The following is a 56,959-nucleotide window of genomic DNA, read 5'->3' as shown; positions in this document are numbered from 1 at the left end:
ACGTGCATCTGGGAGATGCCCAGTTCCTCGCCGATCTCCGACTGGGTCATGCCCGCGACGAAGCGGAGGGAGAGGATCTTCCGGTCGCGCGGCGGCAGTTCGGCGATCATGGGCTTCAACGACTCGACGTACTCGATGCCTTCGAGCCCGTGGTCCTCGTAACCGATCCGGTCCGCGAGCGCGCCCTCGGCGTCGTCCTCCTCCGGCTGGGCGTCCAGCGAGGCGGCGGTGTACGCGTTCGACGCGGCCATGCCCTCGACGACCTCGTCGTTGGTTATGCCGAGGCGCTCGGCCAGCTCGGCCACCGTCGGCGCGCGGTCGAGCTGCTGGGCCAGTTCGTCACCGGCCTTGGCCAGGTCCAGGCGCAGTTCCTGGAGGCGGCGCGGGACGCGCACGGACCAGGAGGTGTCGCGGAAGAACCGCTTGATCTCGCCGATGATGGTCGGCATGGCGAACGTGGGGAACTCCACGCCCCGCGACAGTTCGAAGCGGTCGATCGCCTTGATCAGGCCGATCGTGCCGACCTGGATGATGTCCTCCATCGGCTCGCTGCGCGAGCGGAAGCGGGAGGCGGCGAACTTGACCAGCGCGAGGTTGAGCTCGACGAGCGTGTTGCGTACGTACGCGTACTCGTGCGTGCCTTCCTCCAGCGACTCCAGGCGCTCGAAAAGGGTCTTGGACAGGGCCCGGGCGTCCGCCGGGGCGACCTCGTCGTACGCGGGGATGTCCGGAAGCCCGGCGAGGGCGCCGTCGTGCTCGACGGCTCGCTCGAAGTGGTCGATGGGATCCAGATGTTCCGGAGGGGGTGTCGACGTCGCTGACTGGGTACGCGATCCGTCGAGCCGGGGTGACATGATGTCCTCCATCGTTCTCGGCATGCGGCTGCCGAAGCCAAATACGTGCACTGCGGTGTGCGGCGCCTCCAAAGCCGGCCGTGTCGGTTGCGTGTTCTTACTAGCCCTACCGGCTTCACCGAGCCCACCGCAAGTGCTTTTTGTTCGTGTATGTCCGTTTCTGTGCGGATGTTCGGGTGTTGAACGACGTACAGAAGGCGTAGTGTTCGAGGGCGTCAGTAAGCAGCCTCGACGTCGGGAGAGAGAGACGGCATGGACCGCGGGACGGTCGGCAGCGCACAGTCTGGCCGGCTTCTGGTGGAGGTGCGGCAGGAAGGCCTCAGTGCCGTCGTGACCCCGGCGGGTGAGTTGGATCACCACACCGCCGATCTGTTGCGCGAGCCTCTGGACGACTGCCTGGACAAGGGTTTCAGTCGGCTTGTCGTCGACTGCTCGCGTCTGGAGTTCTGCGACTCCACGGGGCTCAACGTCCTGCTCGGCGCGCGACTGAAGGCGGAGGCCGCGGGGGGTGGTGTCCATCTGGCCGGCATGCGGCCCGTGGTGGCGAGGGTCTTCGAGATCACTGGTGCGGACGCCGTCTTCACCGTTCATGACACCCTTGGGGCGGCCCTGGCGGACGAGAGCGGCTGAGCCGCCCCACGGGCCGGCGGGACGTCTCGCGCGTCCCCTGTGACCGGTGGTTCCGGCCCGCCCTGTGTTTCCTGCCCAATACAGGGGTGTTCCGTCGGTCCGGTCGGGCAGGAGACAACCTGAACAGGTCGGCCGGCCTACCGGCTGTGTACGACGTTGAATCATGAATTGGTGAATCGGTGAGGTGAAGCGCTGATGAGCACCACCCGGCCCTACTCGCCGGGCGACCGCGGTCCGGAGCCCAGCGGCGCTTCCGGCGCCTCCGGGGCGCCCGAGGGGGGTATGCCCGTGACCGGGGCGTCCGAAGGGCACGTGGGCGCGCAGACGGCTGCCGCCACCGGTGGCCAGTCCCGCAGGCTGAGCTTCGACGGCGCGAGCGGTGTCGTACCGCTCGCCCGTGACTTCACCCGCCAGGCGCTGTACGCGTGGGGCTGGCTGCCGGCCGACTCGGCCGACCAGCGGGCCGCCGCCGAGGACGTCCTGCTGGTCGTCTCCGAACTGGTCACCAACGCCTGCCTGCACGCCGAGGGCCCGGACGAGCTGTCGATCAGCCGCGACCGCAAGGTGATCCGGCTGGAGGTCTCCGACCGGGGCACGGGCCAGCCGGCCCCCCGCACACCGCACCGCGCCGGACGCCCCGGCGGCCACGGCATGTTCATCGTGCAGCGGCTCTGCCTCGACTGGGGGGTCGTGCGGTCCCCGGGCGTCGCGGGCAAGACCGTGTGGGCGGAGCTGGCCGCGCCGGCGTAGGCGAGACCCCGCGGGCGAAAGGCCCTGCGGTTGGAGACCTCCACGAGGACCTCCACGAGGACCTCCACGGGGCCCTCCACGGGGCCCGGTGGCTTTCCGCGCGGGCCCGGCACCCCGCCCCCGGCACCCCGACAACACCCGGCGCTCCCACGGCTCCGGCACCCCGACAGCACCCGGCGCTCCCACGGCTGGGGCGCCCCGACAGCACCCGGCGCTCCCACGGCTCCGGCACCCCGACAGCACCCGGGCCCCGAAGGCTCCGCCAGCCCCACGAAACCCCGAAGGGCCACCGCGCCCCAAGGACACGGTGACCCTCCGTCGGAAAGCCGGACGAAGCCGGACCGGCAGGTCTCAGTGGACGTCGCCCATCAGCGTCCTGACGCGCTTGCGGTACATCCACACCGCCACACCGGCGACCACGGCGAGGGTGGCCTCCGCGGCGACGATGCCGGTCTTGTTCAGGTCGACGCCGGCGATGGAGAGCAGGCCCGTGGTCGCGTCACCGGCGGTGACCGCCAGGAACCAGACGCCCATCATCTGCGAGGCGTACTTCACCGGCGCCATCTTCGTCGTCACCGACAGGCCGACCGGGGAGAGCAGCAGCTCACCGCAGGTCTGGACGAAGTAGATCGCCACCAGCCACAGCGCCGCGGCCTTGTGGCCGCCGCCCGCGATCGCCAGCGGGGCGAGGAAGAGGAAGAAGGACGCGCCGATCAGCACCAGGCCGAACGAGAACTTCACGACCGTGCTCGGCTCCTTGCCGCGCCGGGCCAGCGCCAGCCACAGCGTCGCGAAGACCGGGGCCAGCGCCATGATGATGACCGGGTTGACCGACTGGTACCAGGAGACCGGGAACGACCAGCCCAGGACGCTGTTCTCGGCGGAGGACTCGGCGAAGATCGACAGGGTCGAGCCGCCCTGGTCGTAGATCATCCAGAAGACGGCTGCGGCGACGAAGAACCAGATGTACGCGGACATCTTCGACTGCTCGGCACGGTCCAGGGACTTGTCGCGCTTGATGCGGGTCAGCACCAGGATCGGGATGATCACGCCGAGCAGGGTCAGCGGGACCAGGATCCAGTTCAGCGTGTAGTGGCCGGAGAAGCCGACGACCGCGTAGAAGACGACCGCGACGGCGGCCCAGAACGCGGCCTTGCGCAGCGTCGAGGTCTTCTCGGCGGACGACAGCGGCTTGGGGACGACGCTGGAGTGCGGGTCGAGGTGGCGGCTGCCCATCAGGAACTGGGCGACACCGATCGCCATGCCCACCGCGGCCAGCGCGAAGCCCAGGTGCCAGTTGACGCTCTCGCCGATGGTGCCGATGACCAGCGGCGCGACGAAGGCGCCGAGGTTGATGCCCATGTAGAAGACGGTGAAGCCACCGTCCCGGCGCGGGTCGTCGGGGCCCTGGTAGAGGTGGCCGACCATCGTGGAGATGTTGGCCTTCAGCAGGCCCGAGCCGATGGCGACCAGGCCGAGGCCGGCGAAGAACGTGCCGGAGGAGGGCAGGGCCAGGGTGAGGTGGCCGAGCATGATGACGCCGCCGGCGATGGCGACGGTCTTGCGCGGACCCCACACGCGGTCGCCGAACCATCCGCCCGGCATCGTGAGCAGGTACACCAGCGAGAGGTACACCGAGTAGATCGCGGTGGCGGTGCCGGCGTTCATGCCCAGGCCGCCCGGGGCCACGAGGTACAGCGGGAGCAGAGCCCTCATGCCGTAGTAGGAGAAACGCTCCCACATCTCGGTCATGAAGAGGGTGGCCAGACCCCGGGGGTGGCCGAAGAAGGACTTCTCGGAGCCGGGGGTGCCCGGGGTGACCGAGTCCTTCGTCAGGCTGGACGCCATGGTCGATCCTTGCTGGTCGGGACGCGCTCACGGAGGCGATGCGCGCCCGGTGGGGGGCAGGCCGGCACCGGCGGGTCGGGCCGTCCACCCCACGCCTACGGGGAGTCCGCCCCGGATCACGGGGCGGTGGACGGTGACCACCGGGATCCACGCCTCGGCGCGCGGCTCTGCGCTGCGAGGCCCGGCCACAGGTCATTCCTTTCAAGGCCGGCGGACGGCCGGCCCGCACACACGAGAAGGACCTTCGGCGTCAGCCTGTGAAAGCCGGAGCCGCCAAAGGTCCCTGTGGTGCTACAGGCGTTTGTCCACCATAAGGCAAGGTACTGCCCGGTATGGAAGGACTTGAGATACGTATCACAGGGAGTGATGGAACCGGAATACTACATTCCGATGTCTCCCGCAGGATCGGTCCCGCCGCGCGGAATCGGGAACGTGTCCGGCATGTCGGGAGGTAAGGGCGGCCCGCACCGATCTCACCTCGGACGTTGTTCCGGGCGGACTACCATCGGGTCATGACCCGTGTACTGCTCGCCGAGGACGACGCGTCCATCTCGGAGCCGCTGGCCCGCGCACTGCGCCGGGAAGGGTACGAGGTCGAGGTGCGTGAGGACGGACCCACGGCGCTCGACGCCGGGATGCAGGGCGGTGTGGACCTGGTCGTACTGGACCTGGGCCTGCCCGGCATGGACGGCCTGGAGGTCGCCCGCCGGCTGCGTTCCGAGGGCCACTCGGTGCCGATCCTCATCCTGACCGCGCGCGCCGACGAGGTGGACACCGTCGTCGGCCTGGACGCGGGCGCCGACGACTACGTCACCAAGCCCTTCCGCCTCGCCGAGCTGCTCGCCCGGGTCCGGGCCCTGCTGCGGCGCGGCGCCACCGAACCCCAGCAGCCGCCCGCCACGCACGGCGTGCGCATCGACGTCGAGTCGCACCGTGCCTGGATGGGCGACGAGGAGCTCCAGCTCACCGCCAAGGAGTTCGACCTGCTGCGGGTGCTGGTGCGCGACGCCGGCCGGGTCGTCACCCGCGACCAGCTGATGCGCGAGGTCTGGGACACCACCTGGTGGTCGTCGACCAAGACCCTCGACATGCACATCTCCTGGCTGCGCAAGAAGCTGGGCGACGACGCGGCCAACCCGCGCTACATCGCCACCGTGCGGGGCGTGGGCTTCCGCTTCGAGAAGAACTGAGATTCGTACACGGGTCATGGATAAGAGGACATGCGCCGTCGACTGATCCAGTCCACGCTCGCCGTGGTGCTCGTCGTGATCGCCGTCTTCGGCGTCTCCCTGGTCATCGTCGAGACGCAGACGATCAGCAGCACGGCCCAGGAACGGGTGGACCTGGAGGCGGCCCGGCTGGCCAGCATCGTGGACAGCCGGCTGCTGGGCACTGGCAACGTCGACGCCGAGGTCCTGCGCGGCCAGGTCGAGGGCAACCGGTACGCCGCGATCCGCATCCCCGGGAAGCCGCTCATCGAGATCGGCAGCGAGCCGACCGGCGAGGTCATCCGGGGCGAGGCCACCGGCGAGGAGGGCGAGACGGTCATCGTCCAGGAGCCGCGCTCCTCGGTGACCCGCGAGGTCGGCCGCACCCTGCTGATCATCGGGCTGGTGGCGCTGCTCGCGGTGATCGCCGCCGTCCTGCTCGCGGTCCGCCAGGCCAACCGCCTCGCCTCCCCGCTCACCGACCTCGCCGAGACCGCCGAACGCCTCGGCTCCGGCGACCCGCGCCCCCGTCACAAGCGGTACGGCGTCCCCGAGCTGGACCGGGTCGCCGACGTGCTGGACTCCTCCGCCGAGCGCATCGCCCGGATGCTCACCGCCGAGCGCCGCCTGGCCGCCGACGCCTCCCACCAGCTGCGTACGCCGCTGACCGCGCTGTCGATGCGCCTGGAGGAGATCACCCTCACCGACGAACCGGAGACGGTGAAGGAGGAGGCGACCATCGCGCTGGCCCAGGTGGAGCGGCTCACGGACGTCGTCGAGCGGCTGCTGACCAACTCCCGCGACCCGCGCAGCGGCTCCGCCGTCGTCTTCGAACTGGACGACGTCATCCAGCAGCAGATCGCCGAGTGGCGCCCCGCCTACCGCAGCGCGGGCCGGGCCATCGTCTCCTCCGGCAAGCGGCACCTGACGGCCGTGGGCACGCCGGGCGCGGTCGCCCAGGTGCTGGCGGCGCTGATCGAGAACTCGCTGATGCACGGCGGCGGCACGGTCGCGCTGCGCACCCGGGTCACCGGCAACCAGGCCGTGGTCGAGGTCACCGACGAGGGGCCGGGCGTCCCCGCCGACCTGGGCGCGCGGATCTTCGAGCGCACCATCAGCGGACGGAACTCCACGGGCATCGGGCTGGCCGTCGCCCGCGACCTCGCGGAGGCGGACGGCGGACGCCTGGAGCTGCTCCAGTCCAAGCCGCCCGTCTTCGGGCTGTTCCTGTCCCGCACCCAGCCGTCGGAGACCGAGGCGTCGGAGGCGGACCGGACGGTCAGGTGAGGAACGGGTCTCAGCGGGAGCGCCCCGGAGCGGGCACCGTGGTCGGGCTCTCGTGCTCCAGGAACGATTCCGCGCGGGCGACGGCGTCTCGGGCGGGCAGGGCGCGGAAGACCCAGGACCGGTAGGACCAGAAGCGGAACAGCGTCGCCACCCCGATGCCGACGAACTTGAAGATGTTGCTCTGCAGCGGGCTGTCCCAGCCGAAGCCGTACGTCGCCGTGTAGAGCACGCCGTTCTCGATCACCAGGCCGACCGCGCTGAACAGCAGGAAGAGGGACATCTCCTTGGTCCGGCCGCTCTTGTCCCGGTCCCGGTAGGTGAAGTAGCGGAAGCCCACGTAGTTGAAGACGATGGAGACGACCGTCGCCACGATGCTGGCCCGGACCACCTGGAGGTCGGTCGTGTGCCGCACCAGGTTGAAGACGAGCAGGTTGACCAGGACGCCCGCGCCGCCGACCGCGCCGAACTTCAGTACCTCCCGCAGGACGCCTTCGAGCCGCTGCCGCAGCGTGCCGCGTGCCTCCGGGGGCGCGGTGTGCGCCGAGGAACCATGTCCCATGGTCGTGCAGGCCCCCGCTCGGTCGGTTGGCGTCAACCCGGCCATGCTAACCACCCGACCGTGCTGATTTCCTGTGGACGACCGGGGAAGATCCCGGCAGGACGGTTCCGGCCCGGCGGAACGGCCGGGAAGCGTCCTCCCCCCGGGCTGCCGATACGCTAGGGGGGTGACGTTCCCGGTAGTCGGCATGGTCGGCGGGGGCCAGCTCGCGCGTATGACGCACGAAGCGGGCATCCCGTTGGGCATCAGGTTCAAGCTCCTCAGTGACACTCCCCAGGACTCAGCGGCCCAGGTGGTGAGCGATGTCGTCGTCGGCGACTACCGCGACCTGGACACGCTCCGTGAGTTCGCGCGCGGCTGTGACGTGATCACCTTCGATCACGAGCACGTGCCCACCGAGCACCTCCGGGCCCTGGAGGCGGACGGCATCCCCGTCCGCCCCGGCCCGGACGCGCTGGTGCACGCCCAGGACAAGGGCGTGATGCGGGCGAGGCTCACGGCGATCGGGGTGCCGTGCCCGCGGCACCGGATCGTGAGCGACCCGGCCGACGTGGCCGCGTTCGCCGCCGAGGGCGGGGGAGGATTTCCGGTCGTGCTGAAGACCGTGCGCGGCGGGTACGACGGCAAGGGCGTGTGGGTCGTGGACTCCGAGGCGGAGGCCGCCGAGCCGTTCCGCGCGGGTGTGCCGGTCCTCGCCGAGGAGAAGGTCGACTTCGTCCGGGAGCTGGCCGCCAACGTCGTACGGTCCCCGCACGGCCAGGCCGTCGCCTACCCGGTCGTCGAGTCCCGGCAGGTCGACGGTGTCTGCGACACCGTCATCGCCCCCGCGCCCGGCCTCGACGAGGACCTGGCGCTGCGGGCCGAGGAGATGGCGCTGTCCATCGCCAAGGAACTCGGCGTCGTCGGCCACCTCGCCGTCGAGCTGTTCCAGACCCGCGACGGCCGCATCCTCGTCAACGAACTCGCGATGCGCCCGCACAACTCCGGCCACTGGTCGATGGACGGCGCGATCACCTCGCAGTTCGCCAACCACGTCCGCGCCGTCCTCGACCTCCCCCTCGGCGACCCGCGCCCGCGCGCGCCCTGGACGGTCATGGTCAACGTCCTCGGCGGCGACTACCCGGACATGTACTCGGCGTACCTGCACTGCATGGCCCGCGACCCCCAGCTGAAGATCCACATGTACGGCAAGGACGTGAAGCCGGGCCGCAAGGTGGGGCACGTCAACACCTACGGCGACGACCTGGACGACGTCCTGGAGCGCGCCCGGCACGCTGCCGGATACCTGAGAGGGACGATCACCGAATGAGCCCGGTCAGCCCGGTTGTGGGCATCGTCATGGGGTCGGACTCCGACTGGCCCGTCATGGAGGCCGCCGCCAAGGCGCTCGACGAGTTCGAGATCGCCTACGAGGTCGACGTCGTCTCCGCGCACCGCATGCCCCGCGAGATGATCGCGTACGGCGAGGAGGCGGCCGGGCGCGGACTGAAGGCGATCATCGCCGGGGCCGGCGGCGCCGCCCACCTGCCCGGCATGCTGGCCTCGGTCACCCCGCTGCCGGTCATCGGCGTACCCGTCCCGCTGAAGTACCTCGACGGCATGGACTCGCTGCTGTCGATCGTGCAGATGCCCGCCGGGGTGCCCGTCGCCACGGTCTCCGTCGGCGGTGCCCGCAACGCCGGACTGCTGGCCGCCCGCATCCTCGCCGCGCACGACGAGGAGCTGCTGGGCCGGATGCGCGAGTTCCAGCAGGAGCTGAACGACCAGGCCACCGAGAAGGGCAAGCGGCTGCGCTCCAAGGCCGAGGGGTCGGCCTCCTTCGGTTTCGGGAAGTAACCACCCATGACCCCACTGCACGAGGCACGCGAACTGCTCCGCGAGTTCCCCGTCGTCGACGGCCACAACGACCTGCCCTGGGCGCTGCGCGAACAGGTCCGCTACGACCTCGGCGCCCGCGACATCGCCACCGACCAGTCCGCCCACCTGCACACCGACCTGGCCCGGCTGCGGGCCGGCGGCGTCGGCGCGCAGTACTGGTCGGTGTACGTCCGCTCCGACCTGCCCGGCGCGCTCACCGCGACGCTGGAGCAGATCGACTGCGTACGGCGGCTCGTCGACCGTCACCCCGGCGAGCTGCGGGCCGCGCTGACCGCCGCCGACATGGAGGCCGCGCGGGCCGAGGGCCGGATCGCGTCGCTGATGGGCGCGGAGGGCGGCCACTCGATCGACAACTCCCTCGCCGCGCTGCGCGGCCTGTACGCGCTCGGCGTGCGCTACATGACCCTCACCCACAACGACAACGTGGCGTGGGCGGACTCCGCGACCGACGAGCCCGGCGTCGGCGGGCTGTCGGCCTTCGGCCGCGAGGTCGTGCGCGAGATGAACCGCGAGGGCATGCTGGTCGACCTCTCGCACGTCGCCGCGACGACCATGCGGGACGCGCTGGACACCTCCACGGCGCCCGTCATCTTCTCCCACTCCTCCGCGCGGGCCGTCTGCGACCACCCCCGCAACGTCCCCGACGACGTGCTGGAACGCCTCCCCGCCAACGGCGGCGTGGCGATGGTGACGTTCGTGCCGAAGTTCGTGCTGCAGGCGGCCGTGGACTGGACGGCCGAGGCCGACGAGCACCTGCGCGCGCACGGCTTCCACCACCTGGACACCAGCCCGGACGCGATGAAGGTGCACCGCGCCTTCGAGGAGAGCCGGCCGCGTCCGGTCGCCACCGTCGCCACGGTCGCCGACCACCTCGACCACATGCGCGAGGTCGCCGGCGTCGACCACCTCGGCATCGGCGGCGACTACGACGGCACGCCGTTCACCCCGGCCGGCCTCGACGACGTCTCCGGCTACCCCAACCTGATCGCCGAGCTGCTCGACCGGGGCTGGTCCAAGGCCGACCTGGCCAAGCTGACCTGGAAGAACGCGGTACGGGTACTGGGTGACGCGGAGGACGTGGCCCGGTCCCTCAAGGCCACCCGGGGGCCGTCCAACGCCACGCTGGACGCGCTCGACGGCTGACCCCGGGCCGCGCGGGGGGTACGCCGGGCGGCGTACCCCCTGACGGCCCACCCACCAGGAAGCCCGTCACGCTCCGTGCGACGGTGTCGGTATCGCACGACGACCGTACGGAGCCCGCCATGGCAGACCTCCAGGACGACCTGCACCCGAGTACCGAGGCCGGCGAGCTGGACGACCTGCCCACGCCCTCCCCCGCCCGTGTCCCCGCACCGGAGCCCTGCCCACCCGCCCCGGACCCGGACGCCGTGCCGCTGGAACGGGCGCGCGCCGTACTCTCCGCACACCCCGTCGCCGACGGGTACAGCGGGCTGCCCTGGGCGCTCAGGCAGCTGCCCTGGTACGACCTGGAACTCGGCGAGACCGCCGTCGGCACCGACGTGCCCCGGCTGCGTGAGGGTCACGTCGGCGCGCTGTTCGCGTCCCTGCACCTGCCCGAGGCGCTCGCCGGCGACCGGGCCGTCGGCGCCACGCTGGAGCAGCTGGACCTGGTCAACACGGTCGTCCGGGACCACCCCGAGGGGCTGCGCCTGGCGTACGACGCGGGCGAGGCCATCGACGCCCGCAACTGCGGCCGGGTCGCCGTGCTGCCCGGCCCCGCCGGTGCCGCCGCCGTCGGCGACTCCCTCGGCATCCTGCGCTCGCTGCACCTGCTCGGCCTGCGCGTGCTCACGCTGACCGGGGTCACCTGGGCGGGCGAGGCCGGGCTGACCCGGTTCGGCGAGGAGGTCGTCCGCGAGATGAACCGGCTCGGGATGATCGTCGACCTCTCCGGGGCCTCCGCGCCGACGGTCCGCCGCACCTTCGCCGTCTCCAAGGCGCCCGCGCTGTGCACCCGCTCCGCCGCCCGCGCCCTGCGCCCGCACCCCGCCAACCTCCCCGACGACCTGCTGGCCGAGCTGGGCGCGGCCGGGGGCCTGTGCATGGTGCCGCTGACCGCCGAGCAGACCGGCCCGACCGTCCGCGACGTCGCCGACCACCTCGACCACGTCCGGGACGTCGCCGGCCCGCGGGGCGTCGGCCTGTCCGGTACGTACGACACCGGCACCGCCCATCCGCAGGAGCTGGGCGACCCCTCCTGCTACCCCCGGATCGTCGCCGAGCTGCTGCGGCGCGGCTGGGACGAGGCCGACGTGGCGCTGCTGACCTGGGGCAACGTCCAGCGGGTGCTGCGCGACGCGGCGTTCACCGCGCGGACCTTCCAGGTGCGGCGCCAGCCGTCCACGGCGACCATCACCGACCTGGACGGCTGACGGCGGCAGGCCGACGGCGGTGCCGGCCTACGGGTGCTCGATCCGGCACAGGCAGAAGGGGTGCCCCGCCGGGTCGGCGTACACCACGAAGTCCTTCTTCTCCCGGTCCTCCGCGTCGAGCACCCGGGCCCCCAGCGCCAGCACCTTCTCGTGCGCGGCGTCCATCTCCTCCCACGTCGACCCGCCGTCGAAGTCGAGGTGGAACTGCTGGGCGTTGCGGTCGGCGCGCGGCCACTCCGGCGGGGTCAGGGCCGGCGCCCGCTGGAAGGCGACGCGGGGGCCGCCGGGGACGGGGAGCACCACCCAGTCGGGGTCGTCCTCCTCGGGCGTGCCGCCCGCGATGTGCGCGTAGAAGCGGGCCAGCGCCCGCGGGTCGGGACAGTCGACGACGACGGAACGGAAACGTGCCACGGATGCCATGCGGGCAACCTCCCTGGTCAACGGTTCAATTGGTCAACTGGCGCAGAGGCAGAACGGGTGCCCGGCCGGGTCCGCGTAGACCCGGAAGCTGCGGGCGCGGTCCTCCGTGTCCAGCGGCTTCGCGCCCAGCGCCAGCACGGCCCGCTCGGCCGCGTCGAGGTCGGGCACGTCCAGGTCCAGGTGGAACTGCTGCGAGTGGCCGGGCGAGGGCCACTGCGGCGGTACGAACCCGGGGGCGGCCTGGAAGGCCAGTGCCTGCCCGCCCGGCAGCTTCAGGTCGACCCACTCGCCCTGGTCCTCGACGGTCCCGCCGAGCACCTCGGCGTAGAAACCGGCCAGGGCGTGGGGATCGGGACAGTCCAGGACGACGACGCCCAGTTCGGCGACAGCCATGACTTCCTCTTCGAAGTCCGGTCCGGTGGTTACCGGTAAAGGGAGAGTAGCCAGTAACGGTTACTTCATGCATCCCATTTGGCGGTAACGTCGCAGGCATGAGTGAGAGAGCGCCCGCGCCGGGGGGCCTCGCGCTGGTCGAGTCCCTGGTCAACACCCTGGACGTCGAGACGGGCGCCGACTCGCTCGGCACGCCCGGGGGCCGGGCGCGGTTCGGCCTCACGGAGGACGAGGTGCCGGCCGCCGTCGAACTGCGCGAGTCGCTGCGGGCCGTCCTGCTCGCCCACGCCGGCCATCCGCCGCACCGCACGGTGACGCCGCTGGGCGAGCTGCTGGCCCGGGGCCCCCTGCTGGTGACGGTCGACGACGCCGACGGCTCCGCCGCCCTCGCCCCGGCCCGGCCGAAGTCTCTGACCGCGCGGATCGCCGCCGCCGTCGCCGAGGCGCTGGTCGCAGGGACCTGGACGCGGCTGAAGGCGTGCGAGGCGGCCGACTGTCTCTGGGCGTACTACGACCGCAGCCCGGCCGGGCGCGGACGCTGGTGCTCGATGCGGGTGTGCGGGGCGCGCGCCAAGATGCGGAGGTACCGCGCGAAGGGCGCGTGAGCGCGGCGCCGAAGGGTGGTGCGAGGGGCGCGTGGGTCGCGACTGCCGCACGGCTGCCGCGCTAGCGCCTCACGACTCCCGCACGGCTGCCGGGCGGCTCCCGTACAACTGCCACACGGCTGCCGTACGACTGCCGGGCGGCTCCCGTACGACTGCCGCACGGCTGCCGTGCTAGCGCCTCACGACTCCCGCACGACCGCCGGGCGGCTGCCGTACGACTGCCGGGCGGCTGCCGTACGACTGCCGGGCGGCTGTCGTACGACTCCCGCGTCACTGCCAGTCGGCTGCCGCACGGCTGCCGAGCGGAGCGTCTACGCCGTCGGCCGGCCCATCGCCCGGTACGTCCACCCGGCCCGCCGCCACGCCTCCGGGTCCAGCGCGTTGCGCCCGTCCAGGATCACCCGGGCGCCCGCGACCTCGCCGAGCGCCTCCGCGTCCAGCTCGCGGAACTCCCGCCACTCCGTCAGGTGCAGCACGACGTCCGCGCCGCGCACCGCCTCCGTCGCCGACTCGGCGTACCCGAGGGTCGGGAACAGCCGCCGGGCGTTGGCCATGCCCTTGGGGTCGTACACCGTGACCTGGCCGCCCTGGAGGTGGATCTGCCCGGCGACGTTGAGCGCGGGGGAGTCCCGTACGTCGTCGGAGTCGGGCTTGAAGGTGGCGCCGAGGACCGCGACCCGCTTGCCGAGGAACGGGCCGCCGCCCAGCGCCTCCCGGGTCAGCTCTACCATCCGGCCGCGCTGGCGCATGTTGATGGAGTCGATCTCGCGCAGGAAGGTCAGCGCCTGGTCGGCACCCAGCTCACCGGCGCGGGCCATGAACGCCCGGATGTCCTTGGGCAGGCAGCCGCCGCCGAAGCCGATCCCGGCCCGCAGGAACTTCTTTCCGATCCGGTCGTCGTACCCGATCGCCTCGGCCAGCTTGGCGACGTCCCCGTCGGCGGCCTCGCACACCTCCGCCATCGCGTTGATGAAGGAGATCTTGGTGGCGAGGAAGGAGTTGGCGGAGGTCTTCACCAGCTCGGCGGTCGGGAAGTCGGTGACGACGAACGGCGACCCTTCACCGACCGGCGTCGCGTACACCTCCCGCAGCAGCTTCTCCGCCCGCTCGCTGCGCACGCCGACCACGATCCGGTCGGGGTGCAGGGTGTCCTGGACGGCGAAGCCCTCGCGCAGGAACTCCGGGTTCCAGGCCAGCTCGGCGTCGCCGCCCGCCGGGGCGTGCTCGACGAGGTAGGCGGCCAGCCGGTCGGCCGACCCGACCGGCACCGTCGACTTGCCGACCACCAGGGCGGAGCCGCGCAGGTGCGGGGCGAGCGAGGCCAGCGCCGACTCGACGTAGCTCATGTCGCAGGCGTACTCGCCGTGCTTCTGCGGGGTGTTCACGCACAGGAAGTGCACGTCGCCGAAGGCCGCGACCTCCTCGAAGTCGGTGGTGAAGCGCAGCCGCCCGCTGGAGCCCTCGATGCCGGCGACATGCTTGCGCAGCAGTTCCTCCAGGCCCGGCTCGTACATCGGGACCTCGCCGCGCCGCAGCATCTCGATCTTCTCCGGCACCACGTCCAGGCCGAGCACCTCGAAGCCCAGCTCCGCCATGGCCGCCGCGTGGGTCGCGCCGAGATAGCCGGTGCCGATCACGGTGATCTTGAGGGCCATGGGTGCTCCAGGGGTGTACGGCGGGCGTGCGGGAGCGAGCATAACCGGGGGAGTGACCCGCGCTCCGGACGGGCGGCCCGCGGCTGTCGTCAAGCTCACCTACCCACGGCCGCCGACGCGGTTCTAAAATCTGGGTTACTTAACGGTAGTTAGCGCCGTCATCACTTCGTCCTGGAGCGTGAGAGACCTTGGCCGGATCGGCTGACTTCGACCTGTACCGCCCGTCCGAGGAGCACGACATGCTCCGCGACGCCGTCCGCGCGCTGGCCGAGGCGAAGATCGCGCCGCACGCCGCCGCGGTGGACGAGGAGGCCCGTTTCCCGCGCGAGGCGCTGGCCGCCCTGACCGCGAACGACCTGCACGCGGTGCACGTCCCCGAGTCCTACGGCGGCGCGGGCGCCGACGCCCTCGCCACGGTGATCGTCATCGAGGAGGTGGCCCGTGTCTGCGCGAGCTCGTCCCTCATCCCGGCGGTGAACAAGCTCGGCTCCCTCCCGGTGATCCTCTCCGGCTCGGAGGAGCTGAAGAAGAAGTACCTGGCGCCGCTCGCCAAGGGCGACGCGATGTTCTCGTACTGCCTCTCCGAGCCGGACGCGGGCTCGGACGCGGCCGGCATGAAGACGAAGGCGGTGCGCGACGGGGACTTCTACGTGCTCAACGGCGTGAAGCGCTGGATCACCAACGCCGGCGAGTCCGAGTACTACACGGTGATGGCGGTCACCGACCCGGCCAAGCGCTCCAAGGGCATCTCCGCCTTCGTCGTGGAGAAGTCCGACGAGGGCGTCTCCTTCGGTGCCCCGGAGAAGAAGCTCGGCATCAAGGGCTCGCCCACCCGCGAGGTCTACCTCGACAACGTCCGCGTCCCCGCCGACCGCATGATCGGCGAGGAGGGCACCGGCTTCGCCACGGCGATGAAGACCCTGGACCACACCCGCATCACCATCGCCGCCCAGGCCCTCGGCATCGCCCAGGGCGCCCTGGACTACGCCAAGGGCTATGTGCGGGAGCGCAAGCAGTTCGGCAAGCCGATCGCCGACTTCCAGGGCGTCCAGTTCATGCTCGCCGACATGGCCATGAAGATCGAGGCCGCCCGCCAGCTCACGTACGCCGCGGCGGCCAAGTCGGAGCGCGTCGCCGCCGGAGGTGGAGAAGGGGACCTCACCTTCCAGGGCGCGGCGGCCAAGTGCTTCGCCTCGGACGTGGCGATGGAGGTCACCACGGACGCGGTGCAGTTGCTGGGCGGGTACGGCTACACCCGCGACTACCCGGTGGAGCGCATGATGCGCGACGCCAAGATCACGCAGATCTACGAGGGCACGAACCAGGTCCAGCGCATCGTGATGGCCCGGAACCTCCCGTAGGAACCTCCCGCAGCGAGCGTCTGGGGGCGGCCGGCGGCCGCGCGGCCCGTCAGCCGAAGGCCGCGGCCACGGACTCCCCGAGCTGGTCGAGGACGTCCCGGGAGAGCTGCACCGACCCGGTGAACGACAGGAACCCGTGGACGGCGCCCGGGACCGGGAGATGGCGGACCGCCACGCCCGCCTCCGCCAGGGCGCGGGCGTAGCGGTCGCCCTGGTCGCGCAGCGGGTCGAGTCCGGCGGTGACGACGACGGCGGGCGGGAGTCCGGTCAGGTCGTCCGCCCGCAGCGGTGAGACACGCGGGTCGGCGCCCTGGTCGGGGGTGCTGAGGTAGGCGCCCCAGAACCACTCCAGGTAGGAGCGGGAGAGGACCGGCCCGGCCATGTGCTCGTACATCGACGGGCTGTCGTCGAACCGGTCGACCGCCGGGTAGGCGAGCACCTGGAGCGCGATGCGCGGCCCGCCCCGGCGCCGGGCCTCCTGGGCGAGGACCGCGGCCAGGTTGCCGCCCGCGCTCTCGCCGAACACGGCGATCCGCCCGCCGTCGCCCCCGAACTCCGCGGCGTGGCCGGCGACCCAGGCCAGCGCGGCGTAGGCGTCCTCGACGGCGGCCGGGAAGCGGTGTTCGGGGGCCAGCCGGTAGTCGACGGAGACCACGACGGTGCCGGAGCGGGCGGCCATGATGCGGGCCATCTGGTCCTGGGTGTCGAGGTCGCCGAAGACCCAGCCGCCGCCGTGGAAGAAGACGGTCACGGGCAGCGGCCCGGACAGCGGCCCGGCGCCGGCGGGCCGGTAGACGCGTACGGGGATGTCCCGGCCCTCGGCGGGGACGGCGGTGTCCGTCACGTCCGCGACCGGCACGGGGTCGCCGGCCAGGGCGGCGAAGGCGGCCCCGGCGGCCCGGTTCCCCGCGACCGTCAGGGTCTCCGGGGCCGGTCCGGCGTGCTCGGCGGTCCGCTGGAGCAGGGCCTTGATCTGGGGGTCGAGCGACATCGGCGAGATAGGCGACATAGGTGGCATGGAGCACCTCACTGGAGCGCGGGAGAACCGCATGGGCTGGAATGACTTCTCCAACCTCTCGGCCGGGAGATTGGAATGTCAATTCCAACTTCGGTAGGGTGGGCCCATGAACACGCCAGTGCGGGCCGACCGCCCGGAACGGCCCCGGCTCACCGAGGCCGGCCGCAGGACCCGGGACCGCATCGTCGAGACGGCCGCGGAACTGATGCACCAGCGGGGTGTGGGCGGCACGAGCATCCCGGACATCCAGTCCGCCGCCGGGGTCAGCGCGTCGCAGATCTATCACTACTTCGGCGACAAGCAGGGCCTGGTCCTCGCCGTCATCGACCACCAGACCGACGCCAGGCTCGACCAGCAGCGCCCCCTGCTCGACCATCTGGACAGCGTCGAGGCGCTGCGGGAGTGGTGCGACCGGGCCGGGGACCGGCAGGACGCGGCCGGGTGCGAGGGCGGCTGCGAGATCGGCTCGCTCGCCGGTGAACTGGCCGACACCGATCCGGCGGCGCGCACCGGACTGGCCGCCGCCTTCGACCGGTGGGAGAGCCCCATCAGATCGGGGCTGGAGCGCATGAAGGCTCGGGGCGAACTGAACGAGCACGCGGACCCGGCGGTACTCGCCACGACCCTGCTGGCCGCCATCCAGGGCGGCATGCTGCTGTCCCAGATCCGCCGGTCGAGCACCGCCTACCGGCAGGCCGTGACGACGGTGATCGACCACATCGAGAACTACGTCGTCCGGTAGCCCTCCATACGCCGGACTAGTCCGCGAACCCCTCCGCCACCCTCCGCTCCCGCAGTTCCATGATCGCGCGGCGGCGGGCCAGGCGGTGGGTGCGGCGGATCTGGGCCTCCTGGTGGCGCCGCTTGTCGCGCTCGGTCTCCGGGATCACCGGCGGCACCGCGCGCGGCTTGCCGTCGGCGTCCACCGCGGCGAAGACGAGGTAGGCGGAGCCGACCTGGGTGGGCGGGGCGGACTCGTTCCAGCGCTCCGCCAGGACCCGCACCCCGACCTCCATCGAGGTCCGGCCGGTCCAGTTGACCTGGGCCTTCACATGGACGAGGTCGCCGACGCGGACCGGTTCGAGAAACGCCATTTCGTCCATGGAGGCGGTGACGGCGGGGCCGCCCGAGTGGCGCCCGGCGACGGCGCCCGCCGCGTCGTCCACCAGCTTCATGATCACGCCGCCGTGCACCGTGCCCAGCAGATTGGTGTCGTTGTGGGTCATGATGTGGCTCAGGGTGGTGCGGGAGGCCGAGGTCGGCTTGCCCGGGATCTCCGGCGTCGCCGGCCGCTCGGCCGAGGCCTGGGGTGCCTGGTCTGTCATGACCTCCACCCTAAGCCGAGCCGACACGGGTGTGATTTGTGTCAGCTTCGCAACAGCGCGGCCCTGATTTTCCGACGACCCTTGTATGGGGCACAGCAGGGACCTGCACACTGGTCCGCATGAGTGATTGGCCCGAGGGAAGGCCCGGCGACAACGGCGGCCGGTACGGACGCGGCAGCGCGAGCGCGCAGCCCGAGAGCGCCCGCGTGATGCGGCAGGTCCGGCGCGGCCAGTCGCCGCCCGGCCCGGGCCAGGCGGCACCGCCGTACGGCGGGGTGCCGCAGCAGCCGACGTACGTCGACGGCGGCGGCGGACCCGGCGGATACGACAGCGGATACAACACCGGCCAGGTCTACGGCACGCCCGGCGGCCACGGCCCGGCCGGTCCCGGCGGCCCGGGGCGCCCCGCGCCGGACTGGCGCCGCCGGATCAAGTGGACCGCGATCACCGTGGCGACCGTGCTGGTCGTCACCAGCGTCGGCACCTACTTCTGGGCCGACTCGAAACTCAACCGCGACGTCGACCTCTCGAAGGTCATCGACCGGCCCGACGCCGGTGAGGGCACCAACTACCTGATCGTCGGCTCCGACAGCCGCGAGGGCATGTCCGACGAGGAGAAGAAGGAACTGCACACCGGTTCCGCCGAGGGCAAGCGCACGGACTCGATGATGATCCTGCACACCGGCGACAACGGCTCCACGCTGGTGTCGCTGCCCCGTGACTCGGACGTCGAGATCCCCACCTTCAAGGGCTCCGAGTCGGGCAAGACCTACCAGGGCACCGGCCGGCACGTGAAGCTGAACGCCGCGTACGCCGAGGACGGCCCCGAGCTGCTCGTGCGCACCGTCGAGCACAACACCGGACTGCGCATCGACCACTACGTCGAGATCGGCTTCGGCGGCTTCGCCAACATCGTGGACGCCGTCGGCGGCGTCACCATCGACATCCCGCAGGACATCAAGGACACCAAGTCCGGCGCCGACCTCAAGAAGGGCGAGCAGACCCTGAACGGCGAGGAGGCCCTCGCCTTCGTCCGCACCCGGTACGCGCTGGCCGGCTCCGACCTGGACCGCACCAAGAACCAGCAGAAGTTCCTGTCGGCCCTGGCCAACCAGGTCGCCACCCCGTCCACCGTCCTGAACCCGTTCAAGCTGTACCCGACGATGGGCGCGGGCCTGGACTCCCTCGTCGTCGACAAGGACATGGGCCTGTTCGACCTGGCGGGCATGTTCTGGGCGATGAAGGGCGTCAGCGGCGGCGACGGCACCTCCATGAACATGCCGATCGCGGGGAACGCCTCGAACGGCAACCTCCAGTGGGACACCGCGAAGGTCAAGACGCTGGTCGACGAGTTGAAGAACGACGAGAAGGTCACCGTCTCCGCCGACTGAGACCGGCCGGCACCGGCCGGGTGCTCCCGGCCGGCCGCTCGCCTCAGCGCTCGCCGCACCCCACCTCGTCGCCCCGGACCACCGTCCCCGTGCCCGTTTCTGTCCCCGTGCCCTGCGCCGGCTCCGCCAGCCGTACCTCGCGGACCTTCTCGAAGTCGGCGCCCGCGATCACCCTCAGCGTGGCGCCCTGGCCCTCGACCGGCCGCAGCTCGGCTCCGGGCAGGGCCGCGGCCAGCGACTTGGCCGAGTTGTCCCAGCGCGGGTCGTAGGCGACGACCGTGCGCTTCACGGTGGGCTCCGGCGCGTTCACCGGGGCGCCGGTGGTGCGGAAACCGGCCTTCGCCAGCGCCTGGTCGACGCGCTTGCCGAGCCCGGCCGTACGGGTGCCGTTGGCGACCTGCACACTGATCCGCCCGGGGTCTACCGGGACCCGGGGCACCGCGGAGCGGGGCGCGGGCTCCGGCTGTGGCGCGGCCAGCGGACGGTCCTCGCGCAGCGCCGCGAACAGCCGGCCGGCCGCGGCGTCGTCCCACTTCACCGTCGAGCCGACGCCCTTCACGGCGTACTCGGTCCGCGCGACGGGGACGGTCGTGAACTCGGACGAGGATGGCGAGAAGTTCCGCATCGCGCGCCCCAGGGCCAGCAGCTCGTCGGCGCCGAAGCCCTTGTCGGCGCGGACCGAGCCCAGCACCGCCCGGGTCACGTCCCGGAACTTCACCGGGTTCAGCAGGATGCCGGAGGAGGTCGCCCGGTCGATGGTGGCCGCCATGAAGCGCTGCTGGCGCCGCATCCGGCTCAGATCGGAGGCCCCGTCCAGGTGGCGGGAGCGGACGTACTGGAGGGCCTGTCCGCCCTTCAGGGTGTGCGTGCCGGCCGGCAGGTCCAGGCCGGTGTGGCTGTCCTTCAGCGGCCGCGCGGTGCAGATCCGTACGCCGCCGAGCACGTCGACCGTCTTCATGAAGCTGGTGAAGTCGACCTCCAGATAGTGGTCGATCTTCACCCGGGTCATCGACTCCACCGTGCGCACGGTCAGCTGCGGGCCGCCCTCGGCGTACGCCGCGTTCAGCTTGAGCGGGTGCCCCTGGTGCCGCTCGCCGGTGGTGCGGTCGGTGTGCGGCGGGGTCCGGGCGTAGGAGTCGCGCGGCAGGCTGACCACGCTCGCCCGCCTCCGGTCCGCCGAGAGGTGCACGATCATGATCGTGTCGGTGCAGTGGCAGGGCTCACCGCCCAGCCGGAAGCGGCGCCGCTCCTCGTCGGAGACGCGGTCCCGGCCGTCGGTGCCGACCAGCAGGACGTTCATGCCGTGGCCGGCCCGCGGGCGGTTCTTCATGTCCTTGAAGGCGTCCACCCGGTCGATGTCGGAGTCCAGCCCGGTCAGCACCGCGTGCCCGATGCCGGCCGAGGCGAGCACCACCACCGACAGCGCGGTCGACATCCGTACGGCCCAGCGCGGCTTCCGGCGCCGTACGGGCGCGCGGCGGCCGGTGCGCGCCCCCGGCCGCTCGGGGGGCGCGGCCCGGACCCGGGGGGCGGGGGAGCGGGGCGACGTGGACAAGGGGACACCTCCGCGAGGACAGTCCCTGGTGTGCCGGGACGGTGTGCCGGACGTGGGATCTTGAGCACCGTAGGCCCATACGATCTGCGGACCGGGGCACCGGACCCCACGGCGCGCACCCGTGTCCCCCGTTCGCGGTAACGTGAGCCCCGATGAACGCCAAGTCCGACGTGCGGCTCCCCGCCGTTTCCGTGATCATGCCCGTCCTCAACGAGGAACGTCATCTGCGCGGTGCCGTCCAGGCCATCCTCGCCCAGGAGTACTCCGGCGAGATGGAGGTCGTGATCGCCGTCGGTCCGTCCGCGGACCGCACGGAGGAGATCGCCGCCGAACTCGTCCGCGAGGACCCCCGCGTCCACGTGGTCCCGAACCCGACCGGCCGTACGCCCGCCGCGCTGAACGCCGCGATCAAGGCGTCCCGGCACCCGGTCGTGGTCCGCGTCGACGGCCACGGCATGCTGTCGCCGGGCTACATCGCCACGGCCGTACGGCTCCTGGAGGAGACCGGCGCGCAGAACGTCGGCGGCATCATGCACGCCGAGGGCGAGAACGACTGGGAGCACGCCGTCGCCGCCGCCATGACCTCGAAGATCGGCGTCGGCAACGCGGCCTTCCACACCGGCGGCGAGGCCGCCCCGGCCGAGACCGTCTACCTCGGCGTCTTCCGCCGCGAGGCGCTGGAGCGGCAGGGCGGCTACAACGAGGAGTTCATCCGTGCCCAGGACTGGGAGCTGAACTTCCGCATCCGCGAGGCCGGCGGCCTGATCTGGTTCTCGCCCGAGCTGAAGGTCTCCTACCGGCCCCGGCCGAGCGTGAAGGCCCTGGCCAAGCAGTACAAGGACTACGGCCGCTGGCGGCACGTCGTCGCCCGCTACCACTCCGGCTCCATCAACCTGCGCTACCTCGCCCCGCCGACCGCCGTGTGCGCGATAGCCGCCGGGATCGTGGTGGGCGCCGCGCTCACGCCGTGGGGCTTCGTCGTCCCCGGCGGTTACCTGGCGGCGATCGTCGCCGGGTCGCTGCCCGCCGGCAAGGGGCTGCCGCTCAAGGCCCGGCTGCAGATCCCGGTGGCGCTGGCGACCATGCACATGTCCTGGGGCTGGGGCTTTCTGACCAGCCCGAAGTCGCTGGCCCGCAAGGTGATCGCCTCGCGGCGGGCGGCGGTGCTGCCGGACGCCGACGCGGACACCGCCGGCGCCCACTGAGGTCAGGACCAGGTGAACGCCGGGTTCACGTGCATGCACGCCGACTCGTCGGCGCCGTTGAGCGCCTCGGCCGACTTCGGCGTGGTGTTGTCCTCCTTCGGCGCCTCGTAGTCCCCGTCGTCCAGCCAGTCGGCGCCGACGACGAGGGTCACGCCGGTGACGGAGGTCGACTTCCTCACCGCACTCGACGGGATGCCCAGCGACTCGGCGACCCGCAGGGCGTCGCCCTTCAGGTCGGCGCTCGGGTACCGGACGACCGTGGTCTCCTCGCCGGTGTACGCGCCCTGGTCCGCGACCGCCTTGCCGAAGCCGTCCGCCACCAGCGAGTCGGCCACCGCGCTCGCCCGCCCGCCGACCGCGCCCCGGGTCTCGGTGGCGGTGCCGTTGCGCACCTGCACGGCGATCTCGCCGTCGGCGGCGGCCGGATCGTCCGGTGTCCCGGACGCCGCCGCCTCCGCCGCCTCCGCCGCCTCCGCCGCTTCCTCCGCCTTGCCCTTCACGTCCTTGCCGTCCAGCGCGATGTCCTCCCGCACCAGCCGGAAGAGCTGCTCGGCGTCCTCGGTGGGCTCGACGCGTGAGCCCACGTAGCGGTTGGGCATCGTCGTCATGGTGATCCGCTTCGGCTCGACCTTGCGCAGCTCGTTGCTGAGGTCGTAGAGCTTCTTGACGGTGTCCAGGCCCGAGTCGACGGTGAGCGCCCCGGTGGCCTCCTCGGCCAGCCGGCGCAGCTTGTTGGGGCTGCTCAGGGTGGCGTTCGCCCGCAGCTCGCGCACCATCGAGTTCATGTACATGTGCTGCGCCTTGGCGCGGGCCAGGTCGCTGCCGTCCTCGAAGCCGTACCGGGTGCGCAGCCACTGCAGGGCCTGCTCGCCCTTGATGGAGTGGGTGCCCTTCGCCAGCTTCAGACCGGAGCCGTGGCCCTCGCTGTCCCGGGAGTGGATGTTGGCGTCCACGCACACCGGGACGCCGCCGATGGCGTCCGCCATCGACACCACGCCGGCGAAGTCGACCATGACGAAGTGGTCGATGTGGATGCCGGTCAGCTCCTGCCAGGTGGCGACCGTGCAGCCGGGGCCGCCGTGGCCGAGGCTCTGGTTGGTCATCGTCCGGCCGTCGCTCGCCGGGTAGACGGTGCCGTCGTCGGGGTCGGTGCACTTGGGGATCCGCACCAGGGTGTCGCGGGGCATGCTGACCACCGACATGTTGGTGCGGTCGGCGGAGAGGTGCACCAGCATCTGGACGTCCGCGAGCGGCGCCGAGCCGAACGTCTCCTTGGCGCCGCCGAGTTTCTGGTTCTCCTCGGTGTCGCGCGCGTCGGAGCCGATGACCAGGATGTTCAGCGGGGTCTGCCCGGCCGCGTTCGGCGTCGGCTCGGCGACCTTGCTGTCGCCGAGGTTCAGCTCGTCCTTCTTGATGTTGCCGTTGAGGTGGCGGTAGTAGAGGTAGCCGGCGCCGGCCGTCCCGCATATCACCACGGCGAGGGTGACGGCGGCCCAGCGGAGCGCGCGCCCGCGGCGCCGGCGGCGCGGGCGGGGCCCGCTGTCCTCCCCGTCGCCGGTGTCACCGGGGGCGCCGGTGACGGGTGCCCTGTTGTCCGTCTTCACTGCGTGTCCCTCCCCGCCCACGGGCGGCGGCATCGCGCCGCCGCCTGAGCCGCCCCGGTCGCGTTCAGCTGGCGCACGTCGCCTGGTCGGCCGTGGTTTTGTTCTTCACCTGCGTCGAAGCGGACGAGGCGTTGAGCTTCACGCCGGCGCCCTTGAAGTCCTTGCCCAGGGTCAATGTCATCGTCGGCAGGCCCTGGGCGTTGGTGACGGACTCGCCGGGCTTCATGGCGGAGCCGGACAGGCCGAGCAGGTCGGCGAGGCGGCGGGCCTGGTCGGCCTGGTCGGGGGCGTACTCCAGCTGGGTCCTGCCGAGGTCCTTCTCCGCGTTGCCGCCGTTCTCGGACCTGGTGACGCCCGCCGTGCCCTGGAGCCAGTTGAGTTCGTACTGGGCGCTGCCGCTCGGGGCGCCGCCGTTGAGGACGCGGACGCGGACCTCGGAGGCGTCCGCCTTGGTGCCCTTGAGGCGGGCGGCGACGGCGGCCTTCTCCTTCTTCTCCCGCTGCTTGACCTCGGTGAGGGAGACGTCGTTCTTGATCAGGTCGAAGAGCTGAGGGGCGTCCTCGTTCAGCACGACCGTGACCGGGACGGCCTCCGCCGGGTTGTCCTTGACCGGCACCGTCGTGAACGAGATGTTCTTCGTCGGTACCTTCTTCAGCTCCAGGGCGACGTCCTTGAGCGTGCCGACATCGCCGATGGCACTGTCGACGGTGAGCGCCTTGGTCGCGGCCTCGGCCAGCTTCAGCAGCTTCGTGGGGCTGGTGAGGGTGTCGCCGGAGGACATCTTCCGCATCAGCGAGCCGAGGAACTGCTGCTGTACTCCGATCCGGTCCAGGTCGCCCCGGTTGCCGAAGGCGTGCCGGGTGCGGACGAAGGCGAGGGCCTGCTCGCCCTCCACCCTGGACTTGCCGGCCTTCAGCTTGAGCTTGGACTCCTTGTCGTCGACGGCGTGGCTCACGCACACCTCCACGCCGTCGACCGCGGTGGTCAGCGTCTTGACCGCGTTGAAGTCGGCCATCATGAAGTGGTCGGGCTTGATGCCGGTCACCGCCTCGACGGTCCGCATCGTGCAGCCCGGGTCGCGGCCGTCCTGCCCCAGGCTGTTGTTGAAGCGCTGACTGGTGGTGCCGGGGACGACCTTCTCGGTGCCGTCCTCCTGCTCGGTCGGGCAGTCCGGGATGTCGACGATCAGGTCCCGGGGGATGCTCATCGCGGTCGCGTTGGAGCGGTCCTTGGCGACGTGCAGCAGGATGTTGGTGTCGGCGTGCCCGACGCTGCCGGCGTCGCCGTAGCCCTCGTTGCCCGCGCCGGTGCGTTTGTCGGTGCCGATGATGAGGATGTTGAACGCCTCGTTCTTGCGGAAGCTGCTCGCGCCCGCGTCACCGACGTCCGTCGTGGAGACGTTGCCCTCCAGGTGCCGGAGGTAGAAGTAGCCGCCGGTGCCGGCCGCGAGGATCACGAAGGCCATCGTTCCGCCGGTCCACAGCAGGACCTTGCCGGCCTTGCCCTTCTTCTTCTCCGGACGGCGTCCGCGCCGGCCGGGCGGCGTCTCCTCGGGGCCCGCGGGGCGTCTTCGCTGGGGCGGGACGTCACGGCCGGGGCCGGGAGTGGTCCGGGGGCCGGGCACACCGGCGGGCGGCCCGGCGGGAGAGCCCGGGGGCGAGGTGGTGCGGGGGCTTTGCTGTTGCCTGGGCCAGGGCGGCTTCGGCTGCTGCGGTGCCGACTGCGGCAGTCGCAGTTCGTATTCGCCGGTCTGCGGGTTGAGTACCCACTGGTCTGCGGGGTCCACGTCGTCCGCCCGCCCACGGCCTTGCGCGTCCACGGTTGTCCGAATCCTCCGTCGGGAGCCACGCGACACCTTGCCCGGAAGGTGCGCGGTCACAATCAGCAAGTGCGCGACGCCGGGCGGGCCTCACGGCAGTGGGCACGGTGAGCGCTGTGAACGCTCACGTTGTCCGCCTGGTCCAGCGTCGAACGACTACGGGTGTCTCTCGGCATGCAGGTGGTTCAGGGACACCCTCCCCGCGGGTGCGCACCGCTCAGTGACATCCCAGTCTCCGCCCTTGTGACGTGTCCACCATGAGGTGGACGAACGGCGGCCCCGATGGGTTGTACGCCGGAGCCGCCCTGTCAGACGTGAGACGTGGCCGCGGGGTTCACTCGGCGCACTTCACCTCGTCGGCTGTGGACTTGTCGACGTCCACCGACGTGTTCGACGAGGCGTTGAGCTTGACCCCGGCGCCCTTGAAGTCCTTGCCGAGGGTCAGGGTCATGGTGGGCAGGCCCTGGGCGTTGGTGACGGACTCGCCGGGCTTCATGGCGGAGCCGGACAGGCCGAGCAGGTCGGCGAGGCGGCGGGCCTGGTCGGCCTGGTCGGGGGCGTACTCCAGCTGGGTCTTGCCGAGCTCCTTCTCCGCGTTGCCGCCGTTCTCGGACTTGCTGACGCCGGCCTCGGTCTGCAGCCAGGTCAGCTCCTCCTGGGCGCTGCCGCTCGGGGCGCCGCCGTTGAGGACGCGGACGCGGACCTCGGAGGCGTCCGCCTTGGTGCCCTTGAGACGGGCGGCGACGGCGGCCTTCTCCTTCTTCTTCTGCTGCTTGACCTCGGTGAACGAGACGTCGTTCTGGATCATGCTGAAGACGTCGGGGGCCGTCGACTCGTTCAGGACGACCGTCGTCTTGACCGTCTCCTCCGGGTTGTCGATGACCGGCACCGTGGTGAACGTCAGGTTCTTGACGTTGAGCTTGCCCAGCTCCAGACCGAGGTCCTTCAGCTTGCTGATGCTGTCGAGCTGGGAGTCGACGGTGAGCGCCTCGGTGCCCGCCTCGGCGAGCTTCAGCATCTTCGAGGGGCTGGTGAGGGTGTCGTTGGACTTCAGCTTGCGCATCAGCGCGCTGAGGAACTGCTGCTGGAGCCCGATCCGGCTCAGGTCGCCGCCGAAGCCGACCGAGTGCCGGGTGCGGACGAAGGCGAGGGCCTGCTCGCCCTCGATGGTGTGCGTGCCCGCCGACAGCTTCAGGTGCGAGTCCGGGTCGTCGATGTCCTTGGCCAGGCACACCTCGACCCCGCCGACCGCCGTGGTCAGCGTCTTGACCGCGTTGAAGTCGGCGACCATGAAGTTGTCGGGCTGGACCCCGGTCAGCTCGGTCACCGTGCGCACGGTGCAGCTGGGCGTACGGCCGTCCTGGCCCAGGCTGGTGTTGAAGCGGACACCGGTGGTGCCGGGGATCACCTTCGTCGTGCCGTCCTCCTGCTCGGTCGGGCAGTCGGGGACGTCGACGATCAGGTCGCGGGGGATGCTCAGCGCGGTGGCGTTGGAGCGGTCCTTGGAGACGTGCAGCAGGATCGTGGTGTCGGCGTGGCCGACGCTGCCGGCGTCGCCGTAGCTCTCGTTGCCCGCGCCGGTGCGCTTGTCGGTGCCGATCAGCAGGATGTTGATCGCCTTGTCCTTCTGGAACCCGCCGGTGCTCGCGCCGTCGTCGGAGACGGCCGTGATGTTGCCGTTGAGGTGCTCCAGATAGAAGTACCCGGCCGAGGCGGTGCCGAGGATCAGGAAGGCCATCGTGCCGCCGGTCCACAGCAGGACCTTGCGGCCCTTGGACTTCTTCTTCTCCGGGCGCCGGCCGCGCCGGCCGGGCGGCGGCTCCTCGGGGGCGCCGCGCCGCCGCCGCTGGGGCGGCACGTCCCGGGGCGGGGCCGGCGCGGCCCGGTTTCCGCGCGGGGCGGCCGCGGTGCCGGTCCCGTCCGCGTCCGCACCGGTGCCGTCAGCGGCGGTCCTTTGCCGGGCGGATCTGCGGGGGCCCGGTACCGACGGCTGCGGTGCGGAAGGGCTCAGTCGCAGTTCGTATTCGCCAGTGCGCGGGTTGAGTACCCACTGGTCTGCGGGGTCGATGTCGTCCGCCCGCCCACGGCCTTGCGAGTCCACGGTTGTCCGAATCCTCCGTCGGGGCCACGTGGCGCCTTTCCCCTCCAAGGCGCTCGGGTCTCTCGGTCGTTCAGGGCCCGACCGAGAACGAACTCGCGGTAGGGCACACCGGATCGCTCACACTAACCGCCCCGTTCGGGGTACGGCGACGCTGGTGACGTATTCCACGACGCTTACAACCGGCAATCCACACATTCTCGCGAACTGGCGTCCGATGTTGTGTGTTTCCTTGGAGTCCGCTTTACCCGCACGGGTCCTCGGCGGCCGTGTTCCCGGAGAATGTCGGGACGGGCGAAACGCCGGCCGCGGGCTCGGCGGGCCGCTTTTTCGCTGACATTCCGTCGCCGCGCTCGTACGTGGCGTGTTCGCCGGAGTCCGTGCCGCCGGGACCGCCGGGTCCGCCGGGGGCGTGCCGGGCGCCCGGGCGGGGCTCGGCGGCCCGGGCGACCGTGACCGGCTCGTCCGTGCGCAGCCGGGTGAAGAGTTCCCGGGCCGCGGGCTCGACGAGCTGGTCGCGATTGGGGTTCCGGGGCCATGACTTCCGTGGCACGGTCAGGAAATGCACCCGTTCCGTGGGGATGTCGCGCAGTCCCCGTGCGAGTGCGTACAGATCGCGCAGACTCGCCAGGCCGGGGTCGGTCGTCAGCGCGGACGTGGCCGCGTTCAGCAGGGGATACAGCTTCACCGGATTCAGCAGGACCCGATTGCTCTGCACCTTGTTGACCAGCGCCCCGAGAAACCGCTGCTGCCGTTCCATCCGCTCCGTGTCGCTGCCGTCGCCGAGCGACTTGCGGGCGCGGACGTAACCGAGCGCCTGCTCCCCGCTCAGGGTCACCCGGCCCGCGGGCAGCCGCAGCCTGGCCGCCTTGTCGGTGACCGGCTCGTGCAGGCACATCTCGACGCCGTCGACCGCGTCGACCATCTTCTTGAAACCGTGGAAGTCGACGACCACGTGGTGGTCGATCCGAATGCGCGTCAGTTTCTCCACCGTCCGGATCGAGCAGGCCGAACCGCCCACCTCGAAGGCGTAGTTGAACTGCGCGAGGGCCGGTGCCGACCGGGAGCCGTCCGGGCGGCGGCAGCCCGGCACGTCCACCATCAGGTCGCGGGGCAGGGAGACGGCGGTGGCACTGCGCCGGTCCGCCGACAGGTGCAGCAGCATCGCGGTGTCCGACCGCTCGGTGCCCGGGTCGCGCCCGTAGCGGGAGTTGTCCTCGCCCGACCGCGAGTCCGAGCCGAGCAGCAGGATGTTCCGCGCGCCGCGCACCAGCGAGGCGGGGCGTTCCTTCTCGTACCGGGCCAGTTCGGCGGCGGCGGCCTCGTCGGGCGTGATGTTGCCGTCCAGCTCGGTGTAGACCGTCCAGCCGACGCCCGCGGCGCCGGTCAGGGCGGCGGCCGTGCCGAGCGCCGACCACCGCAGCCACCGGCGCCTGCGGCGGCGCCGGAGCCCGCTCCCGGTCGCGGACGCCCCCGCTCCCGGCCCGGGGGCGCTCGCGCCGCCCCCGGGGCCCCCTGCGGTGCCGGTCACCTCTGGCCACCCCTCCTGCCGTACGAGCGTCTACGGGCCTGCTGCTCCTACGACCATGGCCCGGATGCGGGGCGGGAGGGAGGTGGGGATGCGCCGAACGGGGGGGGGAGGGGGAGCGGGGGCTGAGCGAGGCAGGGGGCGGGGCCCGGTCGGCTCAGCGGGCCGTGGCCGTGACGCGCTCGGTCTCGATGCGCTGGTCCAGGGCGTCGGTGGCCAGCCGGTCCAGGTTGCGGCACAGCACCACGGAACCGCCCGTGGCGAGCGGCCCGTACAGCCCGGCGTTCAGCCCCTCCCAGGTGTCGTACGGCAGCCCGGACAGGATGCGCGCCCCCGGCCCCGTCAGCCCCAGTCCCGTCGCCTCCGCGCGGGCCCGCTCCACCACCTCGGCACCGCTGAACCCCCGCCCCGCCACGATCAGCGCGGGCTCCTCGGGGTCCACCGGCGCGTACGGCGCGAACCGGTCGCCCTGCCCCGGCACCTCCACCGCGTAGTCGGCGAAGCCCTCCGGCGGCTCGGGGAACCGTCCGCCCAGCGGCCGCAGGGCGAGCGCGATCCGCGGCCCCGAGCACGCGCGGGCCGCCGCCAGTGACTCGGCGTCAGGGCCGCTGACGACGACGTCCGCCGCGGCCGGGTCACCGGCCATGTCGGCGACCACGCCGACCGAGGCGCAGGCCAGCAGCCACACGGCCGTCTGCCAGTGCGCGGGCAGCAGCAGCGCGACCCGGTCGCCGGGCTCGGCCGACAGTTCGTCCTGGAGCAGGTTGGCGGTCTTGGCCACCCAATTGGCGAAGGTGGCGACGGACAGTTCGACACGTTCGCCCGTGGCGTCGTCGTAGAAGGTCACCAGGGGGCGTCCCGGGTCCGCGGCGAGCGCGGAACTCAGCAGGTCGGCAGGGGTGCGGTCGGTCGCGTTCACCCGCGCAAGCGTACGCGGGGACGGGGCGGGGGGACGTTTCGCGCGGCCACCGGTTCGGGCGAACCCGCCCTCGCGGCGGACAAGTTCCGAGAAGTTCCGAATGGACAGATTTATCCGACCATGTCCAGGATCAGGGGCATGCATGGATTCCTCGCTTCCTCGATCGGCGTCACCTGCGCGGCGGCCCTCGCCCTCCCGCTCACCCCGCCCGCCGCGGCGGGCACGCACGCCGCCCTCGCCTCCGCTCCCGCCTCCGCCTCGGCTGCCGCGCGGGCGGCGCGCGCCGAGGCGTCCGTGTCCGGCAGTACGCAGTCGCTGCCGCTGAGAGCCCTGGCCCAGGACCGGTCCGCCGACCCGTCCGGCCCCGCGGGCGCCGTCGAACAGGGCGTGCCGCGCCGCGACGCACGGCCCTTCTCGCTGGTCGGCGTCGTCTGGGACGACCCCGACCGCGAACTGCACGGCAGCGTCCGGGTCCGGGTCCGTGACGCCGCCACCGGCGCCTGGTCCGGCTGGCAGGACCTGGCCACCCACAACGCCGACCACGGCGCCGACCCGGGCACGCCGGAGCGCTCCTCGAGCCGGGTGCGGGGCGCCACCGCGCCGCTGTGGGTCGGGGCTTCGGACGGGGTGGAACTGCGGGTGCGGGCGGACGACGACTGGGAGTTCACGTTTCCGGAGGGCCTGCGCCTGGAACTCGTCGACCCCGGCGGAGAGGAGGAGGGCGGCACCTCCGAGGACAGCCCGCTCGCCGCCGACCAGGCCGCGGCCGCGAAGGCCAATCCCTATGTCGGCCCGCGCCCCGCGATCGTGACGCGGCGGGGGTGGGGCGCGGACGAGGGGCTGCGGGAGAAGGGGTTCAAGTACACGAAGAAGGTCAAGGCGGCCTTCGTGCACCATTCGGCCACCGGCAACAACTACACCTGCGCGCAAGCCCCTTCGGTCATCCGCAGTATCTACCGCTACCACGTCAAGAGCATGGGCTGGCGGGACATCGGCTACAACTTCCTCGTCGACAAGTGCGGGAAGATCTACGAGGGCCGGGCGGGCGGCGTGGCGAAGCCGGTCCTCGGCGCGCACACCCTCGGCTTCAACTCCGACAGCATGGGGATCGCCGTACTCGGCACGTACAGCACGAAGAAGCCCTCCGCGGCGGCGGTCCGGGGGGTGGCCCGCCTGAGCGCGTGGAAGCTCGGCCTGTACGGCATGAATCCCCGCGGCAAGACATACCTGAAGTCCGGTGGTGGCAATCTCTACCGAAAAGGCAAGAACGTACGACTCAGTGTGATCTCCGGTCACCGGGACGGCTTCAACACGAGCTGTCCGGGTGCGCAGCTGTACAAGAAACTCGGCACGGCCCGCTCGACCGCGGCCAAGTACCAGGGCCGTTGAGCGGCGGGGCAAGGACGGATCCACCGGTCTGCATACACTGGCCGGCCGGAAGACAGTTCGGCCGGTCCCGGCAGGAAGCAGAGACGACAGGTGACAGAAGCGATCCTCCTGGTCGGCGGCAAGGGCACACGGCTGCGCCCGCTCACGGTGCACACGCCGAAGCCGATGGTCAGGGCAGCGGGGGTGCCCTTCCTCACGCACCAGTTGGCGCGGGCGAAGGCGGCGGGGGTCGAGCACATCGTGCTCGCGACGAGTTATCTGGCGGAGGTGTTCGAGCCGTACTTCGGGGACGGCTCGTCACTCGGGCTGCACATCGAGTACGTGACGGAGAAGGAGCCGCTCGGCACGGGCGGGGCGATCCGCAACGTGGCCTCGCGGCTGCGGTCGGGGCCCGACGAGCCGGTACTGATCTTCAACGGCGACATCCTGACGGGGCTGGACATCAGGGCGCTGGTGGACACCCACGAGGCGACGGGCGCGGATGTGTCCCTGCATCTGACGAGGGTGACGGACCCTCGGGCGTACGGGCTGGTCCCGACGGACGGGGCGGGCCGCGTCCTGGCCTTCCTGGAGAAGCCGCAGACGCCGGAGGAGATCGTCACCGACCAGATCAACGCGGGGGCGTACGTCTTCCGCCGGTCGGTCATCGACACGATCCCGGCGGGGCGGCCGGTGTCGGTGGAGCGCGAGACGTTCCCGGAGCTGCTGGCGACGGGGGCGCATCTGCAGGGGATGGTCGACTCCACGTACTGGCTGGACCTCGGCACCCCGGCCGCGTTCGTACGGGGGTCCGCCGACCTGGTGCTGGGCCGGGCCCCGTCCCCGGCCGTGCCCGGCCGCTGCGGCGACCGGCTCGTCCTGCCGACGGCGAGGGTGGCGCCGGACGCCAAGCTGTCGGGCGGGACGGTGGTGGGCGAGGGGGCGTTCGTCGCGGAGGGGACGCGGATATTCGGCAGCACGATCCTGCCGGGCGCGGTGATCGAGCCGGGCGCGGTCGTCACGGACTCGCTGGTCGGCAACGGGGCGCGGGTCGGGAGACGGTCGGTGGTCACGGGGACGGTGATCGGGGACGGGGCGGTGATCGGCGCGGACAACGAGTTGAGGGAGGGCGTCCGGGTGTGGTGCGACGCGCGGATTCCGGCGGGGGCGGTGCGGTTCTCGTCCGATCAGTAGGGGGTGCCTGCGGGGGTTCGGTGGGGGTGCGCGTAGTGCCCAGGGTGCGTGGTCGGGGCCGGGGTGGGGGGTGTCCGTCCTCGGAACGGCGCGGAATCGGTCTTCTGCGGTGCTTACCCGGGTCGACGCGCCAACCGCTGCGGGCGGACACCCCCCCACCCCGTCCCCTTCCCGCCGTACGCGGGTGCGGGTACGGCCCCGCGCTATCGCGGGCGGCGCGGGCCGCGTAACCGCGGGCAGTCGTGCCGCCTGGGGCGGTGGGGGAGGGTGGGCGCGGCGGCACCCCGGCAGCGAGGGCCGCGCCACCCACCCCACGCCGACCACAACGCCGGGCACCCCACAAGCACCGTCGTTCACACGCCGTACGGCACTCGTCAGAACCCCGCATAACCCCGCGGAGCCATCCGCGGCCCCCGCCGCTCCGGCACCCTCCCGCTCAGCAGGATCAACCGCGCCGCCCGATGCCGCTGCCCGGCATACGGCTCCAGCAGCCGCAGCATCTCCTCGTCGTCCGCGTCCCGGTCCCCGGCGAGCGCGAACCCCACGATCCCCGGCAGATGCAGGTCCCCGACCGTCACCGCGTCCGGCGCCCCGTGACTGCGCTGCACCACCTCCGCCGAGGTCCACGGCCCCACCCCCGGCACGGCCTCCAGCCGTGCCCGCGCCGCCGCCGGCGTCATCCCGGCCGCCTCTTCCAGCCGCGCGGCGACCCGTACGGCCCGCAGGACGGTGGTCGCCCGCTTGTCGTCGACCCCGGCCCTGTGCCACTCCCAGGACGGGATCAGTGCCCAGGTCCGCGGCGCCGGCATCACGTACAGGCCGTCGGGCACCGGCCCCGGCGCCGGTTCACCGAACGCCCGTACCAGCAGCCGCCACGCCCGGTACGCCTCCACCGCCGTGACCTTCTGCTCCAGCACCGACGGGATCAGCGACTCCAGCACCAGCCCGGTCCGGCCCAGCCGCAGTCCGGGCCGCCGGTGCCGGGTCGCCGCCAGCAACCGGTGCCTCGGTACGAACGCGGACGGGTCGTCGTCGGCGCCCAGCAGCCCCGGCAGCCGCTCCAGCAGCCACTCCGCGCCCGGACCCCACGCCTCACCCCGTACCTCACCGCCCCGCGCGGCGACCCGCAGTGTCCCGGGCCCGGCCGGCGTCCTGCTGGCCCGCCACACCGACCCGTCCGGCGTCGCCCGGAAGGTGGGGTCCCCGGGGCCGCGCCGCAGCGGGCCGAGGACCAGGCCGGCGTCGAGCGGCCCGTCCGGCACCCAGACGCGGACCTTCCCCGGCGCCGGCGCCTGGCGCGGCACGCTCGCGCCGGGTACGGCGCCCTGCCCGCCGTACGACGACGTACGCGCGGGGCGGGGAGCGAAGCGTCCGGCCACGAATGATGTCCCTGGGGATGGGGTGAGAGTTCCCTACGAGGGTAGGCGCTCGCCGGCCGATCCGGTCAGCGCACCTCGATGAAGGCCCCGGGGTCGCGCTCCGGCCGCGGGCGTGGTTCCTCCGCCGGGTGGCCGACCGCGACGGCCCCCATCGGGTCCCAGCCGGCCGGCAGGTCCAGGACCTCCCGTACGACCTCGCGGCAGAACATCGTCGACGACACCCACGCGGAGCCGAGCCGTTCGCCGGCCAGCGCGACCAGCAGGTTCTGCACGCCCGCGCCGGCCGCGACCACGAACATCTCCCGCTCCGCGCCGTCCCGCCGCGCGTCCCCGTAGGTGTGCGAGCCGTCCATGACCAGGCAGGGGACGACGAGGTACGGCGCGTTCCGCAGGACGTCGCCGCGGCGGACCCGCTTGGCGATCGACTCCTCGCTCCTGCCGTCGCGGCGCAGGTCCGCGATCCAGGCGTCCCGCATCGCGTCCAGCAGCCGGGTGCGGGACTCCGGTGACTCCAGGAGGACGAACCGCCAGGGCGTGGTGTGGTGCGGGGCCGGTGCCGTGACCGCCGCGGCCACCGCGCGGCGGACCGCGCCGGGGTCGACGGGAGCGTCCGTGAACGCCCGTACGGTACGGCGCTGGGTGACCGCCTGCCGTACGGCTTCGGAGGTGCCCAGGTGGAACATGTCGTCGCGGGCGCCGCGGACCAGGGCGCGGGCGCCCTCGCCGTCGTCCTCGGTCAGGGTGTGCGGCAGGCCGCGGACCACCGCGACCGGCAGCCCGGTGACCTTGCCCTTGACCAGGTCGCCCGCGGCGGCCAGCTCGTCGGCGGTGGCGACGACGGTGGCGGCGAGGGGGTTGCCGTGGGTGTCCGTGCCGCCGCGCAGGTCGTCGAGGACGCGGACGCCGGCCGCGCCGATCGCCACGTCGGTGAGCCCGGAGCGCCAGGGGCGGCCGGAGGTGTCGGTGACGACGACGCCGACCGTCACACCGAGAAGGTCGCGCAGCCCGTCGCGGAGGGCGCGGGCGGAGGCGTCGGGGTCCTCGGGCAGGAGGAGGACGGTGCCGGCGGGGGTGTTCGAGGCGTCGACGCCCGCCGCGGCCATGACCAGGCCCTGGCGGTTCTCGACGATGCGCAGCGTGCCGCGCCGGGCGACCACCCGTACCGTCTCCGCGTCGATGGCCGCCTCCCGGTCGGCGGCCTTCAGCACGCGTCCCTCGGCCTTGGAGACGATCTTGGAGGTGACGAGGAGCACGTCCCCGTCGGCCAGCCCCGGCTCGGCGGCGGCGATCAGCTCGGCCAGGTCGTCGCCCCGCCGTACCTCCGGCAGTCCGGGCACCGCCCAGACCCGGTATCCGTTCCCCTCGCTCAAGCCGCCCGCACCTCCTCGGCCAGCTCCAGCGCCTCCCGCGCCATCCGCGCGGCGGCGTCGACGTCGGTCATCATCAGCGGGACGGCCTTGCAGAGAATGCCGGCGGCCTTCACGCGCGTGACCGAGTCCGCGTCGACGGTGTCGACCAGCCAGCCGTCGAGGAGCCCGGAGCCGTAGTGCTCGGCGACCGCGGCGGCGGTGGACTCGACGCCCACGGCGGCGAGGACCTTGTCGGCCATGCCGCGCACGGGCGCGTCCCCGACGATGGGAGACAGGCCGACCACCGGCACGCCCGCCTCGGCGATCGCCTCCCGGATGCCGGGCACGGCGAGGATCGTGCCGACGGAGACGACCGGGTTGGAGGGCGGGAAGAGGATGACGTCGGCGTCGGCGATCGCTTCGAGGACGCCGGGGGCCGGCTTGGACTGCTCGGCGCCGACCGGGACGACCGCCTCGGCGGGGACCGAGGCCCGCAGCCGTACCCAGTACTCCTGGAAGTGGATCGCCTTGCGCTCGCCGTCCAGTTCGACGGCGACGTGCGTCTCCACGCGGTCGTCGGTCATCGGGAGCAGGCGTACGCCGGGCTGCCAGCGGTCGCAGAGGGCCTCGGTCACCGCGCTGAGCGGGTAACCGGCGGAGATCATCTGGGTCCGCACGATGTGCGTGGCGAAGTCGCGGTCGCCCAGGCCGAACCACTCGGGGCCGACGCCGTAGGCCGCGAGTTCCTCCTTGAGGTGGAAGGTCTCGTCGGTCCGTCCCCAGCCCTGCTCCTCGTTGATGCCGCCGCCGAGCGTGTACATCACCGTGTCGAGGTCCGGGCAGACCTTCAGCCCGAAGAGGTGGATGTCGTCGCCGGTGTTGCCGATGACCGTGATCTCCGCGTCCGGCGCGGCCCGCTTCAGACCGCGCAGGAACCGGGCACCACCGATGCCGCCTGCCAGAACCACAATGCGCATGCGCCCAGTCTGGCAGGCGGGTACGACAACGCGTCAGGCAGTCGCCGGGGCGGGCGCGCAGCGCGCCGAGTGCGCCGCGTACACGGTCATGTCGGTCAGGCCCGGGTGGTAGACGTGCAGGCTGACCGCCGGCTCCAGGGTCTCGTTGACCACCTCGTGCACGTAGCCCGGTGCGAACACCCGCTGCGCGCCCGGCCGCAACGCGCGCGTGCCGCGCCGGCTGTGCTCGGTGAGCGTGCCGTCCAGGACGGTCAGCACCCCGGAGGACGGGCCGTGATCGTGCCGTCCGCTGCCCTGGCCGGGCACCCAGGACAGCAGCCACACCTCGTAGCCGGGGCCGGTGCGCAGCCGGTGGTACCAGCGGGAGAGGGCGTCGTAGCGGACGAGGTGCTCCCACTGGGCGCGGTCCGCGGCGACGGAGCGGGCCAGGCCGGCGAACTCGGCCACCGTGGACGGGTGTTCGCGCGGTGCTTGCAGCAGGTGCGGTACTTCGAGGATGTCGCCGGCGATCTGCAGGTCGCTGTCGCTGTTCATGGGTGGGTGGTTCCTCGGCGGAAGAGTGCGGGGAGGACGAGTGCGGTGAGGGCAAGGGCGCCCTGGTGGGGCGGGAGAACGCGAGGCGGGTCGAGTGGACCCGGAGGCGGCCGGAGCGGGCTTGGCTCAACAGCCGGAACAGCGACAGCTACAGCGAGCGCGGGCAGCACCGTGGGACCCGGCGGAGCGGGTCGAGGTGTGTGCCGAATTCGCGAGCATGCCCACAAGGACAGCGGCTCACACCTGCACTGTCAACTCGACGCCCGAAATGTGGGACATGGTTCACCTCATCCGGTTCACCTGAAAGATGAAAGGTTTGCTCACCCGGCCTCCGGGACACATGGCGCACGAGCCGGGCGCACAACCCCCGTTGCGATCCTGTGATCCGAATGTGATCAAGGCCGCTTCGGTGCGTGCGCAGGAACGGGACCGGACGCCGGGGCGTCCTCCCCTGTGACGGGGGTGGCGGTCTTGCGGGCCTGGTCGGTGTGTCGAGCTTTATGCCGATTTGAACACTTTCCGCTCGGCCTTGGTTCCGCAGAGTGAATAAGGGGCTCAATAGCAGATCTCGGCTTGACTCGCCCGGAGCAGCACACTTGTAATTTCACTCGTGTCGTTCAGCCGGAATCGGTAACGACCACATCACGGGGACGCGAAGACAGACGAGGGGCGCACATGACCGAGCTGGTGCAGCAACTGCTGGTCGACGACGCGGACGAGGAACTCGGCTGGCAGGAGCGCGCGCTGTGCGCCCAGACCGACCCCGAGTCCTTCTTCCCCGAGAAGGGCGGCTCCACCCGGGAGGCCAAGAAGGTCTGCCTCGCCTGCGAGGTGCGCTCCGAGTGCCTCGAATACGCCCTGGCGAACGACGAGCGGTTCGGCATCTGGGGCGGTCTGTCCGAGCGGGAGCGCCGCCGGCTGAAGAAGGCGGCGGTCTGACGCGCGCCGTCAGCGCGGGACAACCGGGCATAGGCAGACGAACGGCCCGTCGCGGGTGGGTTGTCCACAGGCGGCGGGCCGTCCTCATGGCCAGCCGATAGTGTGGGCGCTCGTCCGAGACGCCCCGCCCTTCCCACCGGGCACCGGCGTCCACCGCAGTCCACCGAACCGGGGCCCGTACCTCGATGTCCGTGCACAGCCACACGGCAGCAGATCACGACACCGCTGCCTCACCTGAGTTCCCGCGTCATGTGGTGACCGCGGTCCTCGTCTCCCACGACGGAGCCCGCTGGCTGCCCGACGCGCTGTCCGGCCTGCTCGGCCAGGAACGGCCCGTCCAGTACGCCGTCGCCGCCGACACCGGAAGCGCCGACGCGTCCGCCGAGTTGGTCACCGAGGCGCTCGGCGACGACCGGGTCCTGCACCTCGCCCGGCGCACCGGCTTCGGCCAGGCCGTCGAGGAGGCCGCCCGCACCGCCCCCGTCCTCACGCCGGACGACCTGCCGTACCTGAAGCGGCCCAGCGGCTGGGACCCCGTCACGCGCACCTGGCGCGACGACGCCTACGACCTGCCGGACCTCCCCCACGGGGAGCCCGTGCACTGGCTGTGGCTGCTGCACGACGACTGCGCCCCCGAACCCGACGCCCTCGCCCAGCTGCTGCGCGTCGTGGACAACGAGTACGGCCTCGGCCGCGAGGACGTCGCCGTCGTCGGCCCCAAACTCCGCGGCTGGTACGACCGGCGGCAACTGCTGGAGGTCGGCGTCTCCATCGCCAACTCCGGCCGCCGCTGGACCGGCCTGGACCGGCGCGAGCAGGACCAGGGCCAGCACGACCACGTCCGCAGCGTGCTGTCGGTGTCCACCGCGGGCATGCTGGTGCGCCGCGACGTCTTCGAGGCGCTCGGCGGCTTCGACCGGCGCCTGCCCCTGATGCGCGACGACGTCGACCTGTGCTGGCGCGCCCACGCCGCCGGGCACCGCGTCCTCGTCGCCCCCGAGGCGGTCGTACGCCACGCCGAGGCGGCCTCCCGCGAGCGCCGCGCCGTCGACTGCGCGGGGCGCACCACCGCCTCACCGCACAAGGTCGACAAGGCCGGCGCCGTCCACACCCTGCTCGTCAACACCCGCACCGCCGCCCTGCCCTGGACGCTGTTCCGCATCGTCCTCGGCACGCTGCTGCGCACCCTCGCCTACCTCGTCGGCAAGGTGCCCGGACAGGCCCTCGACGAGGTCAGCGGCCTGCTGAGCGTGGTGCTGCGCCCCGAGCGGATCCTCGCCGGACGGCGCGTCAGAGGCCGCCCCCAGATCGACAAGGACGAGCTGCGCGCCCTGTTCCCGCCGCCCGGCGCCACCATCCGGGCCACCGTCGAACAGGCCGCGGGCAGCTTCACCAGCCGCTCCGACGCCGAGGTGACCTCGGGCGCCGGACGGCACGGAGGCGCCGTCGAGTCCGGACCCGGCGGCGACGACGCCGACTTCCTGGAGATCGAGCAGTTCGCCCGCCTCAAGCGCATCGCCCGCAAGCCCGGCCCGGTGCTCTTCCTGGTGCTGCTGCTGGTCTCGCTGGCCGCCTGCCGCGCCCTGCTGGGCAGTGGCGTGCTGGCCGGCGGCGCCCTGCTGCCCGCACCGGACGGCGCCGGCGAACTGTGGTCGCGCTACGCCGGCTCCTGGCACGCGGTCGGCGCCGGCGGCACCGCCTCCGCACCGCCCTACCTGGCCGTCGTCGCCCTGCTCGCCTCCGTACTGCTGGGCTCCACCGGACTCGCCGTCACCCTCCTGCTGGTCTGCTCGGTCCCGCTGGCCGGCCTCACCGCGTACTTCGCCTCCCGCCCGCTGGTCACCTCCCGGCTGCTGCGCGCCTGGGCGGCGGTCGTCTACGCCTTCCTGCCCGCCGCCACCGGCGCCCTGGCCGGCGGCCGGATCGGCACCGCGATCCTCGCCGTGCTGCTGCCGCTGATCGCCCGCGCGGGCGTCGCGGCGGCCGGCCTGACCCGCCCCGCGGGCGGCCGCGGCACCTGGCGGGCCACCTGGGCCTACGCCCTGCTGCTGACCGTCACCACCGCCTTCACCCCCGTGGTGTGGCCGGTGGCGCTGGTCCTCGGCATCGGCGTCCTGGTCCTGCGCCGCGGCGAGATCACCGCCTACGGCCTCCGTTTCCTCACCCAGCTCGGCACCCCGCTGCTGCTGCTCGCCCCCTGGTCGCTGTCGCTGCTCCCGTTCGGCTTCTTCCAGGAGGCCGGCCTGGAGTACGGCTCCTCGGCCGCCTCCGCGCTCGACCTGCTCGGCGCGAGCCCCGGCGGCCCCGGCACGGTCGGCGGGGTGCTGCTCCTCGGCATCGTGCTGGCCGCGCTGGCCGCCCTGCTGCGCTCCGAGCGGCAGTTGGGCATCCGGACGGCCTGGGTGGCCGCCCTGGCCGGCCTCGTCTTCGCCGTCCTGTCCAACGGCTCCGCCTGGGCCGGTCCGGCCACCCTCGTCTACGGCGTCGCCCTGCTGTCCGCCGCCGCCCTCGGCGCGGACGGGGCACGCGCGCGGGTCGCCGAACAGAGCTTCGGCTGGCGCCAGCCGGTCGCCGTGCTGATCGCCCTGGCCTCGGCAGTGGGACCGCTGATCGCCGCCGCGACCTGGGTCATCGGCGGCGCCGACGGCCCGCTGAAGCGGCGCGATCCCGTACAGGTGCCCGCGTTCGTCGCCGAGGAGAGCGGCGGCCGCGACCAGGCCCGCACCCTCGTCCTCGACAGCGACTCCGCCGACCACGTGCGCTACACCCTGGTGCGCGGTTCCGGCGCCCGCCTCGGCGACGCCGAACTGGCCGCCGCCGGCTCGGACAGCGGCCTCGGCAAGGTCGTCGCCAACCTCGTCGCCGGTTCCGGCGCCGACCAGGCCGACCAGCTCGGCGGCTACGCCGTGCGCTACGTCCTCGTCCACAAGGGGGCGCCCCGCGAGGTCACCCGCGTTCTGGACACCACTCCCGGCCTGAGCCGGCTCAGCCAGCAGGACGGCAGCGGCCTGTGGCGGGTCGACCAGGAGGTCGCGCGGGCCACCGTCGTCACCGGGTCCAAGACGCCCGAGCCGGTCGCCGCCGGACCGGTCGAGATCCACACCACGATCGAGGCCGGCACCGAGGGCCGCGTCCTGCGCCTCGCCGACACGGCCGACGCCGGCTGGACCGCCACCCTGGACGGCGAGCCGCTGACCCGCACCACGGTCGACGGCTGGGCCCAGGGCTTCGAACTCCCGGCGGCCGGCGGCAAGCTGGACGTCACCTACGACGAGCCGCTCACCCGCACCGCCTGGCTGTGGGCCCAGGGCCTGCTCGCCGTCGTCCTCGTCGTCCTCGCCCTGCCCGGGCGGCGCCGCGACGTCGACGACGACCTGCCCGACGAGCCGGCCGTCCCGGCGGAGGCCCTGGCCGGCGAGGGCCGCCGGGCCCGGCGGCTGCGCGCACAGGCCGAGACGGAAGCGGACGAGGAACAGCCGCTTCCCGAGGCCGAGGAGACCCCCGCGGCGATCCCCCGGCAGCAGTCCTACGACGACTGGCAGACGGACGCGGGCGGCGGCACGTACGACGCCTACGGCGCGCCGCAGCACCAGGAGCAGTACGCGACGGAAGCCGCCGACACCGCCGACGCCTACGAGCAGGTGCCGCAGCCGTACCCGGCGGGCGCGTACCAGGAGGTCCCGTACCCGCGAGAGGAGCACCAGGGCGGCCCGTACGACCCGTACGGCTATGGCGGCCAGGGCGGCGCGGAGGGCTACGACCAGGGGTACGGCGGTCAGGGGTACGACCAGGCGTACGGCCAGGGGTACGCCCGGGACTACGGGCAGGATTTCGACCAGACCTACGGCCAGGGCCAGGGCGGCCAGGGGCAGGGCGGCCAGGGCCAAGGAGGCCACGAGGCGCCGTACGACCCGGCGCAGCCCCCGCACCGTCACGGCACGGGCAGTGAGCGTCCCGACGGGAGTCAGCAGTGAAGCGCACCACCCTGTCCCTCATCTCCGGTACGGCCGCGCTCGCCGCCGTCACCGGGTTCGCGGTGGTCTCCGCCCCGGAGGCCACCGGCACCGACCCGGCCGGGTCGGCCGCGCTGCTGCCCGTCGAGCGCACCGGCCTGGTGTGCCCGGCGCCCAGCACCTCCGACCTCGCCGAGACCACGTACACGTCCTTCACGCCCGTCACCGAGGGCACCGGGAGCGACGGCGAGGCGCGGCTGACGGCGGCCGGGGAGCAGGACGGCGAACAGGACGCCAAGGCCGTACTGAAGTCGGAGGAGCCCGGCACGCCGGTCACCACCGAGGTCACCGGCGGCGGGGAGCCCGCCCTGATGGGCACGGCGGAGGGCAGGTTCGCGCCCGGCTGGACCGTGCAGCAGACCACGGAGGTCGCGGCCGGCACCGGACGCGGACTCCTCGGCCTCAACTGCGCCCAGGCGGACACCGAATTCTGGTTCCCCGGCGCCAGCACGGATCCCGGCCGCACCGACTACATGCACCTGACCAACCCGGACGACTCGGCCGCCGTGGTCGACATCGAGCTGTACGGCAAGGACGGCGCCGTGGAGTCGACGGTGGGGGAGGGCATCACCGTCAAGCCGCACGCCACCGAGTCGATCCTGCTGTCCACGCTCAGCGAGGAGGCGGAGTCCGACCTCACCGTGCACGTCGGCGTCCGCAGCGGCCGGGTCGGCGCCGCCGTGCAGGCCCTGCACGAGAAGCTGGGCGGCGACTGGCTCGCCGCGTCCACCGACCCGGCGGGCAGCCTGGTCCTGCCGGGTATCCCGGAGGACGCCGAGGACGTACGGCTGGTGGTGTTCACGCCCGGGAACACCGACGCCGACCTCAAGGTGCAGCTCGCCTCCCCGTCCGGACTGATCACCCCCGCCGGATACGAGACGGTGCGGGTGAAGGCGGGCATGACGACCGCCGTCGACCTCGCGGACGTGACCCGGGGCGAGGCCGGCTCGCTCGTGCTGACGCCCACCGACCGGTCCGTACCCGTCGTCGCGGCGGCCCGCGTGGTCCGGGGGAAGAACTCCGGTCAGGAGACCGCGTTCATCCCCGCCACGAGCCCGGTCGAGACCCGCGCTACCGCGGTGGACAACCGCGCCAAGGGGACGACGCTGTCCGTCACGGCCCCCAAGGGCGCCGCGAAGGTCGAGGTCACGGCGTCGGCGGGCAGCGAGGGCGGCACGCGGGCGACGAAGACGTACACCATCAAGGGCGGCACCACCCAGAACGTCGAGATCCCGGTCCCCGAGGGCCTGAAGGGCACCTACGCCCTGACGGTCGAGCCGGTGTCGGGCGGCCCGGTGTACGCGGCCCGCACGCTGACGGCGACGGAGGACGGCGTCTCGGCCTTCACCACGCAGACCCTCCCGGACGACCGGGGGACGGTGTCGGTGCCGCAGGCGGAGGAGGACCTGTCGGTCCTTCAGAAGTGACGGGGCCGGGGGCGACGGCGGCAGGCAGGATGGCGGCCCGCGCCGCGGTGGCTCAGTCCTCGCCGTAGCGCGGATCGACCGTCTCCGGCGTCAGCCCCAGCAGGTCGGCGACCTGTTCGACCACGACCTCGTGCACCAGCATGGCCCGCTCGTCCCGTCCCTTGGTACGGATCTCGACCGGCCGCCGGTACACCACCACCCGCGCCCGCCGGCCGTCCCGCGCGGGCACCGTGCGGCCCAGCGGCACGGCCTCGTCGCTCCACGCCTCGCCGCTCTCGTCCGGCCGCGGCACCTCCATGACGAGGAAATCGATGTCGGCGAGCTGCGGCCACCGCCGCTCCAGCCGTTCCACGGAGTCCTCCACCAGGTCCCGGAACACATCACCGCGGCTCGCGGCGAGCGGTACCTGCGGGGGAGCGATCGGGCCGCGCATGCCCCGGCCGTGGCGGTCACGGCGGCGGGGGCCGGGGGCGGCGTCGCGGGGCGTCACGGGGTTGTCCATCACTGGTGAAGGGTAGTCCTCGCGGGGCCCCGGCGGCGGGCTCCACACCGGACACGGGACCGTCGGCGGCGCGCGGGGAGGCGACCGTTCAAGCCAAGGTCGGGGCTCGATTCCGTATCTCTCCGGTATCTCCCGGGGGCCGACCGGCGGCCCGACCGGGGGCCGGGAGGGTGGGGCGATTGGTGGGTTTTGTGTGGGATCATGTCGGGTTTCCGGCCCGCCCGGCAGCGCGGCGGGCGGCGTCCACGCAGGTCAGCGGAGCCGGCCCGGACGGGTGTGTGGGGCGTCTCACACCGCGACACGGTGGAGTGACCCGGTGGGGAGTCGTCGCGGCCCGCTCAAGAGTGCGGTACCGTCCAACATCGTGAGCCCTGTACGTCGCTGTTCGCGCACCGCTTGCGGCCGTCCCGCCGTAGCGACGCTGACGTACGTCTACGCCGACTCGACCGCCGTCCTCGGCCCGCTCGCCACCTACGCCGAACCGCACTGCTACGACCTGTGCGCCGAGCACTCCGAGCGCCTCACCGCCCCGCGCGGCTGGGAGGTCGTCCGGCTCCTCGACGGCTCCGCCCCGGCCCGCCCCAGCGGCGACGACCTGGAGGCGCTGGCGAACGCGGTGCGCGAGGCGGCCCGGCCCCAGGAGCGGGCCGCGGAGGCCGGCGGGGCGCGGTCGGCCGACCCGATGGAGGTCGCCCGGCGCGGGCACCTGAGGGTTCTGCGGTCGCCGGACAACTGAGCCGCTCCGCCGCGGACTTGTTGCCGCACGCCCATTGACGCGTCCTTGTCGCGGACACGACGATTTCGTCCGAGTAGGTCAGCGGCGAGAGATCGCTTTCGCATGGCGGAACCGGGGAGGCGCCCGTGTACGTCCAGGAGCTCGAACCCGTCGCCGGCTCGCTCGGCCTGTCCGCCCTGGTCGCGGCCCTGCCCCTGGTGCTCGTCCTCGTCCTGCTCGGCGGCGTGCGGATGAAGGCCCACCTGGCGGGCCTGACGGGCCTGCTGGCGGCCGTCCTGGTCGCCTGGCTCGCCTACGGCATGCCGCTCGGCCAGACCCTCTCCAGCGGCGTCCAGGGCGCCGTCTTCGGCCTCTTCCCCATCCTGTGGATCGTGGTCAACGCCCTGTGGGTGTACCGCATGACCGTCCGCACCCGGCACTTCGACATCCTCCGGCGGTCGTTCGGCCGTCTCTCCGACGACCCGCGCATCCAGGCGCTCGTCGTCGCCTTCTGCTTCGGCGCCCTCCTGGAGGCGCTCGCCGGGTTCGGGGCGCCGGTCGCCATCTGCTCGGTCATGCTCGTGGCGCTCGGCTTCGACCCCGTCCGCGCGGCGGTGGTGTCCCTGGTCGCCAACACCGCGCCGGTCGCGTTCGGGGCGATGGGGACACCGGTGGTGACCCTCGCCCAGGTGACCGGGCTGCCGCTGGACGACGTCGCCTCCGTGGTGGGCCGTCAGACGCCGCTGCTCGCCCTGGTCGTCCCCCTGGTCCTGGTCGGCCTGGTGGACGGACGGCGCGGACTGCGCGAGACCTGGGTGCCCGCGCTGGTCTGCGGAACGGCCTTCGCCGTCGCCCAGTTCGCCGCCTCCAACTACGTCTCCGCCCAGCTCGCCGACATCGGCGCCGCCCTCGCCGGAGCGGGCGCCCTGGTCGCCGTACCGCACGCGCGGCGGCCCGCCGCCGAACCCGTGCGGACCGCCGTCCTGACCGGCGCGCGCAGCGAGGAACTCGACGAACGCGACCCCGCGCGGGAGGTCGTCCGCGCCTACGCCCCCTACGCGCTGATCGTCGCGGTCTTCTCGATCGCGCAGATCCCGGCGGTCAAGGACTGGCTGGCCGGGACGACCCGGACGTACGACTGGCCCTTCCTCGACGTCGCCGGCCCGGACGGCGAGCGGGTCGGCGGCAACGTCTTCACCTGGCCGATCGTCTCCACCGGCGGCACGCTGGTGCTGTTCGCGGGCGTGGCCACGGCGTTCGTCATCGGCGTGCACGCGCGCGTGGCGGTGAAGGAGTGGCTCGCCACCGTCCACGAACTGCGCTTCGCCCTCCTCACCGTGACCTCCGTCCTGGCCCTCGCCTACGTCATGAACCTCTCCGGACAGGCCGCCACCATCGGCCACTTCGTCGCGGCGGCCGGTGCCGGACTCGCCTTCCTCTCCCCGGTCCTGGGCTGGTTCGGCGTCGCCGTCTCCGGCTCCGACACCTCCGCCAACGCGCTCTTCGGCGCCCTCCAGGTCACCGCCGCGCGGGAGTCGGGCCTGTCGCCCGAACTGCTCGCCGCCGCCAACAGCTCCGGCGGCGTTCTCGGCAAGATGATCTCCCCGCAGAACCTCACCATCGCCTGCGCCGCCGTCGGTCTCGCCGGCCGCGAGGGCGACCTGCTGCGCAAGGTGCTGCCCTGGAGCCTGGGCCTGCTGCTGGTGATGTGCCTGATCGTGGTCGGCCAGTCCTCGCCGGTCCTGGGGTGGATGCTGCCTTGACGACGGGGCTGTCAGTGGCGCCGGGTAGTTTGTGACCACCGACGGGACTCCTGTCCGTCGGCCGGACCGCTGATCACCGACTCACCTGATCACCGACAGGAATTCCAGGAAGGCTGGCCCGTGACTGCTGATCTGTCCGATCTGTCGCAGATCGTGAAGGCGTACGACGTGCGCGGAGTGGTCCCGGACCAGTGGGACGAGACGACGGCCGAGCTGTTCGGCGCCGCCTTCGTCCGGATGACCGGCGCGAGCGCCGTCGTGACCGGCCACGACATGCGCCCCTCGTCCCCCGGCCTCTCCGGCGCCTTCGCGCGCGGGGCCGCGGCCCAGGGCGCCGACGTCACCGAGATCGGCCTGTGCTCCACCGACCAGCTCTACTACGCCTCCGGCGCGCTGGATCTGCCGGGCGCCATGTTCACCGCCTCGCACAACCCGGCCCGCTACAACGGCATCAAGCTGTGCCGCGCGGGTGCCGCTCCGGTCGGCCAGGACACCGGCCTCGCGGAGATCCGCGCCCTGGTGGAGGGCTGGGCCGCGGCCGGCGGCCCGCAACCGGCGGCCCGGCAGGGCACCGTGACCCGCCGTGACACGCTGGCCGACTACGCGGCCCACCTGCGCGCACTGGTCGACCTGACCGCCGTCCGCCCGCTGAAGGTCGTCGTCGACGCGGGCAACGGCATGGGCGGCCACACCGTCCCGTCCGTCTTCGCCGGCCTCCCCCTCGACCTGGTGCCGATGTACTTCGAACTGGACGGCACCTTCCCCAACCACGAGGCCAACCCCCTCGACCCGGCCAACCTCGTCGACCTCCAGCAGCGCGTCCGCGAGGAGGGCGCCGACCTGGGCCTCGCCTTCGACGGCGACGCCGACCGCTGTTTCGTCGTCGACGAGAACGGCGACCCGGTCTCGCCGTCCGCGATCACCGCCCTGGTCGCCGTCCGCGAACTCGCCCGGCACGGCGGCAGCGGCACGGTCATCCACAACCTGATCACGTCCTGGTCCGTCCCGGAGATCGTCCGCGAGAACGGCGGCAGCCCGGTCCGCACCCGCGTGGGCCACTCCTTCATCAAGGCCGAGATGGCCCGCACCGGCGCGATCTTCGGCGGCGAGCACTCCGCGCACTACTACTTCCGCGACTTCTGGAACGCGGACACGGGCATGCTGGCCGCCCTCCACGTCCTGGCCGCCCTCGGCGGCCAGCAGGGCCCCCTGTCCGCCCTGGTCGCCGCGTACGACCGCTACACCGGCTCCGGCGAGATCAACTCCACGGTCGCCGACCAGACGGCCCGCCTGGCCGCGATCAGAGCCGCCTACGAGGGCCGCGACGACGTCACCCTGGACGACCTCGACGGCCTCACCGTCTCGTCGGCCGACTGGTGGTTCAACGTCCGCCCCTCCAACACCGAGCCCCTGCTGCGCCTGAACGCGGAGGCCCGCGACGAGGCGACGATGACGAAGATCCGGGACGAGGCGTTGGCGATCATCCGGGGCTAGGTTGTACGGAACGTCCCAGCGAGCCGAGTCGGGCGGTTGGGTGGACAACGGCCAGGGGGCCAGGGGCAGAGCCCCCTGGCAGGGCGCAGCAAAGGACGTCACCCGGCCGATCCACCCCCCGTCGGCGGTACCCTGACCAGCACATCCACACAACGCCAGCCACCCGAAGGAACCTCATGCCACTGGAAGCCGGCCTCCTGGAGATCCTCGCCTGCCCGGCCTGCCACGCCCCCCTCAAGGAGCAGGACGCCGAACTCGTCTGCACCGGCCAGGACTGCGGCCTGGCCTACCCGGTACGCGACGACATCCCCGTCCTCCTCATCGACGAGGCCCGCCGCCCCGAGTAGCCGGGCCGCCCGGACACCGGCCCCCGCGACCTGAACTCTCCGGCGATCGGAGCCTGCCGCCATGCTCGACGAAACGCTGCTCGACCACCCCGAAGGACTCGCCGCCGCCGACCGCCGGGGCCTGCTCCGCGGCGCCGCCGAAGCCGGTGCCCGCGTCCGCACCGCCGCCCGGCTGGCCGCCGAGACCGGCGTCGGGGGCCTCAAGCCGGACGGCCGCCCCCGCGCCGTCCTCATCGCCGGCCCCGGCGCCGCCGCCACCCACGCCGCCGACCTCCTCGGCACGCTGGCCGGCCCCGGCAGCCCCGTCACCCGCCTCGCCCCCAGCGGCGTGGCCCCCGCCGCGGGCGCCCTGCGCTGGGACCTCCCCGGCTGGGCCGGCTCCGTCGACCTGCTGCTCATCGCCACCCCCGACGGCACCGAGCCCGGCCTGTCCCTGCTCGCCGAAGCCGCCTACCGGCGCGGCTGCACGGTCGTCGCCGTAGCCCCGCCCGGCTCCCCGCTCAGCGAGACGGTCGCCGGTTCCCACGGCATGTTCCTCCCGATGGCGACGGCCCCCTACGACCACGAAGAACCCCTCGCCGGTTCCGCCCCCGGCGTCCTGTGGGCCCTGCTCACCCCCCTCCTCGCCCTCCTGGACCGCGTCGGCCTGCTCACCGCCCCGCCCGACGCCCTGGAGAAGGTCGCCGACCGCCTCGACCAGGTCGCCGAACGCTGCGGGCCCGCCATCGCGACGTACGGCAACCCGGCCAAGACCCTCGCGGCCGAACTGGCCGACGCCCTCCCGGTCGTATGGACCGAGGGCACCTCCGCCGGCCCCGCCGGCCGCCGCTTCGCCGCCGCGCTCGCCGAACTCTCCGGCACCCCGGCCGTCGTCGCCGAACTCCCCGAGGCCCTCGCCGCCCACAGCGTCCTGCTGGCCGGCCCGCTCGCCGCCGGCGCCGACCCCGACGACTTCTTCCGCGACCGCGTGGAAGAGCCGTCCGCCCTGCACGCCCGCGTCGTCCTGCTGCGCGACCGCCCCATCGGCGGCCTCACCGCCGCCCCCGCCGCCCGCGACCTGGCCCTCGGCCACGACACGCCGATCAGCGAACTGGAACCCGAGGCCGGCGGCGAACTGGAAACCCTCGCCGAACTGATCGCCATCACAGATTTCGCCGCCGTTTACCTGGCGCTCGCTTCCGGCGCCTGATCTCGTAGGCGAACCGTCCGCCGGAGCACCGCGCGGACCCGTCGAAGCAAGAAGCCGGCAGAGAGAGCCCACGAAACGCCATGGACCGCCTCGTCAACACCGTCCGCCCCTACGCCTGGGGTTCCACCACCGCGCTCCCCGCCCTGCTCGGCACCGAGCCGACCGGCGAGCCCCAGGCCGAGATGTGGATGGGCGCTCACCCGGGCGCCCCCTCCCGCACCGGCCGCGGCACCCTCGACGAGGTCATCGCGGCAGCCCCCGAGCGGGAACTGGGCCCCGCCGCCGTCGCCAGGTTCGGCCCCCGGCTGCCCTTCCTCCTCAAGATCCTCGCCGCCGGCGCCCCGCTCTCCCTCCAGGTCCACCCCGACCTCGACCAGGCTCGCCGGGGCTACGAGGACGAGGAGCGGCGCGGCATCCCGGCCGACGCCCCTCACCGCAACTACAAGGACGCCAACCACAAGCCCGAACTGATCTGCGCCCTCACCGAGTTCGACGGCCTGTGCGGCTTCCGCGCCCCCGAAGAGGCCGCCGGCCTCCTCGACGGCCTCGGCGTCCCCTCCCTCAAGCCGTACGCCGACCTGCTGCGCGCCCACCCCGAGGACGCCGCCCTGCGCGAGGTCCTCACCGCCGTCCTCACGGCCGACCCCGCGGAGATGTCCCGCACGGTCACCGAGACCGCCGCCGCCTGCGCCCGCCTCGGCGGCCCGTACGCCCCCTACGCCGACATCGCCCACCACTACCCGGGCGACCCCGGCGTCCTCGCCGCCCTGCTCCTCAACCACGTCCGGCTCCAGCCCGGCGAGGCCCTCTACCTCGGCGCCGGCGTCCCGCACGCCTACCTGAACGGCCTCGGCGTCGAGATCATGGCCAACTCCGACAACGTCCTGCGCTGCGGCCTGACCCCCAAGCACGTCGACGTCCCCGAGCTCCTGCGCATCGTCCGCTTCCAGCCCGCCGACCCCGGCGTCCTGCGCCCCGAGGCGTCCCCCGACGGCGAAGAGGTCTACGACACCCCCATCGACGAGTTCCGCCTCTCCCGCCACGTCCTCGCCGAGGGCACCCACGCCCACGACCTGACCCGCCCCGCCCCGCAGATCCTCCTGTGCACGGCGGGCACCGTCCGCGCGGGCGACCAGGAACTGACCCCCGGCGCCTCCGTTTTCGTCCCGGCGGGTGAAAAAGCCCAAGTGTCGGGTACGGGAACGGTCTTCCGGGCCACCGTCCGGGTGTGACGCGGACACGGCAGCCCGGTCCGCGCGCCGCCGCCCGACCGGGCTGCAACAATGGCCCACCGCAAAGGACGGGCAAAGCCGGGCAACGGCCGAGCCCCGGGCGGCACGCGCGGGCAGACGGCACGCGCGGGCAGACGAAGGCGAAGGGACAACGCGACACATGAGCGCGTCAGGCGGGACCAAGGCGATCGTGGCGGCGCTGGCCGCCAATCTGGCCATCGCGGTATCGAAATTCGTGGCGTTCCTCTTCAGTGGCTCGTCATCGATGCTCGCCGAGTCGGTTCACTCGCTCGCGGACTCCGGCAACCAGGCACTGCTCCTGCTCGGCGGCAAGCGCGCCCAGCGCGCGGCCACCCCGCAGCACCCCTTCGGCTACGGCCGCGAACGCTACGTCTACGCCTTCCTCGTCTCCATCGTGCTGTTCTCGGTCGGCGGCATGTTCGCGCTCTACGAGGGCTACGAGAAGATCAAGCACCCGCACGAGCTGGAGCACTGGTACTGGCCGGTGGGCGTCCTGGTCTTCGCGATCATCGCGGAGAGCTTCTCCTTCCGGACGGCCATCAAGGAGTCCAACGCCCTGCGCGGCAAGCAGTCCTGGACCGAGTTCGTCCGCCGCGCCAAGGCACCCGAGCTGCCGGTCGTCCTCCTGGAGGACCTCGGCGCCCTCGTCGGCCTCGTCCTCGCCCTCGGCGGCGTCGGCCTCGCCCTGCTCACCGGCAACGGCGTCTGGGACGGCATCGGCACCCTGTGCATCGGCGTCCTGCTCATCCTGATCGCGCTCGTCCTGGCCGCCGAGACCAAGTCCCTGCTGCTGGGCGAGTCCGCCGGCACCGAGGCGGTCGAGAAGATCGAGACCGCGATCGTCGCCGGCGACACCGTCACCGGCATCATCCACATGCGCACCCTCCACCTCGGCCCCGAGGAACTCCTCGTCGCCGCCAAGATCGCCGTCCGCCACGACGGCACGGCCACCGAGATCGCCGCCGCCATCGACGCGGCCGAGGCCCGTATCCGGGAGGCCGTCCCGATCGCCCGCGTGATCTACCTGGAGCCGGACATCTACAGCGAGGCCGAAGCGGCCAAGGGCGCCGACCGCGAAGCCACCCCCGGCGGCCCGGCCACCTCACCCGCCGGCCACTGACCCACCCCCGCTCCCCGCGGCCCGCCGGCACCCCCGGCGGGCCGCTTTCCGTGATCGGCCGGATGTGTGCGGAGGCGGACTGGGGACGGCGGGGGCCACCGGTGTAGCTTGGGACGGAGCCAGACGTCGCTGCTGATGGCGGTCGGGCGGCCCGGACACGGGCCGGCCGAGGGAGAGAGGGCCTCCGACGGACTGCGCTGCGCGCACCGGGCATGCCTGTGTCCTCTTCGGGCACCCCTGTGTCCGCCGCCGCGCAGATCAGCCGTATCCACCTCGACCCGATCCCGAGGAGCAGCTCGTCATGACGACTGTCGACAACCGGCAGGACTTCAAGGTCGCCGACCTCTCCCTGGCCGCCTTCGGCCGCAAGGAGATCACCCTCGCCGAGCACGAGATGCCCGGCCTCATGGCCATCCGCGAGGAGTACGCCGAGGCCCAGCCCCTCGCCGGCGCCCGCGTCACCGGCTCCCTGCACATGACCGTGCAGACCGCCGTCCTCATCGAGACCCTGGTCGCCCTCGGCGCCCGGGTCCGCTGGGCCTCCTGCAACATCTTCTCCACCCAGGACCACGCGGCCGCCGCCATCGCCGTCGGCCCGAACGGCACCCCGGACAACCCCCAGGGCGTCCCGGTCTTCGCCTGGAAGGGCGAGACCCTGGAGGAGTACTGGTGGTGCACGGAGCAGGCGCTGACCTGGCCGGACAGCCCCACCGGCGGCCCGAACATGATCCTGGACGACGGCGGCGACGCCACCCTCCTCGTTCACAAGGGCGTCGAGTACGAGAAGGACGGCAAGGTCCCCTCGCCCGACACCGCCGAGTCCGACGAGCACCGCGTCATCCTCGAACTCCTCAACCGCACCATCACCGACGGCTCCCAGAAGTGGACCCAGCTGGCGTCGGAGATCCGCGGTGTCACGGAGGAGACGACGACGGGTGTGCACCGGCTGTACGAGATGCAGCGTGAGGGCACCCTCCTGTTCCCGGCGATCAACGTCAACGACGCGGTCACCAAGTCGAAGTTCGACAACAAGTACGGCTGCCGTCATTCCCTGATCGACGGCATCAACCGGGCCACCGACACGCTGATCGGTGGCAAGACCGCGGTCGTCTGCGGGTACGGCGATGTGGGCAAGGGGTGTGCGGAGTCCCTGCGCGGGCAGGGCGCCCGGGTGATCATCACCGAGATCGACCCGATCTGCGCGCTCCAGGCGGCGATGGACGGCTACCAGGTGACCACGCTGGACGAGGTGGTCGACAAGGCCGACATCTTCGTCACCACGACCGGCAACAAGGACATCATCATGGCCTCGGACATGGCCAGGATGAAGCACCAGGCGATCGTGGGGAACATCGGCCACTTCGACAACGAGATCGACATGGCCGGCCTGGCGAAGATCCCGGGCATCGTCAAGGACGAGGTCAAGCCCCAGGTGCACACCTGGACCTTCCCGGACGGCAAGGTTCTGATCGTGCTGTCCGAGGGCCGCCTGCTGAACCTGGGCAACGCGACCGGTCACCCGTCGTTCGTGATGTCCAACTCGTTCGCGGACCAGACGCTGGCGCAGATCGAGCTGTTCACCAAGCCCGACGCATACCCGACCGACGTGTACGTGCTGCCCAAGCACCTCGACGAGAAGGTCGCCCGGCTCCACCTCGACGCCCTCGGCGTCAAGCTGACCACGCTCCGTCCGGAGCAGGCCGAGTACATCGGTGTGCGGGTCGAGGGCCCGTACAAGCCGGACCACTACCGCTACTGAGCCGGCCCCGGCTCGCCGTGAGCGTGCGTGAGCGTGTCCGTGCACTGACACGCTCACCGCACCGCAGGTCCTCCGAGGCAGGCCCCCGCACCCCCGTGCCGGGGGCCTGCCCCGTCGGCGGACCGGCAGCGCCGGCCCAGCCCGTCACGACCCAGGACCCCCATGCCCCGCGGCCGTTATTCGCTCCACGATCCGCACGATCACACCCCCCTCGCGGAAGAACACTTCCAGTGCGCCCCCGGCCCTTCCGGCTGGCGCTACGTCTCCCAGTCGGTCACACCCACCGGAGACCACAGCGGCTCCGTCGACCTCACCCTCGACGAACTCGGCCGCCCCATCCGCCTCGAACTCCACGCCGCCGACTGGCAGGTCCGCGGCGCCGCCCTCGACGGCGTCACCTGGGTCCGCTCCGACGCCACCGGGACCCATGCCACCGAAGGCAATGTGCGCGCCCACGCCTTCACCGGCACCTCCCCGGCCTTCCTCGTCGCCACCGCCCGCCTCCTGCGCCTCACCCCCTCCCCGTCAGCAACCCGCGTACGCCTCGTAGCCCTCACGGAACCGGTCCTCGCCCCCCGCACCGTGGACCAGTCCTGGGCCTTGCTGAAAAGAGAAGCACACGCCACTGACAGTGGCCCCCTCACCGTGGAGGAATACCAGGTCACAGCCTTGGACACGGGTGAGCAGCACACCGTGCACCTCGCCGGCGACGTGGTCCTGGCCGCCCCCGGCGTCGAGCTCGAGGACCTCGAATCACCGCCGTCCGTCTTCCCCTGACCCGGCCACCACGCCCCTACGAGGGCGGCACGAACCCGGTACCCGGACGCTTCTCCGCCGGAGCCCCCTCCGACACCGCCGGTCGCTGCCCGGCACCCGACGGCTCCGCGGCCCCGTCAGACGGCCCTGCGGCCCCGTGTGGCGGCTCCGAAGGCCGTATCGCGGACGGCCCGAACCCACCGGCGGCCCCGGCCGCAGCCCCGATGCCCGTCGCGGACGGCCAGGCCTCCCCGCCAGGGCCCGGGACGCCGGCCGCACCGGCCGCGAAAGCCCGCCGCGCCTCCCGGGCCTGCCGCTCCCGCACCACAGCCGCCAGATAGGCGGCCGCCGGGACGTCCTGCGGCACGGGCACCCCCGTACGAGCCGCGAGATCACCGGCGAGCCGTCCCGCCATGTCCTGGCCCACCCGCGGATCCAGCTGGTGCATCCGCGTCAGGTACTGCCGCACGGCCAGCCACAGATGGTCCGGCACGGCCGACAGGTCCAGCCCTGAGAACCGCCCCGCGAGCCACGGCGGAGGCGGCGGCACAAATCCGCCGAGTGCGGCCGGTACCCGCTCCCGCACGACCAGCGTGCCCGCGAACACATCCCCGATCCGCCGCCCACGCGCCGACGCCAGCGAGGCGATACAGGCCGCGACCCCGAAGGTCATCAGGATCTCGACCACCCCGATGAGACCGCGCACCAGCGCGTGCCGGAACCCGATCGGCCCGCCGTCGTCCCGCACCACCCGCAGTCCGCACGCCAACTTGCCGAGCGACCGCCCCTGGCTGAGCGTCTCGACCGCGATGGGCACGCCCACCAGCAGCAGAACGAACGCGGCGATCGACAAGGCTGTCTGCGCCGCCTCGTCCAGGGACGCCGTGGCGACGACGAGCGCGATCGTCACCGCCACGTAGACGGCCACGGCCACCGCCAGATCGAGCAGCACCGCCAGCGCCCTGCTGGGCAGTTTCGCGGGGCGCAGTTCCAACGCCACCGCCTCGCCGGTCACCAGCTCACTCACGCCCTGCCGCCCTTCCCCTGACCCGCCCCCGACATGGCCAGTCTGCCAAGCTGAGAGCGCATCGCGCCGCAGTACGACAAGCTGATCCACGACGAGCCCCGACGAGAGCCCAGGAGCAGGCACACCGATGGACCTCGACGTCTTCGTCTCCGCCCACCGAGCGGAGTGGGACCGCCTCGACGCCCTGCTCAAGCGCCGGCGCCGCCTCACCGGCGCGGAGACCGACGAACTCGTCACCCTCTACCAGCGCACGGCCACCCATCTGTCACTGATCCAGTCCAGCGCCCCGGACCCTCAGCTGACCGGCCGGCTCAGCCAGCTCGTGGCACGCGCGCGTGCCACCGTGACAGGCACCCGACGCGCCTCCTGGCACGACGTCACCCGCTTCCTCGCCCACGGCTTTCCGGCCGCCGTCTACAAGACACGCCACTGGTGGGTCCCCACCGCGCTCCTCTCCACAGCCGTGGCAGCCCTCCTGGGCTGGTGGATCGGCACCCACCCCGAGGTACAGGCCACCATCGGGGCCCCGAACGAACTGCGCGAGCTCACCCGCCCGGGCGGCCAGTACGAGGCGTACTACTCCACCCATCCGGCGACCTCCTTCGCCGCCCAGGTCTGGACGAACAACGCCTGGGCCGCCGCCCTCTGCCTGATCCTGGGCGTCTTCCTCGGCCTCCCGGTCATCTGGATCCTCTTCCAGAACATGCTCAACCTGGGTGTCGGCTTCGGCCTGATGTCGTCGGCCGGCCGCCTGGACACCTTCCTCGGCCTCGTCCTCCCGCACGGCCTGCTCGAACTGACCGCCGTCTTCGTCGCAGCGGGCACCGGCCTGCGTCTCGGCTGGACCCTCGTCGACCCCGGTCCGCGCACCCGCCGCACCGCCCTCGCCGAAGAAGGGCGCGCCGCCATCGGCATGGCGATCGGCCTGGCGCTGGTGCTCTTCGTCTCCGGAGCCATCGAAGGCTTCGTCACCCCGTCCGGCCTGCCCACCTGGGCCCGCCTGACCATCGGAGTCCTGGCAGAACTGGCCTTCCTCGCCTACGTCTACATCCTCGGCGGCCGAGCCGCGCGTGCCGGAACGACCGGTGACGTCGACGCCACAGAGCGCAGCGCCACCGTGCCGACGGCCGCCTGATGTGCACGCACACCTGTTGAGCTGCTAATCTCCTCTTCGCCCCACAAGAGCCGTTGACACGGCAGGAGCGGGGAGGTAGATTCAAACAGTTGCCTGCTGGAGGCCCTGCCCCAAGGTGACTGAGAGTATCTACCAGCTTCTCGATCCCTTACGAGATTCGAAGAAGCCATCCTCGATGAATCGGAAACGAATCGCCGGTCAAACCGGCCGAGAACTTCTGATAGAGTCGGAAACGCCGGAAAGGGAAACGCGGAAGCGGGAACCTGGAAAGCACCGAGGAAATCGGATCGGAAAAGGATCTGATAGAGTCGGAAACGCAAGACCGAAGGGAAGCGCCCGGAGGAAAGCCTGAGAGAGTCTCTCGGGTGAGTACAAAGGAAGCGTCCGTTCCTTGAGAACTCAACAGCGTGCCAAAA

Annotated in this window: 48 protein-coding genes (1 of these 48 cut by a window edge); 28 read left to right on the top strand and 20 right to left on the bottom strand. The window is 72.4% G+C overall.

The features are described 5' to 3' along the window. Positions 1-854, bottom strand: partial view of an RNA polymerase sigma factor SigF gene (locus ACZ3IG_RS18625; protein ID WP_467433242.1) — the 5' portion only. The gene continues 61 nt to the left of window position 1, outside the view; 854 of the gene's 915 nt are visible here — the first part of the coding sequence; its start codon is at positions 852-854; the stop codon falls past the left edge of the window. Positions 855-1,106: 252 nt separating this feature from the next. Between ACZ3IG_RS18625 and ACZ3IG_RS18620 the strand changes: the two genes are divergently transcribed. Then, entirely contained in the window at positions 1,107-1,484 is a 378-nt protein-coding gene (locus ACZ3IG_RS18620; RefSeq protein WP_467433240.1) for an STAS domain-containing protein, read from the top strand. Positions 1,485-1,679: 195 nt separating this feature from the next. Further along, positions 1,680-2,234: an ATP-binding protein gene (locus ACZ3IG_RS18615; protein ID WP_437087361.1), complete on the top strand. Its 555-nt coding sequence runs from the start codon at positions 1,680-1,682 to the stop codon at positions 2,232-2,234. Between the two features lie 351 nt (positions 2,235-2,585). Here ACZ3IG_RS18615 and ACZ3IG_RS18610 read toward each other — a convergent pair whose 3' ends face one another. Then, on the bottom strand, positions 2,586-4,082 hold the full coding sequence (locus ACZ3IG_RS18610; RefSeq protein ID WP_467433238.1) for an oligopeptide:H+ symporter: 1,497 nt from the start codon (positions 4,080-4,082) through the stop codon (positions 2,586-2,588). A gap of 512 nt (positions 4,083-4,594) precedes the next feature. Here ACZ3IG_RS18610 and ACZ3IG_RS18605 point away from each other — a divergent pair. Then, positions 4,595-5,272, top strand: coding sequence for a response regulator transcription factor (locus ACZ3IG_RS18605; RefSeq protein WP_215165007.1), 678 nt, complete (start codon positions 4,595-4,597; stop codon positions 5,270-5,272). A gap of 30 nt (positions 5,273-5,302) precedes the next feature. Further along, entirely contained in the window at positions 5,303-6,577 is a 1,275-nt protein-coding gene (locus ACZ3IG_RS18600) for an ATP-binding protein (RefSeq protein ID WP_467433237.1), read from the top strand. A gap of 10 nt (positions 6,578-6,587) precedes the next feature. Here ACZ3IG_RS18600 and ACZ3IG_RS18595 read toward each other — a convergent pair whose 3' ends face one another. Then, positions 6,588-7,136, bottom strand: a complete 549-nt coding sequence (locus ACZ3IG_RS18595) for a GtrA family protein (RefSeq protein WP_467433236.1) — start codon at positions 7,134-7,136, stop codon at positions 6,588-6,590. A 166-nt stretch (positions 7,137-7,302) separates the two neighbouring features. Here ACZ3IG_RS18595 and ACZ3IG_RS18590 point away from each other — a divergent pair, with 166 nt between their 5' ends. From ACZ3IG_RS18590 to ACZ3IG_RS18575, 4 genes are all read left to right on the top strand, one after another. After that, complete coding sequence (locus ACZ3IG_RS18590; RefSeq protein ID WP_467433233.1) at positions 7,303-8,445, top strand: 5-(carboxyamino)imidazole ribonucleotide synthase; 1,143 nt, start codon at positions 7,303-7,305, stop codon at positions 8,443-8,445. Then, positions 8,442-8,972, top strand: a complete 531-nt coding sequence (gene purE / locus ACZ3IG_RS18585) for a 5-(carboxyamino)imidazole ribonucleotide mutase (RefSeq protein ID WP_467433232.1) — start codon at positions 8,442-8,444, stop codon at positions 8,970-8,972. The genes ACZ3IG_RS18590 and purE overlap by 4 nt, the downstream gene beginning before the upstream one ends. A gap of 6 nt (positions 8,973-8,978) precedes the next feature. Further along, complete coding sequence (locus ACZ3IG_RS18580; protein WP_467433230.1) at positions 8,979-10,157, top strand: dipeptidase; 1,179 nt, start codon at positions 8,979-8,981, stop codon at positions 10,155-10,157. A gap of 119 nt (positions 10,158-10,276) precedes the next feature. After that, complete coding sequence (locus ACZ3IG_RS18575) at positions 10,277-11,407, top strand: dipeptidase (RefSeq protein ID WP_467433228.1); 1,131 nt, start codon at positions 10,277-10,279, stop codon at positions 11,405-11,407. A gap of 27 nt (positions 11,408-11,434) precedes the next feature. Here the strand turns inward: ACZ3IG_RS18575 and ACZ3IG_RS18570 are convergent, their stop codons facing one another. Together ACZ3IG_RS18570 and ACZ3IG_RS18565 are read right to left on the bottom strand one after the other, a co-directional pair. Next, a complete protein-coding gene (locus ACZ3IG_RS18570) occupies positions 11,435-11,827 on the bottom strand; it encodes a VOC family protein (protein ID WP_467433227.1) in 393 nt (130 codons plus the stop codon). 33 nt (positions 11,828-11,860) lie between these two features. Further along, positions 11,861-12,220 (bottom strand): VOC family protein, encoded by a 360-nt coding sequence (locus ACZ3IG_RS18565; RefSeq protein WP_467433224.1) that lies wholly within the window; start codon positions 12,218-12,220, stop codon positions 11,861-11,863. A 98-nt stretch (positions 12,221-12,318) separates the two neighbouring features. On the opposite strand from ACZ3IG_RS18565, the gene ACZ3IG_RS18560 reads away from it, so the two are divergent. Continuing rightward, entirely contained in the window at positions 12,319-12,825 is a 507-nt protein-coding gene (locus ACZ3IG_RS18560) for a CGNR zinc finger domain-containing protein (RefSeq protein ID WP_467433223.1), read from the top strand. 311 nt (positions 12,826-13,136) lie between these two features. Here ACZ3IG_RS18560 and ACZ3IG_RS18555 read toward each other — a convergent pair whose 3' ends face one another. Continuing rightward, the gene (locus tag ACZ3IG_RS18555) at positions 13,137-14,480 is read right to left on the bottom strand and encodes a UDP-glucose dehydrogenase family protein (protein ID WP_215165018.1); all 1,344 of its coding nucleotides are present in this window, start codon (positions 14,478-14,480) and stop codon (positions 13,137-13,139) included. A 188-nt stretch (positions 14,481-14,668) separates the two neighbouring features. On the opposite strand from ACZ3IG_RS18555, the gene ACZ3IG_RS18550 reads away from it, so the two are divergent. After that, a complete protein-coding gene (locus tag ACZ3IG_RS18550) occupies positions 14,669-15,841 on the top strand; it encodes an acyl-CoA dehydrogenase family protein (RefSeq protein ID WP_467433221.1) in 1,173 nt (390 codons plus the stop codon). A gap of 49 nt (positions 15,842-15,890) precedes the next feature. On the opposite strand, the gene ACZ3IG_RS18545 is transcribed toward ACZ3IG_RS18550, so the two are convergent. Beyond that, positions 15,891-16,832, bottom strand: coding sequence for an alpha/beta hydrolase (locus ACZ3IG_RS18545; protein ID WP_467433219.1), 942 nt, complete (start codon positions 16,830-16,832; stop codon positions 15,891-15,893). 133 nt (positions 16,833-16,965) lie between these two features. On the opposite strand from ACZ3IG_RS18545, the gene ACZ3IG_RS18540 reads away from it, so the two are divergent. After that, on the top strand, positions 16,966-17,601 hold the full coding sequence (locus ACZ3IG_RS18540) for a TetR/AcrR family transcriptional regulator (protein ID WP_467433217.1): 636 nt from the start codon (positions 16,966-16,968) through the stop codon (positions 17,599-17,601). A 16-nt stretch (positions 17,602-17,617) separates the two neighbouring features. Here ACZ3IG_RS18540 and ACZ3IG_RS18535 read toward each other — a convergent pair whose 3' ends face one another. Then, positions 17,618-18,184: an acyl-CoA thioesterase gene (locus tag ACZ3IG_RS18535; protein WP_467433216.1), complete on the bottom strand. Its 567-nt coding sequence runs from the start codon at positions 18,182-18,184 to the stop codon at positions 17,618-17,620. 119 nt (positions 18,185-18,303) lie between these two features. On the opposite strand from ACZ3IG_RS18535, the gene ACZ3IG_RS18530 reads away from it, so the two are divergent. After that, positions 18,304-19,575, top strand: a complete 1,272-nt coding sequence (locus ACZ3IG_RS18530) for an LCP family protein (protein ID WP_467433213.1) — start codon at positions 18,304-18,306, stop codon at positions 19,573-19,575. 43 nt (positions 19,576-19,618) lie between these two features. Here ACZ3IG_RS18530 and ACZ3IG_RS18525 read toward each other — a convergent pair whose 3' ends face one another. After that, positions 19,619-21,130: an LCP family protein gene (locus ACZ3IG_RS18525; protein ID WP_467433212.1), complete on the bottom strand. Its 1,512-nt coding sequence runs from the start codon at positions 21,128-21,130 to the stop codon at positions 19,619-19,621. A 152-nt stretch (positions 21,131-21,282) separates the two neighbouring features. Here ACZ3IG_RS18525 and ACZ3IG_RS18520 point away from each other — a divergent pair, with 152 nt between their 5' ends. After that, entirely contained in the window at positions 21,283-22,335 is a 1,053-nt protein-coding gene (locus ACZ3IG_RS18520) for a glycosyltransferase family 2 protein (RefSeq protein WP_467433210.1), read from the top strand. Positions 22,336-22,337: 2 nt separating this feature from the next. Here the strand turns inward: ACZ3IG_RS18520 and ACZ3IG_RS18515 are convergent, their stop codons facing one another. The 5 genes from ACZ3IG_RS18515 to ACZ3IG_RS18495 all read right to left on the bottom strand — a co-directional run bounded on the left by ACZ3IG_RS18515 (position 22,338) and on the right by ACZ3IG_RS18495 (position 30,303). Continuing rightward, the gene (locus ACZ3IG_RS18515; RefSeq protein WP_467433208.1) at positions 22,338-23,972 is read right to left on the bottom strand and encodes an LCP family protein; all 1,635 of its coding nucleotides are present in this window, start codon (positions 23,970-23,972) and stop codon (positions 22,338-22,340) included. A 31-nt stretch (positions 23,973-24,003) separates the two neighbouring features. Continuing rightward, complete coding sequence (locus ACZ3IG_RS18510; protein ID WP_467433207.1) at positions 24,004-25,758, bottom strand: LCP family glycopolymer transferase; 1,755 nt, start codon at positions 25,756-25,758, stop codon at positions 24,004-24,006. Between the two features lie 334 nt (positions 25,759-26,092). Next, on the bottom strand, positions 26,093-27,859 hold the full coding sequence (locus ACZ3IG_RS18505) for an LCP family protein (RefSeq protein ID WP_467433205.1): 1,767 nt from the start codon (positions 27,857-27,859) through the stop codon (positions 26,093-26,095). 241 nt (positions 27,860-28,100) lie between these two features. Then, positions 28,101-29,387 (bottom strand): LCP family protein, encoded by a 1,287-nt coding sequence (locus ACZ3IG_RS18500; protein ID WP_467433204.1) that lies wholly within the window; start codon positions 29,385-29,387, stop codon positions 28,101-28,103. Positions 29,388-29,541: 154 nt separating this feature from the next. Further along, a complete protein-coding gene (locus ACZ3IG_RS18495; protein WP_467433202.1) occupies positions 29,542-30,303 on the bottom strand; it encodes a TIGR03089 family protein in 762 nt (253 codons plus the stop codon). A gap of 138 nt (positions 30,304-30,441) precedes the next feature. On the opposite strand from ACZ3IG_RS18495, the gene ACZ3IG_RS18490 reads away from it, so the two are divergent. Together ACZ3IG_RS18490 and manB are read left to right on the top strand one after the other, a co-directional pair. Continuing rightward, the gene (locus tag ACZ3IG_RS18490; RefSeq protein WP_467433200.1) at positions 30,442-31,692 is read left to right on the top strand and encodes a peptidoglycan recognition protein family protein; all 1,251 of its coding nucleotides are present in this window, start codon (positions 30,442-30,444) and stop codon (positions 31,690-31,692) included. A 90-nt stretch (positions 31,693-31,782) separates the two neighbouring features. Then, the gene (gene manB, locus ACZ3IG_RS18485; protein WP_467433198.1) at positions 31,783-32,865 is read left to right on the top strand and encodes a mannose-1-phosphate guanylyltransferase; all 1,083 of its coding nucleotides are present in this window, start codon (positions 31,783-31,785) and stop codon (positions 32,863-32,865) included. Between the two features lie 374 nt (positions 32,866-33,239). Here the strand turns inward: manB and ACZ3IG_RS18480 are convergent, their stop codons facing one another. The 4 genes from ACZ3IG_RS18480 to ACZ3IG_RS18465 all read right to left on the bottom strand — a co-directional run bounded on the left by ACZ3IG_RS18480 (position 33,240) and on the right by ACZ3IG_RS18465 (position 37,104). Next, positions 33,240-34,244 carry a DNA-3-methyladenine glycosylase family protein gene (locus ACZ3IG_RS18480; RefSeq protein ID WP_467433195.1) on the bottom strand — a complete coding sequence of 335 codons (1,005 nt, stop codon included), beginning with the start codon at positions 34,242-34,244 and terminating at the stop codon, positions 33,240-33,242. A 65-nt stretch (positions 34,245-34,309) separates the two neighbouring features. Continuing rightward, positions 34,310-35,614: a coenzyme F420-0:L-glutamate ligase gene (locus ACZ3IG_RS18475; RefSeq protein WP_467433194.1), complete on the bottom strand. Its 1,305-nt coding sequence runs from the start codon at positions 35,612-35,614 to the stop codon at positions 34,310-34,312. Continuing rightward, positions 35,611-36,570 (bottom strand): 2-phospho-L-lactate transferase, encoded by a 960-nt coding sequence (cofD, locus tag ACZ3IG_RS18470; protein WP_215165043.1) that lies wholly within the window; start codon positions 36,568-36,570, stop codon positions 35,611-35,613. The genes ACZ3IG_RS18475 and cofD overlap by 4 nt, the downstream gene beginning before the upstream one ends. A 33-nt stretch (positions 36,571-36,603) precedes the next feature. Further along, positions 36,604-37,104, bottom strand: a complete 501-nt coding sequence (locus ACZ3IG_RS18465; protein WP_467433190.1) for a cysteine dioxygenase — start codon at positions 37,102-37,104, stop codon at positions 36,604-36,606. Positions 37,105-37,779: 675 nt separating this feature from the next. On the opposite strand from ACZ3IG_RS18465, the gene ACZ3IG_RS18460 reads away from it, so the two are divergent. The 3 genes from ACZ3IG_RS18460 (at position 37,780) to ACZ3IG_RS18450 (ending at position 43,483) form a co-directional block, all read left to right on the top strand. Further along, positions 37,780-38,043, top strand: coding sequence for a WhiB family transcriptional regulator (locus ACZ3IG_RS18460; RefSeq protein ID WP_003975777.1), 264 nt, complete (start codon positions 37,780-37,782; stop codon positions 38,041-38,043). Positions 38,044-38,228: 185 nt separating this feature from the next. Beyond that, a complete protein-coding gene (locus ACZ3IG_RS18455) occupies positions 38,229-42,017 on the top strand; it encodes a glycosyltransferase family 2 protein (protein ID WP_467433189.1) in 3,789 nt (1,262 codons plus the stop codon). Next, a complete protein-coding gene (locus tag ACZ3IG_RS18450) occupies positions 42,014-43,483 on the top strand; it encodes a DUF5719 family protein (RefSeq protein ID WP_467433186.1) in 1,470 nt (489 codons plus the stop codon). The genes ACZ3IG_RS18455 and ACZ3IG_RS18450 overlap by 4 nt, the downstream gene beginning before the upstream one ends. Positions 43,484-43,535: 52 nt before the next feature. Here ACZ3IG_RS18450 and ACZ3IG_RS18445 read toward each other — a convergent pair whose 3' ends face one another. After that, on the bottom strand, positions 43,536-43,985 hold the full coding sequence (locus tag ACZ3IG_RS18445) for a metallopeptidase family protein (RefSeq protein WP_467433692.1): 450 nt from the start codon (positions 43,983-43,985) through the stop codon (positions 43,536-43,538). Between the two features lie 316 nt (positions 43,986-44,301). On the opposite strand from ACZ3IG_RS18445, the gene ACZ3IG_RS18440 reads away from it, so the two are divergent. From ACZ3IG_RS18440 to ACZ3IG_RS18400, 9 genes are all read left to right on the top strand, one after another. Next, positions 44,302-44,721 carry a DUF3499 domain-containing protein gene (locus tag ACZ3IG_RS18440; RefSeq protein WP_215165051.1) on the top strand — a complete coding sequence of 140 codons (420 nt, stop codon included), beginning with the start codon at positions 44,302-44,304 and terminating at the stop codon, positions 44,719-44,721. Between the two features lie 125 nt (positions 44,722-44,846). Further along, complete coding sequence (locus ACZ3IG_RS18435) at positions 44,847-46,463, top strand: L-lactate permease (protein ID WP_467433184.1); 1,617 nt, start codon at positions 44,847-44,849, stop codon at positions 46,461-46,463. 120 nt (positions 46,464-46,583) lie between these two features. Continuing rightward, positions 46,584-47,957: a phosphomannomutase/phosphoglucomutase gene (locus ACZ3IG_RS18430; protein ID WP_467433182.1), complete on the top strand. Its 1,374-nt coding sequence runs from the start codon at positions 46,584-46,586 to the stop codon at positions 47,955-47,957. Positions 47,958-48,133: 176 nt separating this feature from the next. After that, positions 48,134-48,304, top strand: coding sequence for a Trm112 family protein (locus ACZ3IG_RS18425; RefSeq protein ID WP_467433181.1), 171 nt, complete (start codon positions 48,134-48,136; stop codon positions 48,302-48,304). A gap of 61 nt (positions 48,305-48,365) precedes the next feature. After that, a complete protein-coding gene (locus ACZ3IG_RS18420) occupies positions 48,366-49,493 on the top strand; it encodes an SIS domain-containing protein (RefSeq protein ID WP_467433180.1) in 1,128 nt (375 codons plus the stop codon). An 80-nt stretch (positions 49,494-49,573) separates the two neighbouring features. Next, entirely contained in the window at positions 49,574-50,725 is a 1,152-nt protein-coding gene (gene manA, locus ACZ3IG_RS18415) for a mannose-6-phosphate isomerase, class I (protein WP_467433178.1), read from the top strand. Positions 50,726-50,885: 160 nt separating this feature from the next. Beyond that, positions 50,886-51,866, top strand: a complete 981-nt coding sequence (locus ACZ3IG_RS18410) for a cation diffusion facilitator family transporter (protein ID WP_467433176.1) — start codon at positions 50,886-50,888, stop codon at positions 51,864-51,866. Between the two features lie 301 nt (positions 51,867-52,167). After that, positions 52,168-53,625: an adenosylhomocysteinase gene (ahcY, locus tag ACZ3IG_RS18405; protein ID WP_467433174.1), complete on the top strand. Its 1,458-nt coding sequence runs from the start codon at positions 52,168-52,170 to the stop codon at positions 53,623-53,625. Positions 53,626-53,787: 162 nt separating this feature from the next. Further along, on the top strand, positions 53,788-54,402 hold the full coding sequence (locus tag ACZ3IG_RS18400) for a hypothetical protein (RefSeq protein ID WP_467433172.1): 615 nt from the start codon (positions 53,788-53,790) through the stop codon (positions 54,400-54,402). Positions 54,403-54,418: 16 nt separating this feature from the next. Here ACZ3IG_RS18400 and ACZ3IG_RS18395 read toward each other — a convergent pair whose 3' ends face one another. Continuing rightward, on the bottom strand, positions 54,419-55,408 hold the full coding sequence (locus ACZ3IG_RS18395) for an RDD family protein (protein ID WP_467433171.1): 990 nt from the start codon (positions 55,406-55,408) through the stop codon (positions 54,419-54,421). Between the two features lie 127 nt (positions 55,409-55,535). On the opposite strand from ACZ3IG_RS18395, the gene ACZ3IG_RS18390 reads away from it, so the two are divergent. After that, positions 55,536-56,543 (top strand): stage II sporulation protein M, encoded by a 1,008-nt coding sequence (locus ACZ3IG_RS18390; RefSeq protein ID WP_467433169.1) that lies wholly within the window; start codon positions 55,536-55,538, stop codon positions 56,541-56,543. Positions 56,544-56,959 lie beyond the last annotated feature (416 nt).

The organism is Streptomyces sp. NPDC016677, assembly GCF_055562815.1.
The sequence above is the reverse complement of the archived record's forward strand: the minus strand, read 5'-3'. Positions and strand labels throughout refer to the sequence as shown.

Excerpts from the sequence above, each read along its gene's own strand:
- ACZ3IG_RS18620 (WP_467433240.1), top strand. The coding sequence starts at position 1,107 with ATGGACCGCGGGACGGTCGGCAGCGCACAGTCTGGCCGGCTTCTGGTG.
- ACZ3IG_RS18615 (WP_437087361.1), top strand. The coding sequence starts at position 1,680 with ATGAGCACCACCCGGCCCTACTCGCCGGGCGACCGCGGTCCGGAGCCC.
- ACZ3IG_RS18610 (WP_467433238.1), bottom strand. The coding sequence starts at position 4,082 with ATGGCGTCCAGCCTGACGAAGGACTCGGTCACCCCGGGCACCCCCGGC.
- ACZ3IG_RS18605 (WP_215165007.1), top strand. The coding sequence starts at position 4,595 with ATGACCCGTGTACTGCTCGCCGAGGACGACGCGTCCATCTCGGAGCCG.
- ACZ3IG_RS18600 (WP_467433237.1), top strand. The coding sequence starts at position 5,303 with ATGCGCCGTCGACTGATCCAGTCCACGCTCGCCGTGGTGCTCGTCGTG.
- ACZ3IG_RS18595 (WP_467433236.1), bottom strand. The coding sequence starts at position 7,136 with ATGGGACATGGTTCCTCGGCGCACACCGCGCCCCCGGAGGCACGCGGC.
- purE (WP_467433232.1), top strand. The coding sequence starts at position 8,442 with ATGAGCCCGGTCAGCCCGGTTGTGGGCATCGTCATGGGGTCGGACTCC.
- ACZ3IG_RS18580 (WP_467433230.1), top strand. The coding sequence starts at position 8,979 with ATGACCCCACTGCACGAGGCACGCGAACTGCTCCGCGAGTTCCCCGTC.
- ACZ3IG_RS18575 (WP_467433228.1), top strand. The coding sequence starts at position 10,277 with ATGGCAGACCTCCAGGACGACCTGCACCCGAGTACCGAGGCCGGCGAG.
- ACZ3IG_RS18570 (WP_467433227.1), bottom strand. The coding sequence starts at position 11,827 with ATGGCATCCGTGGCACGTTTCCGTTCCGTCGTCGTCGACTGTCCCGAC.
- ACZ3IG_RS18565 (WP_467433224.1), bottom strand. The coding sequence starts at position 12,220 with ATGGCTGTCGCCGAACTGGGCGTCGTCGTCCTGGACTGTCCCGATCCC.
- ACZ3IG_RS18560 (WP_467433223.1), top strand. The coding sequence starts at position 12,319 with ATGAGTGAGAGAGCGCCCGCGCCGGGGGGCCTCGCGCTGGTCGAGTCC.
- ACZ3IG_RS18555 (WP_215165018.1), bottom strand. The coding sequence starts at position 14,480 with ATGGCCCTCAAGATCACCGTGATCGGCACCGGCTATCTCGGCGCGACC.
- ACZ3IG_RS18545 (WP_467433219.1), bottom strand. The coding sequence starts at position 16,832 with ATGTCGCTCGACCCCCAGATCAAGGCCCTGCTCCAGCGGACCGCCGAG.
- ACZ3IG_RS18540 (WP_467433217.1), top strand. The coding sequence starts at position 16,966 with ATGAACACGCCAGTGCGGGCCGACCGCCCGGAACGGCCCCGGCTCACC.
- ACZ3IG_RS18535 (WP_467433216.1), bottom strand. The coding sequence starts at position 18,184 with ATGACAGACCAGGCACCCCAGGCCTCGGCCGAGCGGCCGGCGACGCCG.
- ACZ3IG_RS18530 (WP_467433213.1), top strand. The coding sequence starts at position 18,304 with ATGAGTGATTGGCCCGAGGGAAGGCCCGGCGACAACGGCGGCCGGTAC.
- ACZ3IG_RS18520 (WP_467433210.1), top strand. The coding sequence starts at position 21,283 with ATGAACGCCAAGTCCGACGTGCGGCTCCCCGCCGTTTCCGTGATCATG.
- ACZ3IG_RS18515 (WP_467433208.1), bottom strand. The coding sequence starts at position 23,972 with ATGCCGCCGCCCGTGGGCGGGGAGGGACACGCAGTGAAGACGGACAAC.
- ACZ3IG_RS18490 (WP_467433200.1), top strand. The coding sequence starts at position 30,442 with ATGCATGGATTCCTCGCTTCCTCGATCGGCGTCACCTGCGCGGCGGCC.
- cofD (WP_215165043.1), bottom strand. The coding sequence starts at position 36,570 with ATGCGCATTGTGGTTCTGGCAGGCGGCATCGGTGGTGCCCGGTTCCTG.
- ACZ3IG_RS18465 (WP_467433190.1), bottom strand. The coding sequence starts at position 37,104 with ATGAACAGCGACAGCGACCTGCAGATCGCCGGCGACATCCTCGAAGTA.
- ACZ3IG_RS18460 (WP_003975777.1), top strand. The coding sequence starts at position 37,780 with ATGACCGAGCTGGTGCAGCAACTGCTGGTCGACGACGCGGACGAGGAA.
- ACZ3IG_RS18455 (WP_467433189.1), top strand. The coding sequence starts at position 38,229 with ATGTCCGTGCACAGCCACACGGCAGCAGATCACGACACCGCTGCCTCA.
- ACZ3IG_RS18445 (WP_467433692.1), bottom strand. The coding sequence starts at position 43,985 with ATGGACAACCCCGTGACGCCCCGCGACGCCGCCCCCGGCCCCCGCCGC.
- ACZ3IG_RS18425 (WP_467433181.1), top strand. The coding sequence starts at position 48,134 with ATGCCACTGGAAGCCGGCCTCCTGGAGATCCTCGCCTGCCCGGCCTGC.
- ACZ3IG_RS18420 (WP_467433180.1), top strand. The coding sequence starts at position 48,366 with ATGCTCGACGAAACGCTGCTCGACCACCCCGAAGGACTCGCCGCCGCC.
- manA (WP_467433178.1), top strand. The coding sequence starts at position 49,574 with ATGGACCGCCTCGTCAACACCGTCCGCCCCTACGCCTGGGGTTCCACC.
- ACZ3IG_RS18410 (WP_467433176.1), top strand. The coding sequence starts at position 50,886 with ATGAGCGCGTCAGGCGGGACCAAGGCGATCGTGGCGGCGCTGGCCGCC.
- ahcY (WP_467433174.1), top strand. The coding sequence starts at position 52,168 with ATGACGACTGTCGACAACCGGCAGGACTTCAAGGTCGCCGACCTCTCC.
- ACZ3IG_RS18400 (WP_467433172.1), top strand. The coding sequence starts at position 53,788 with ATGCCCCGCGGCCGTTATTCGCTCCACGATCCGCACGATCACACCCCC.
- ACZ3IG_RS18390 (WP_467433169.1), top strand. The coding sequence starts at position 55,536 with ATGGACCTCGACGTCTTCGTCTCCGCCCACCGAGCGGAGTGGGACCGC.